Consider the following 49,933-nt stretch of genomic DNA (forward strand, 5'->3'; position numbering starts at 1 on the left):
AACATAGGTGTTCGGAAGTTATCTAAGTTGTATTAAATAGTGGTGATTTGCTTGGGTCCCCATCGCAGATTACCACTATTTCTTTTATTATTTCCATATTTAGTTCTTCTGTAAATTGAAATTTTGCAATTTTATAGCTTTTTATCTCATTAACCTTTTTATAGATTAATAGCAATATTGCCGTTATCATTGTCATATACATCATTACTTTTATTCCGTTTTCACTATAACTTAAAAAATGTTTAAAATGAAGGTGTTGCTTAATGAATTTAAAAAACACTTCGATGTCCCATCTTTTTCTATAAATACAGGTAATTTCATCAGCTCTCAAATCTTCAATATTTGTTAGAAAAAAAAGGACTTCCTTTGTTTTTCTGGATTCGGCTTTTATTAATCTGAAAGGCTCTTTAAACAAACATTTTTTCTCATGAAACAGGTTAACTTTCTCATCACTTAGAATTTTTAATGTTTCTGTTTCTAAATCTTGGCTCAGTTTGTTTTCTTCTATAATTTTTATGCTCTTGGTAGGATTTATTCTGGTTACAAAAGAAATATTCTTGTCGTTGAATTCTTTAAAAGTCCTGCGCTTTTTTAAACCTCTGTCAAATACAACAATTTCATTGTCGTTGATATTCGCATTTAATATTGCCTCTCCCAAAGCTATATCTTCGCCCAAGTATTGCTGCTGATTGTGAAAATTTAAATCCAAAGGAAGATTATTGTAAAGACCAATGGTAAATTTGATTTGGTTCTTGGTATGTTCGCCATTCTTGTTTTTCAAGCCATTCACCATTCCTTTCTTTAAAAGTTTACTTGAAACTGACAAACTTGTCGAATCAAATTGTCTTATGTTATAAACATCTAAGCCATCTTTAAAATAACTCTTTGAAAAATGAAAAACATTTTGAAAAATCTTTTCGAAATATTCATGGTTTATGGCAGACAATCGTTCAGAAATACTACTGAATTTAACCGTCTCAGACCTGTCAACACCTGAAAACAACTTAAACATGTTGCTTGCAAAAACTTTCTCCATTATTCTTAGACTTACTTTAGTATCATCTAGAATACTCATCAGGATAAGTTTGAAAACAACTTCGCCAGACAATTTCTTAGCCTTATAATCAACTTTAGTTTCAATTGCTATTGATTCTAAAATACCTTTATCTATTAGCTTTAGTAAAGAATTTACCGTAACTCCTTTTTGCATAAGATTTAGTTTTGTAAAACTAAAATATGAAAATATTTCAATGAACTTATGTCTTCCGAACACCTATGGTTTAAAAACCTGTTAGGCCTTTTTGTATGCGTGAGGGATGGCAGTGGAGCTCTTTTTTTGTGAGGCGTTTTTTAGCCTCTCAAAAAAAAGCGGGAACGTACAGCCCGACCCGGAGTTTTTCACGGAGGGTCACGCCCACAATACCATTATTTTTTTATTTCTCACGCAGATTTAGCAGATATTGCAGATTTTATTTTGATTTGCTCAATCAGCAACCCGAGCGACAGCGAACAGGCGAAGCAAATCTGCGAGAGATATTTCTTTTTCCTTTTAATAAAACAACCAGTCTACCGCACCTTTTTCACCTTCGTCGATATAGCCAACATCACGGGTTGTAATGGTTTGATTGGCGTCGATGAAGCCTAAAATCAGGACTCTTCCTTTGCCCAAATCGAGTTTATTTTCGCCGGGTTGGAAGGTGTAGGTGTGAATGTTGATTCGTGGCAATTCCTTTAAATTCATCGCGCTTGCCAGGATTACTTCGGCCTGACCGTGGGCATTTCCGGCTGCATCTGTCTCCAGACTTGGCGGGAATAAAAATCTCTTTTGATCGGAATTGAAATAACCTACTACCAGTTTTACGGCTTTGACGTTTTTGAATTTCAGGTGTGTTCCGTTTTCGTTTTGAGCGGTTTCATCGAATGCAATTCCTTTTAGGTTTTGCAATTCGGGAGCTACTTTTATCAATTCTGAAATTGGCGTTCCGTACACTTTTGTTCCGTTTTTTACTGCGTATGTTCCTTTACTTTCACTTAACAAAGTTACTTCTCCAGTTTTCCAAGGCTTAGCTTCTTTGGTTACGATTTTACCGTCTTTTGACGATTTCAGCAATTCTAAATTTCGTTTGAAATTCGCCAATTCACGTTCGTAATGTGGCAATAATTCGGCCCAGGTTTTGTTGTTTCCATCGTCTCCGCCAATCGGGATTCGGCGTTGAGCGGTCTGCATACTGTTGGCGTACAAATAATGGTTTTTGGTTAAATTGACCAAAGTTTCATAATGTTCGATGCTTTTTTCGAGATGCGGAAGGGCTTTATCTAAATCAGTAATTTCATTAGAATAGCTGTAACGCAAGACCAAAATGGCAGCTTTTACTTTCTCCGAAAAGAAATCGGCGAAGGCTTTGTAAGCGTGCATATCGTTTTTAAGACGCAGGAATTCTTCTTTGTCTTTGGTCACTTTTGACTCGGCTTTGTCGATCGCTTCAACGGCTAGTTTTCCGTGTTGCGTGATTTCTGCGATGATTTGCGTTGGCAATTCCCCAACGTGCGGTTCTTTGTTCCATTCTTTTTTGGCGTATTCCAAAAGCAACTCTCCAACTGGTCCGCAAGATTCGTGGAATCCAGGGTAAACTCTCCATTTGGCTGGATTTACCAATTGACTTTCGAACATTCCTAATAATAACGTTTGGCGATTTCCTTCGGTGATTCCGAAACGTCTTAATGTTTTTGGGGCAATTTCTCCAGACTCATCATAGGCTTTTTGGATGTTATTTGCTGCTTCTAAATCAGTTCCGTATTTAGCAGCTAAATCTTCACTCCAATATTTAATTTCTTCATTTCTGTCTCTTTTACTATTCCAGGCATACCTTGCCCAGGCTTTATACCAAATCCAGTCGCGATCCATTTCGAGCAATCGTTCGCCAGTTTTGGTTTTATCAGCCGTGTAAGGCCAGTCCCAATAGGAAGCCTGAGGATACAAATGAAGCGCATTGGCTCCGTGTACGGTGTGCATCGCCTGAACCGTTTTCTGGATAAATTCAGGAGATCCGTAACGGAAAGGCTCCAGATTGGCCAAAATATGTACGTTTGAAATGTGAACCGAATTCAGCGAACTTAACTTTTTGTGAATTTCACCCCAAGGTCCGCGTGGCGTGTAAGTCGTCAGCGACTCGCCATTGTATTTGTGCATCGTGTATAAGTTTTTATACAACGGAAGCGATTTTTCCATAACCAACGGCGCATCGGTGTCGTGCGCACGCAGGATAATTGGCGGTTCATCCGTTTTTCCTAAAGCTTTTAATCCGTCCTGAACTCCCGGAATAATCGTTTTGGTAAACCATTCCACGTCATCATCGATGGTGTTGATGGCTTCTCCGAGACAAACCAATAATCCTACGTTTGGATATTTTTCGATAAAAGCAGTGATTGATTTTTTGGTATAATCAGCGATTTCAGGCGTTATCGGGCGTGAACGATCTTGTGTTTTGATGTTGTAATGCTCCGCAAAAGGTTTGGAAACAATGATATTATAAAACATCTGAATTACCCAGATTCCTCTTTTGTTGGCTTCTACGGTCAGGTAGTTATAAATTTCTTCGTTCTTTTTGAAATCTTCTTCGCTTACTTCCAAGGCAAACGGATAGTCTTTTAGTTTTACCAATGAAGCAAACGGATGTCCGTTCCACAAATACAGGGAATTCAGTCGGTTGTCGACCATCATATCCAGGTATTTTGTCCACAGTTTTTTATCGTAAAACCAAGGAAAAGATTCGGGTGTGTATGGATATTCGTAAACGTCTCGCCCCGGAAGATAAACCGGTTTTTGCACTCCGATACAAGATCCTCTCAAGACCATTTCGGGACTGTCTTCGATATTGATTTCAGATGGAATTTTGCCTGAAGTTTTGATTCGGTCTGCCAATTCCAAAGCGCCATACAAAGCTCCGGTTGCATCGGTTCCTTCAATGAAAATGGTGTTTTTTTGCGTGCGAATTTGAAAACCTTCTTTCTTGGTTAGTTGGCTGTCGTCGATTTTGCCAGTTTTGGAATTTTGTTTCCAAAAATCGGTTCCTTTTTCGCCAATGACGATTACTTTATCTTTTGATTTTTTAGGTGCTTTGTCTGCAAAAGTTATTTTGAATCCTTTTGCTGTTGCGGTTTCTGATAGTTTTTCGGCTCCGTATTGCGCTCTTGGTGCTTTGGCATCACGAACGATTGTGATGTTTTGTGCTGATGCAAAAGTGGCAAATAATCCTAAAAAAAGTAAACTTAAATATTTCATTGTATTGTTATTTTTTGACCACAAATTGCACACCCGAGCGACAGCGAACTGACGAAGTAAATTAGCGCAAATTACAATCGTATTTGTTTTTTATTCACAGATTAAAAAAATCTGCTAAATCTGCTTGAATCTGTTTAAATCTGCGTGCTAATTTTTCTCACGTGGATTCTGCAGATTTAGCAGATTTTTTATTTTAATTCTGAAAAATTTTCTTCAAGTAAGCAACGTTTGCTCCGTAATTGGCAACTACATTATGTACCTGCGTTACATCTCTGGAACGCTCTACGATTAACCATCCTTTCCAGTTCATATCATCCAGCGTTTTTTTGATTTTTGGCATATCAACATTTGTATCGTTTTCCAGCCAAACGCGGTCTGTTGTGGAAGCGTGAATTTGTGCCAAATGTTTTTTGCCTAAAATTTTTAATTCTGCTGCGATGTCTCTTCCATTATCTACGGCATTTGCAAAATTGAAAGAACTTTTAATATGCTTACAGCCAATTTCTTCCAACAGTTTTCTCTCTTCGGTAGCGTCTAATGAAGTTTCGATTGCGATTACTCCTCCAATTTTACCAACTTGTTTGCCTGCCCATTTTAATCTTTCGATAATGATTGGACGCAACTCTGGATTTTTAGTCAAATCGCTTTCTGTTCCTAATGGAAGATAAGCAACTTTTACTTTCATATTTTTCATTGTTGCCACACAATCGTTAATCATCAAAGTGATGGAATCTCTTTTAGCAAAAGATTGTGCATAAAATCCGGACATCGCGATGGAGCTGATTCCAACACCTGTTTCTTTGGACTTATCCAGAAACTTTTGTCTTTCAATCGGATCGCCCAATTTGCTGTCGAATGTGGGTCTTTTTCCTAAACCGCCCATATCGAGTTCGATTCCGTCTGCTTTTATTTCTGCTGCACGTCCAAAAGCACCGAGTTTTTGCCTTTTTAAAATCATCCAGTCACATACAGCCACTTTGTATTTTTGCTTTTTGTTGGATTGTGCCGAAAGTGTATTGAATGTTCCTGATAAGATAACAACCAATGCAATAAACATGCTTCTTTTAAAATTAGTTAACTTCATAATTATTATTTTTTATTAATGGAGTAAAAAAGAATCTGCTAAATCTGCTAAATCTGCGAGAGTAATTTTTCCCGCAGATTAGCAGATTATGAAGATTAAAATTCTAATGATAATCTGTTGTGAATATCTTACTCCTCTTCAGCTTTAACAGCTTTCACTTCAACGCCATCTTGTCCAGGCCAGATTCCGTTTTTGATTGGAACTGCTACCAGTTTGCTTGGGTCAACTTTTACATATTTCAGTTTTTGTCTTCTCCATGTGTAAACGATATGCACCATTCCGTCTGAACTTTGAATGATTGATGGATACGAATACTGGCTTATTTTTGAATCTTCCAAAACTAATGTCGCTTTCCAATTGATTCCATCGTCAGAAATAGAAAGATTTAAAGGTGTTCTTGGTCCTTTGGCTTCGTTTCCGGGAGGCAAAACGTGGTTATAGACTAATAAGTGTTTTCCGTTTTTAAGCGTTACCGCATCTGTTCCGGAGTTGTTATTTGGCAAACCGATTAACTCAATATCTGACCATGTTTTTCCGTTATCTTTTGAGAATGTACTGAAAACAGCCCTGTTTCTGGTTCTTCCAATCGCCTGAATGCTTCCGTCTTTATGAAACAAAATGCTCGGCTGAATAGCATTGATTTTTTGTTTTCCTCTTGAAATGGTATCGCCCATCACCCAGGTTTTGCCAAAGTCGGGAGTTGATTCCATACGCAAATGCCAACCGTTTCCTTCGGTACTTGAAGGAAGCAATAATGTTCCGTTGCTTAATAAAACCGGCTTGTTTTTGACTGGTCCCAGGAAATCTTTACTCGGCATATCAATTTTATCAGACCAGGTTTTTCCGCCATCAGAAGAAGTTCTGTAAACACCCCACCATTCTGATGGCTTTGGTCCTATTTTATAAAACAGCATCAAATCACCTCCCGGAATTTGATACAAAACAGGATTCCATGTTGGAAATCTTGTTCCATCCTTCAGCACACCATCGGCTACCTTAATGGGTTCGCCCCATTTATCGCTTCCTTTTGGTTTTATTGCTGAATAAATACAAACATCAGGATGTCTTTCGTGTGATCCTCCAAACCAGGCCGAAACCAAATCTCCATTGGTTGCTTCCACAATCGTAACGGAGTGGCAGGACGGATATGGCGCTTTATCGTAAATGAATTCATCTACCAAAATTCCTTCTTTCCAGGTCTTTTTTTCCAAAGCAGATTTACAGCTTCCCAAAAGTAGCAGTCCAAAAAATGCGATAGTTATCTGTTTGAGTTTCATTATTTATTCTTTAAAATATTATGTGTTTTATTTTCAATACATTATGATAATATCAGAATGCAAAAATTTATTAAGTGTAAAAATGACACTAAATAATTAGCTAAGCATCCTGTACTGTCCCGAATTATGCTATTAAAGCTTTAGATTTACAGTATAAGAACCCGAATCTAAAGTCACGACTATGTTATTATTTTCTGTTTTATAAGAGGATGAAAACTGAGCCAGTTTTTGTTTGTTGACCGTTACCAAAGAAGCATTCGCTGTTGGCAAATACACCACAGCCGATGAATTGGCCGGAATGGTAATTTTCCATTCTAAAGTATTTTTGGTTTTCTTCCAGTCGCTTTTAATCAGACCGTAAATGGACTCGTAAGAAGCATTTACAAAAGTCAGTCCCGCATTGAAATCAGGTTTCATAATAATTTGTTTGAAGCCCGGCGTTTCAGGATTACTCTTGATTCCCGCCATATTTTCGTAGTACCAAATCAGTAAATCGCCTAAAAGCATTACGTGATTTTGCGAATTCATTGTTGGGTCGGCGGTGTTTCCGTTCCATAATTCCCAAATGGTGGTCGCTCCGTTTTCAACCATATAACCCCAGCTTGGGTAAGTTTTGTTAGATGCCAGTTTGAAAGCCAAATCTCCTCTTCCAAAATTCGTCAAGGTTCGCATCAAAAATTGTGTTCCAATAACTCCCGTGCTGATATGACCGTTTTTAGTCACTTCAACTTCGTGAACCATATTTTGAAAAACTCTGTCTATCAAATTTTCAGAAACCATCCCAAAAGCCAATGGCAATACGTTTGCCGTAACGGTATTATTGGCGTAATAGTTTTTCTCCGTATTTAAAAATTTGGCATTGAATGCTTTTTTGATTCTTGTTGTCAAATCATCATAATGTGCAATATCAGCTTCGGAATTGGCAATTTTGGCAAACTTTTTCATAATGCCCAAAAGCTGATAATAAAAAGCACTTGATAACAATTGCCCATCCGTTAAACGGGCAGGATCTTTGGAACGAATCAATTCTAATGATTCCGGCGGAACACACCAGTCACCATATTTGTCCTTGTCCATTAAATCATTTTGCAGATAATTTTCTTCCATATACACCATCCATTTTTTCATAGACGGATATTGTTTTTTAATGACTTCCTTGTCACCAAATTGTTGGTACAGCATATCGCCCACCGTGATATACGTTCCCGGCCAGGTCACATTATCACCGTAATAACGCCAAAATGCGGGCGCCACATCAGGCAATCCTCCATCCTGAGTTTGCGAATATTTAATATCATCCAGCCATTTGGCATACAAAGTCTGATTATCGAATAAAAAACTTTCTCCATAAGCACCTGTGGTTCTATCTCCCAACCAAGGCTGACGCTCATTTCGCTGTGGACAGTCGATTGGCATTCCTTTATAATTTCCGCTAATTCCCCACCACGCATTTTTAAAAATCTGGTTCATCGTCGCATCCGAAGATTCGAAAGTTCCGGTTGTTTTTATGTCGTCATAAACCACTTTCCCAACAAAATTATCCAATGTTGGTTTGGTAGGAAAACCCGAAATTTCTACAAATCGAAATCCGTGAAATATAAAACGGGGTTCCCAGATTTCTTCCCCTTCACCTTTTAATGTATAAATATCAGTTGTTTTCGCATCACGCAAATTGGCAATGTACAGCGTACCATCAGCTTGTAAAGATTCTGCAAATTTCATCGTGATTTGGTCACCGCTTTTTCCTTTTACTTTGAACTGTAACCAGCCCACCATATTCTGACCCATATCCAAAATGTAAGTTCCTTTTGCAGTTGCTTTGATCGAAATTGGTTTTACCTCGCCCATTATTTTCATATTCGGCATCATCTGCGCTTCATAAAAACCGCCCGGTTCCTGAACGTATCTGGCATTTACCCAGTTTTTGTCATCAAAATTGGTCGTAGCCCAGCCTTTCATTTCCTTGCGGGCATCGTATTCTTCGCCGTCGTATTCATTGTTGGACAAAATCGGTCCGTCAGTGGTTAATTTCCAGGTGTCGTCTGTTCGGATGATGTCTTTGGTTCCATCGGTGTATTCCACAAACAACTGCAAAGCCATTTTCGGAAAACCAAATGATTTGATTTTATACGGTTTGTAATCCTGACGCATCGCAAAAAAACGTCCGTTTCCTAAAATCGTTCCCAGCATATTTTTGCCTTCTTTCAATTGCGAAGTCACATCAAAAACATTGTATTTTACGTTTTTGGTGTAATCCGTCGGAACGGGTGCCAAAACCTGATCGCCAATTTTATTTCCATTAATGTACAGCTCATACAAGCCCATTCCCATAATATAAATCTTGGCACTTTTGACTTGTTTTTTCAGGTTGATTTCTTTTCGCAAATAACGCGCAGACAATCTTGAATACTGAGAAACGCTATCATCTTTTGACAATTTTTCATAGCCAATCCAGCGAGTCGATTTCCAGTCGGCATAGGTTAAAATCCCAATGCTGAAATGGGCATTTTCAATAGATTTAATTTCACCTTTATTCGTAAAAACAGTTACTTTCCAAAATGCATTTTGTCGGTCACCCAACTTTTTTCCGTTGTAAATAATATTGACAGATTCATTGCTTGTTACTTTTCCACTATCCCATAAATCAGCTTTGTTCGCATTCAGGTTTTCTAAAGTCGAAGCGACCATAATTTGATAGTCCGTCTGTTTTACATCATTCACATCCGACTTTATCTGCCAGCTCAAACGAGGCTGAACCACATCAATTCCTTCCGGATTGTTCAGCATTTCGCATTGCAGATTAGTTATACTGATTTTGTTTTGGGCTTGCGCCGAAAATGTAAAAAGTGTAATGATTAATGTAAGATGTAAAAAAAACTTTTTCATAATTCTATTTTGTTTAACCCCATTTGTTATCATAAATGCCGTAACGTGTGTATTCTAATTTCTTGTTTTTATAATTTAAAATTTTTATCAAGTTTGAATCTATAAAATATTCTATATAAATATAATCCTCTTCATTTATTTTTCTAAAATCACTTCTATTTAAAAAAATATACTTGTCTTTGTTTTCAATTTTAGAAAATATCCTAATCACATAATGACTCCACTCATCCGCATCATTTTTGTTGGTTATTTCTTTTTCCAAAACTTTAAAATCCCCAACTATAACTTTTTGCTTAAAAATATTTTTCTTGAAATTTTTATTCCGTTCAATTCCTTTAATTCCAATATACGTTAGAAATCCTAACACTATTAATTCAAACACAACATCAATTCCATTAAAAAAACCTGTTGGTTTATAATGGAAATTTAAATAGTAAAAACCATAGTACAATAGAGCTAAAAAGATCACTAAATAAATCGCTCCGTTTTTATAACTTTTCAATTCTTTAGTAAGATATGATAAATCATCATCATTTAATTTCTCTTCTTTTTCTTCCATAATATTAATTTAAATGGCTGATGTTTATATTATTATTTATACATAGGATTTAAAAAATGAAACGTTATGATTTGATTCGGTAATTACTGAAATTTTCTATTCCGATACTAATTTCTCCAATTTTTCTGAAACAGCAATTTCCTTCCCATTTTTAAAAATCCTAAACCCTTTTCCTTTGCCATATTTCTCCCCTGTTTTATCCCAAAGAATCGTGATAATATTCCCGTGATATAAAACATTATCCAGACAAAACCAATCCCATTTTTCCTGTGGAATCAATGGATTTACTTCGATTTTTTCATCTGCTCTCGGGCGTAAACCAACCAATCCCGTAATCATCAAATCGTTAAAAGTCGAATGATTGTAATAACGGCTTCTTTCTTTGTCGCCCATCAGCCAATACCCTGTTGTTTCGTCGAGATATTCACCAATGTATGGCTTACCACGGTAATATTGCGATTGCACATACAAATCCATTTGCTTGAAATAATCGGTTTTAGCAACGAAACTCTGATTGTAATTATTCAAAATATTTGCCAAAGCTGTCAAAGTCTGTGAACTTGCAAAAGGCCAAATCGCTCCGTCCCATTCGCAGGTTCCGGTTCCGTGGGTTCTAAAACGAGGACTTCTTCGCTCCGCCGTTGTCAATCCAAAAGGTGCCGAAAACCCTTTTTCATCCTTAATTTGTTCCCAGGCTTTTTCAAAACCTTTGTCTTTTTGTGGCAGATTAAAATACCACGGAATAAATCCAATCGCCTCCCGAACCTGCGCCAGCGTATCTTTTTCGGTAAACGTTTCAAAGAACTCACTTTTTGAATTCCATAATTTCGTTTCCACCAATTGTTGCAATACATCGGCTTTGGCTTTAAATTTAGCCTCCACTTCTTTGTCGCCTTTCATTGATGCCATTTTCGAAATCGCCACAGCATTTCCAAACATATAACTGTTAATCGTCGGTCTTGCATTTTGTACTTTTCGTCCGCCACTCAACGATTCTTCCATACCGTCCTTTACATCGTGTTGCCAAAACAAACCATCTTTACGCTGACGGTCTTTTTCCCAAACCGCATAATCCGTCACCATATCCGGGTACATATCCAATAAGAATTTTTCATCCTTATTCACCAAATAACGATTGTACAACGCATCAGCCGTCCAACTACTGAATTTATACAATTTGTTCATCGGTTTCCCTTCATTGCCACGGTACCAAATTTTGACATCCTGCTCAATGTACTGCGGATCGTGCACCCAACGAAATTCATTAATATGATGCCCCACTGCACAAGCAATCAAATTGTATTTATCTGCATACGAGCGATCAACTAAAAACTCAGTAATTCCGAAACCAAGCGGCGTTTTCTTGATGTGTTTTCGAGCCGTCCACCAACGATAATAATATATCTCCTCAAAATTCTGCTGTGGACATTCAAACAACGGAACATTCTTTTCCATCCACGCCCACGCACTGTCATTCGGAATCGCAAATTTCAAATTCTCGTCTTCCATCGTGTTGAAATAATCTACATAATGCTTAAAATTATCGGCTTTCAAAACAACAGAAGTTCCTTTTTTAGAATGCCCCGCACCCGATTTACAACCGCTGTTCAAACAGGCAATCAGGACTACGAAAGCTATTATTTTGTATTTAAAATTTGTAACCATTTTAATCTTTTTTTTAGTTCACCATATAAGTAATATAAGTTCATTAAAGCTAAACTTACATTTCCTTACATCACTTATATGGTTTAATAATTTATTCATTTTTGGGCGTGACCCTTCAGATTGCTTCGTCGTTCCTCCTTGCAACTTCGGGTCGTGCTGTACGTTCCCGCTTTTTTTTGTTCGGCAAAAAGCCTCTCAAAAAAGAGCTCCACTGCCATCACTCACGCGGTCTAATAATCACGTTTTGTCATTGCGAGGAACGAAGCAATCTCACTATTCTAAGCAAACTCAGTAAATCATTGGAACGGATAAAGCAAATGTGATTGCTTCGTTCCTCGCAAAGACTCACGAGACCTTTTAATTCGCAGAAAAACTATAAGTCTGCCCCGCTTTCATTTCTACATCATATTCATTGTACTTCGGCAATTGCAGTTTCGGCAATTTTGCTTCTTTAGAAATAATTGGTTTCTTTATTTCAACATCATAAAACAATGGATTCGGATTTTTACCTTTAGCTTTTTTAAGCACAATTCCTTTATCTGCTTTCAACGTGTTTTCCAATTTCAATCGGCAGTTTCCTCCAATTTTTGAATACACTTTCAAGGTAGAAACCTTATTGTTCTTCCAAGTCATATCAATCACAAATCCGCCTCGGGTTACCAAACCTTTAATGCTACCGGCTGCCCAGACCGTTGGCAAAGCAGGCAATAAATGAATCGCATCTTCCTGACTCTGCATCAGCATTTCGGCAATTCCTGCGGTGCATCCAAAATTACCGTCAATCTGAAACGGCTGATGTGCATCCAGCATATTTGGGTAGGTTCCTCCACCTTTTCTTTGGTCGGCGGTTACCAAATGCAATTGATCCTGAATCAATTTGTAAGCGTGATTTCCGTCTAATAATCTGGCCCAAAGATTCACTTTCCAGCCCATTGACCAGCCTGTGGATTCGTCGGTTCTGTAAATTAAGGATTGTTTGGCACCTTCAAATAATTCCGGTGTCTTGATTGGCGAAATCTGATTACTCGGAAACAAGCCGTACAAATGCGAAACGTGTCGGTGATTGTCTTTCGGGTTGTCCCAATCGTCCTGCCATTCCTGCAACTGATTGTATTTTCCGATTTTCATCGGAGGCATTTTAGCCAAAGCATCACTTAATTTTTTAGTATAATTTTCATCCGGAGCAACCAGTTTCGAAGCTTTAATCACATTCGAAAACAAATCAAAAACCAACTGATTATCCATCGTAGTCCCCGAAGCAATAGTCGATTTTCCGGTTCCGCCTGCGTGTGTGTTTTCTGGAGAACTCGATGGCACTACTACCAAATATCCTGTGTTTGGATCAGTAATCATAAAATCCAAAAAGAAATCCGCTGCTCCTTTGATTACCGGATAAATTTCTTTTAAATAATTGATGTCGCCAGTGTACAAATAACGTTCCCACAAATCCTGCGAAATCCAGGCACCGCCCGTAGGCCACATTCCCGAAGCAGCTGAATCTACAGGAGCGGTTACACGCCAGATATCGGTGTTGTGGTGCAAAACCCAGCCGTTGGCGTTGTACATTGTTTTGGCAGTTACTGCTCCTGTAACACTCAATTCTTTTGCCATTTGGATAAAAGGCTCGTGCATTTCCGAAAGATTGGTCACTTCTGCCGGCCAATAATTCATCTCGGCGTTAATGTTTGTGGTGTATTTACTGTCCCAGGGCGGAGTTACCATATCGTTCCAAATTCCTTGTAAATTAGCTGGCTGACCTCCCGGCTGTGAACTTGAAATCAATAAATAACGTCCAAACTGAAAATACAAACTCGCCAATTGCGGATCGAATTCCTTTTTGAAATCACGGATTCTTTCGTTTGTTGGTTTCTTGATAGCATCGTTTGAACCTAAATCCAATGAAACTCGGTTGAAGAATTTTTGGTAATAAGCAACGTGTGCTTTTTTGATTTCCTCAAAACTTTTCGGTAAAACTTTCTCCAAAAATGATTTGCTTTTCGCCACTTCGTCTTCGGTTATGTCCTGATAATTTTTGAAATTGGTCGCTATCGAAATATAAAGTGTCACCTCATCGGCTTTGTTGATGATTAGGATTCCGTTGCTTGCCGAAACTTCTCCGCCTTTATTTTTGGCTTCGATTCGTCCCTGAAATTTTACCTTCCCTTTTACATTTTCAAAATTAGTTCCAACTCCCGAAAGGATAATTTGGTTTCCTTCCGTTGACGGAACGGTTTTATCAATCGGGCTGTTCATAAAAACATTTGCCGTAATCTGCCCCGGCTGACTTGCCGATAATTTTACCACAATCACGTGATCTGAAAAGGATGTCAAAATTTCTCTGGTAAATTCTACTCCGTTTACCGTGTATTTTACTTTTGCCGTAGCGTTTTCGATATCTAAATCGCGGTAATAAGTGGTATACTTTTGATGTCCCGGAAACGAAATATAAGCACTTCCAAAAGTCTGATACGGCATTCCGTCGTTAGTTTGCGACATAATATCCTGAGTCGCCAAAGCCTGTGCTTCGTCAAATTTCCCTTCGAAAACCAGCTGTCTTACTTTTGGCAAAGCTTCAATTGATTTGTTATGCGCGTTGCTGTTTGGCGAACCTGCCCAAATGGTTTCTTCGTTCAATTGCAAATGCTCCACTGCGGGGTCTCCAAAAACCATTACTCCCAAACGGCCGTTACCCAAAGGCAAAGCTTCGTTCCAGATGGTTGCTGGTTTGTCGTACCACAGTTTTAGTTCGCTGTTGCTTTGCGCTGTTGCAGTAAAGGAAAAAATCCCAAAACAAATTACTGTTATTTTACTTTTTAATTTCATACTTATATTTTTGTTGCCACGAATTACACAAATGGCACTAATTTATTTTTTAATTCTTATTTCAATTTATCTAATTTATTTTGCCACAGATTAAAGTATTTCCAATTATTAAAAATCTGCTAGATCTGCTAAATCTGCGTGAAAAAATTTACTCTCGCAGATTGGGCAGATTAAGGAGATAAAAGATCCTTCTAATCTTTTAATCTGCGGCAAAATGATTCGTGCAAATTCGTGTAATTAGTGGCAAACTCTATTACTTCTTGACTTCATATACTTTTAGATTTTTTTCTCCGAACATTTCATATAATTTATTGATGTCTTTCAGGGCATTTTTAGGCAAATTTTCGGCTTTGTTGCCAAAAACATATAATTTATCGTAAGGCTCAATCACACAAGTCGATTCGTCTATTTCACCTTTTTCGTTCTTTACTTTGTTCAAATCGAGACTTAAATATTTCGCCATAAACGGATACAAAGCCATTCGTTTTGAAACGCCAAAATCGTGTCCTTCCTTAGCAAAATGGGCATTTTCTACGAGATTTTTTTTGCCGTACAATTCGTAGGTTCTTTGGATAAAAGGGAATTCCAATTCGGGAACTGCCAGGGTCCAGTCTTTTCCGTCTGACACAATCAATTGTGGTTTTGGCGCCATCATTGCCGAAATTTCGGCATTGTTGGTTCCGTTTCCGCAAAGGTGAATTCCGCGACCGCTCTCGCACGGACAACCGCCCGAAAAATGCGAAGAAACCATCACCACGGGAGCCGAAACCGTGATTCGATCGTCTAAAGCGGCCAAAAACATCGTGTGCGAACCTCCGCCGGAACCGCCTGTAACGCCAACTCGCGAAACATCGGCATTTTTTATGGTGGTCAGATAATCTAATAATCGGATTCCGCTCAGGACCTGAACGGTTGAGGCGATGCTGTTTCGGTGCGTTTCACTTGGAAACTGAAGCAGCGACTCACCCCAGGCAAACAAATCGTAACTTACCACGATTGCTCCCATTTTCGCCATTATGGCGCAACGGTACTGCTCGTCTTTTCTGTATCTTCCATCGCCGAAATGTCCGTCGGGCGTTAAGATAATCGCCGATTTTTTGTTTAATGGATACGGTTTGTAAATCGATCCGGTAGTATAAACTCCGGGCAGAATTTCCAATGCGATATTCTCCACACTGTAATCTTTATAGATCCTTTTTGGCGTTAAAAGTGGTTTAGACTTTGGTGTTGGGGGCGCCTTGTCTAAACCAAATGACGTTGTCATACATGCTTTTAACTCCTTTTTTCGTTTTTCCCAGTCGGCAACATTGGAATATAAAGTCGTTAAATAATCCAGACGCTCTTTTCCTTTATCGATTGAAACTTTATGGTTTTCATATTTTCGGATTTGGTATTTTCCGTCCGGCTGTTTGAAATAAGTCAGTTCAAAAGGAACTAAAACATTCGCCAGAGAAACTTCCAGATTGCCTTGCTCAATTCTCCAATCGGCGTAATCAAGTTCTTTTCCTTTCAATAAACCTCTGTCGTCAATTACAGTGATTTTAAAAATGGTTTCGATATTTTTGATGGTCTCTGAAACCGGTTTTCTGAAATTCGTATCGGATGTGCATTGCGCGTTTGTTAGTGTCACTGCAAAGATTGAAACAAGTAAAGTAAAAGTTATGTTTTTTAAATTTTTCATTTTGTGTGTCAATATTTTTTTGAATTGCCTCCTGCTTTAGCTGGAGGAAACTAATTGATTCTAAAATTGGCTTTAGCCTAAAAGCTTAATTTGGCTAAAGCCTTGTTATATTTGTATTTTTGACCATCCAGCTAAAGCTGGAGGCAATTCAACTTTTATTTACATTCTATTGTATAAATCCCTGAACCTAATTTCAATGTTGGTTTCTTTTGATTCTTATCAAAATCTAATTTCAATTTTTCAAGAGATTTTCCATTCACTTTTATTTGCGAATTATTACCGATTGGCAATTTTATGGTCGCTGATGTATTTACTGGAATCTCCACTTTCAGGATTAACTTTCCATCTTTCTTTTCCCAGGCAGAAGCGATATTTCCATAAATGGATTTATACGTTGCTTTTACAAAAGTCATATCGCCCACGATTTCCGGCTGAATGAAGAAATGTTTGAAACCCGGATTTTGATCATCGGGAACAATTCCGGCCAGACTTTGGTAAAACCATTCTTCGATTTGTCCCATCATAAAATGATTCCACGAATTTCCTTTGCGCGGATCCCATTGCTCGGTCAAAGTGGTCAGGCCAAATTTTATCTGAAATCCATAACCCGGCGCATCGTAATGATTGTTCATTTTGTACATCGTTTCGTTTTCTCCATTTCGTGCCAAAGCCTGAAACAAATAGCGGTTTCCAACATCGCCAGTCGTTAATCGGTCGCCTTTTGCTTTTATGTCAGCCAATAAATTCTGCATCACCGCATGTTTGTATTGCGGTTCTACGATATCCATAAAAACGGGAACGGCATTGCTGAACTGACTGCTGGTTCCGTATTGTTTGGTTTCTGGATTGAAAAATTCCTTGTTGAAAGCATTTTTAATGTCCGAAGTCAGCTTTTCGTACTTCGCAATATCTTCTGTTTTGTTCAATAATTTTGAAGCTTTTGCCAGCAAACTTGCTCCGTAAAAATAATGAGAAGTTGCCGAAAGCGCAATCGGGCTGTTTTTGGAATAACCCGCCGGATGCGTTCCGTAATCGTACCAATCGCCTAATCCGTGGGAAACGATATGATTGGTGGTTTTGGTTTCTAAATAATCCACATATCTTTTCATTACTGGATAGTATTTTTCTATTAACGAAGCATCGCCGTAATATTCGTAATACATCCAAGGCAGAATCACGCCTGTCACACCCCATTCAGGAGAATCGGTGAAATCGCCTCCAAAAACTACATATTCGGGAACGATGGTTGGGATTAAACCATTATCTCGTTGTGAATCGGAGATGTTTTGCATTGTTGCGGGAATAAAACTTTCGAGGTTATAATTGAATAGTAATCCAGGTCCGTTTAAGTGAATTTCTTCTAACCAACCCAATTTTTCACGTTGCGGACAATCGGTAAAAACACTTTGAAAATTACTTTTAATCGCGTTGTTGATCAACAAGTGTGTTTTGTTGAAAATATCATTGGACGATTCAAAAGTTCCTGCTTCTCCTGCCGAATTGTAAATGAAATTCGATTTTAAATCTACTAATGTTGGCAGATTTTCATCTTTGGTTTCTTTGTAATTGATGTTCTCCATCTGCACATATTGAAAACCGTAATAACTGAATTTCGGTTGCCACTCTTCTATACCTTCACCTTTTAAAGTATAGTCGTAATAATAGGGTTTTCCGGTTTTTCCCTGACTAACTGTTCCGTCTTCATTCAGGCTTTCGCCTACCCAAACCCGAACGGTTTGTCCTTTTTTTCCTTTTACTTTTATAGTCGCAAATCCGGATAGATTTTGTCCCATATTGAAAATGTAAAAGTTAGGTTTTAGCTCTTTGGCTTCCTTAACTTCGTATCTTTTTTGGATTGTAATTGGTGTTGTAGTTTGCGGTCTCAAAACACCTTTTGGCGCTTCCTGAACGACTACTTTTTTCCAATTGTTATCGTTAAATCCTGTTTCATTCCAGCCTTTTTGTTCTAAATTGGCATTGTAATCTTCTCCTCCAAAAATACTGTTGTAGGTAATCGGGCTTTTGCTGTATTTCCAACTTCCATCGGATTTTATAAGATCTTCGGAACCGTCTTTGTAAATCACTTTCATTTTGAAAAATAAAGTCGGCGGGCCAAAACTTACATAGAATTTCGAATAACGCTCGGCAAGTGTGTTGTACATTCCGTTTCCTAACAAAACGCCAATTACGTTTTCGCCTTTTTTTAGTTCTTCAACAGTTAATTCATACGTATTGAAATTAACTGTTTTATCGTAGTCGGTCCATAAAGGCGCAAACTCACTATTGCCGATTTTCTTTCCATTAATAGTCAATTCATAATGCCCCAAACCGGAAATATAAACTACAGCTTCCTTAATTTCTTTGTTAACCGAAAATGGTTTGCGAAGCATAATACTTCTGCGTGACAACGAATCGGAAGCGTTGATTAATGACGCTTTTTTCTCTTTGTTGAAAGTGGCGGTATGGTAATTTCTGCCTTCCGGTAAATGACTGTCGGCTTTAGTAATCGCTCCAATCCAAATTGGATCTAATGTTGAAGGTGCAATTCTGAAAGAAGCTGTTTGGCTCCAACTCGAAGCTTTGTGTTTTTGGTTCCAGACTTTCACTTTCCAAAAATATTTGGATTCGTTTTTTAATGGAGTTCCGCTATATGTGATTTGAAGATTTTTATTGGAAACTACTTTTCCGCTATTCCAAATATCGGCTTCATTTTTCTTTAATTTTTCTTCTGATGAAGCTAATAAAATTTGATAGGCGGATTGTGTAACATTCTGTTCTTTTGAAACCAATTGCCAGCTTAATCTTGGTTGATTACTGTTTACCGCCAATGGGTTTTCGACCATTTCGCATCTTAAATGTACGGCAGAAATCTGTCCATTCGAAATGAAAGTTATTAGAAGACAAAAGAGGAATAATATGTTTTTGAAAAACTTCACGCTTTATTTTTTTTACCACAAATTGCACAAATTTTCACAAATTATTCTTTTCTCTTTCTGTTAAAAGATTTGCGGGAATTTGTGGAATTTTCGGTTATATTTTTTTTATATTTTATTAGTAACCAATGATTTAATATTAAAAACCGCTTCCGTAATTAATTTTCCTGTATCCGGTAAATCTATAAAATCCGGAGTGTCTGGTTCTGTGTCGGCATTTGGTGTGTAACGCTGATCGCCTGTGCGGAACATAATTCGTGAAATTCCATCAACCGGAGCATAGAATATTTTGTTGGTTTCTTTACCGTCATTCACTTTTACGGTGTACGAACGGGAAGTTACATCCAATTTGACTGTAATTGTATATTCTTTTCCTGCCTCATATTTGCCAATTCCGCCGTGACGTGCTCCGTGTTTCACTTTTATTTCTCCATCCGAATCGAAAACGATGCGAATCGCAGGAAGACCTTGTTTGTTTTGGAATTCCACCTGCAGTAATCCGTGATTGTTTTGTTCTGGTTTAACCGTGAAAGTGGCTTCCATTTTTTGTGCAAATGGAATTACACGCTCGGCTCTTGAATAATCAAAAAAGTCCTGATCTCTTAAGGTCAGCCATTTTTTGCCATCTGTTTTCTTTTCGATTTTGGTGGTAGCCCAGGACAAATCGTAGGTATTCCATAATTTTAATTCTTCGCCGTTTGGCAAATCATTGAAAACATCATTGGCGTTTTCTTTGACTTCGCTGGTCACGGGAACTGGTACAGAAGCTACCCAAATATCTTCTTTGTTTACGCTGTAACTTACCCAAAGTTTTCCGTCTGGCGGAGTTCCGTTTCCTTCGAGGATTCCACGAACATATTGCGGGCCTGCAGATTTGTAGTTTCCGCCATAACGCATTGGAGTAATTTCACCATGCACCAACAATAAATCTTTGTAATTTAGTCCGTCGTCACTAGTGGATATTGCCAATGGCCAACGGTATTCTGACGGGTTATAAACGGTTGCATAACGGTTATCGGAGGTTTTTTGTCCCCAGATTTTGGCATTGCTGTTTACAAATCCCGGTGCTCTCAACGGATTGTATTGCCAAGTTTTTCCCTCATCTTTACTGATAGAAGTTAAAGCAAATTTCCATAAACCTACTACGTTTCCGTTTGGCAAATGGTAATAATTGAAGGCTTTGTATTGTTTTTTTAACGGAATCAAAGCGTCATCTCTATCGGCTTCTTCTACCCATTGTTGCATCAGTAATGGTTTTGACATCAGCTCATCGCAGGCTTTGATGAATTTTTTGTCTTTGCTTTTGGTATAAAACGGAAAGGTCGTTGGCAATGGATTTCCGGTTTTATTGTATCGGATAAAATAAATCGGTCCAAAAGTTCCGTCTTTGTAGATTTCACGAACGACACGTCCAATTCCTTTTCCGTCATTCGGATCGTCTTTTTTGTCTAAGGCAACTCCGTAATAACCGGTTGCCAGCAATCTGTTGTCGGATGAAACATAAAAGCCCATACGCTGGTGCATAATGGCATCGATGTTTTTGGCAACACCTTCTACACCTTCTTTTTTAAATCCGTCGGGTACGTGATAAATTGGGAAAAGCACTGCTGGTTTTGTCCAGGTTACCCCATCTTTAGAAGTCATTATAAAAGTCTGGCTCGGCGGAATATGTTCTCCTGATGGGTCACTCAAATAATGCAGATAAAATGTATTGTTCCAATACGCCATCATCGACTGGTGATTGTAAGTCCAGCCAAATCCGTCTGCTTTTTCCGGATGTTCACGGCTGGCACGCATAATTTGTGTGGCGTGAACACCAACTGCCGGACTCAATTGCCCGTGGTGGTAATCGACATTGGAAAGTGTTTTGCCTGTATATCGTATTGTGTCTTGTTGGGCTTGCGCAGAATTGACTGCGACACAGCACAACAAAATTGTTGTTGCTGATACGATATTGGTTTTTATGTTTTTAAATGCAATCATTATTCTCAACTTTTTATCTGCTTGATCGGCTAAATCTGCGTGAAAAAATTTACTCTCGCAGATTTGGCAGATTGTGCAGATTATTTTTATTTTTTTTCAATTAATCCTTTTAGAACTTCTGCGGAAATTGTTGTTATCGTTCCGTGTTTGTGTCCTTCGGGAAGGGATATTTTGGATGACACATCTTTGAAATTCACAAAATCGGAAGTGCTTAAGGCTTTGTAATTTTTGGATCCGTAATTGTCATAATACAACAACCAGTTTTTACCGACTTTCACGACCGTTGGCCCTTCTGATAAATATTCGGTCAAGGGTTTTGATCTTTTTTCGAATGGCCCTAATGGGGATTTTCCGAAAGCTACTTCTATGTTTCGCATTGGTCTGGTGTTATCTTTGAGAACCAAAACATAATCTTTTTTGCCTTTTTTTACAATTACACAATCGATGACGCTGAAACCGGGGTCATAATATAATTTCGTGTCTGAAAAGGTTTTGAAATCTTTGGTGGTTACGTAATACATTCGGTGGTTGTTTTTCTCGTCTTCTACTCCTTTTTCGAATCGGAATGGGATTGTGGATGCCCAAATAATGATGTATTCTTTTTTGACATCATCGTAAAAAATTTCGGGTGCCCACACGTTTACGACTTCGGGTTCGTGTTTCATCACGGAAATGTATTCCTGTTTGGACCAATGAATTAAGTCTTTGGAACTGGCGTATCCAAATCCGTTTCCGCCTTTCCAGTCGGTTGTCCACACCATATGATAAGTTCCGTCTGCGCCTTTTGTGATGGAGGGATCACGCATTATTTTGCTGGCTCCGATTTCTGGTTTTAGGAATGATCCTTCCAAACCTTTCCAGTTGTAGCCGTCTTCGCTGTAGGCTAAGTACAAACCTTCGGTAGCGGGTTCCCTGAAAGAAGTGAAAAGGAAAATTTCCTTTTTTTTCTGGGAATAACTTACTGCAAAAAGTGATAGCGTTAGTATGATGAATAATTTCCTCACCCCAACCCTCTCCAAAGGAGAGGGAGACGAGACTTGACAATTGGAATGTGTATCTTTTTGTGTCATTGTGTTAATCTTTTTTTAACCTCACCCCAGCCCTCTCCAAAGGAGAGGGAGCCGAAACTGGAGAGTTTACATTTTTTTTCTATTATAGTTTTTCTTTCCTACAAGGTTTTTAAAACCTTGTAGGTATGATTTTTTGTCTGTTGAAATACCTACAAGGTCAAAAAAGACCTTACAGGATTAGGCGTTTAATCTTAATGGCAAAAAAACAAAATCTCTCTACTAGCCCCGATTGTAGTGGAAATCCTTATAAGCCGGGGTTCGGCTTATAAGATTGTAACGGAAAGCGGGACGATACATCCTAAAATGCCGTATGTTTCTGCTTCTAAATTTAATAATCGAAATACCTACAAGGTCAGAAAAAGACCTTGCAGGATAATTCGTTGTATTATTCAGTAATTGCTTTTTTATCCAGGTCTTTTCCTTTTTTCACAACTGTAGTCACATTGTTGAACACATTGTTTTTTAGGAAGATATTTTTGGTGTCTTTTCCATTTGCTTCGATGAAAATATCGGTGGCGTTGAACGGAAAATTGTTGTTGATCATAATATTCGAGGCGTTGTCGATTTTGATAACCGGAACTCCCTTGATCGGTGTAGATGAACCTACGTTGTCCAAAATCAGGTTTTTCGAATCAGTGATTTTGAAAGAAGAACCGACTGTTGCATTGACTTTTACATCGTGAAATTCTACATCTGTCGCCGTGTTTATGGTGAAACCTTCCTTGCCGTCCATATTGATGTTGGAGAACGTGATGTTCTGGATTGGCATTTCAACGATTCCGCGAACGAATCCTGCTTTGTTGACATTTCCGCCAGTAACGTTGCTAATGTGGATGTTTCTGAAAATCGGCGTGCGCTCGGTAACAGGCTCTACGGGATTGTCTTTGTCGTAGAAAAGATCCAGAATAATGGCTTCTTCCTTGATGTTTTTCATCACGATATTGTCGACGCGAATGTCCTCGACCACTCCGCCACGACCACGAGCGGCTTTGATACGGATTCCACGATCGGTTCCGTCGAAAACGCAGTTGGAAATCGTGATTTTTTTGATTCCGCCCGACATTTCGCTCCCGATAACGACACCTCCGTGACCGCTTAACATCGTGCAATTGGTGATGGTTACGTTTTCGGTTGCTTTTCCGTATTTACGACCGTCTGCATCGCGACCCGATTTGATGGTGATACAGTCGTCGCCCACGCTGATGTGGCAGTTTGAAATGTGAACGTTGGTACAGGACGAAGGGTTGATTCCGTCTGTGTTTGGCGAATGCGGATTGTTAATTGTAATTCCCGTTACAGTTACATTGTCGCAGAATTCAGGATTTATGGTCCAGAAAGGGGAATTTTTGAAGGTTACGCCTTCGATTAAAATGTTTTTACAATTGTAGGCCTGGAAAAAAGAAGGACGGAAAAAGTGCTTGTCAATTGTTCTTTTGTAATACGGCTCGTAAACGATTCCTTTATTTTGCTCGGTCCACATTTTTTGGTATTTCGTTTCGGGAATTGGACCTTTTGCGGTTTCGATTCGGTACACTTCATTCCACCACGCTTTTCCTTGTCCGTCGATTACGCCTCTTCCTTTGATGGTGATATTTTCGACGTCTTTGGCATAAAATAATGGCGAGAACGACTGCATCACGATTCCTTCGTAACGCATCTCTACATACGGAAGGTAATCATCGAAATTCTCTGAAAATTTCAAAAGTGCTCCGGAATCCAAATGGATGGTGATGTTGCTTTTTAGTTTTAAAGCTCCGGTTAAATATTCTCCGGCTGGGAAAAAGATGGTTCCGCCTCCGTTTTTAGATGCTTTTTCTATTGCGTTCTGAATGGCCTCGGTGCATTTTATTCCTTTGTTGTTTCCGCCTTCGTTTAGGATGTTTAGCCAGCCATCGTTTGCGAAAGCGGTGTTTAGTCCTGTTATGAAGAAGAGTAGTATTATGATGTTTTTGATTTTCATAGTGTTGCTTTTTGGTTTCACGCAGATTGCTTCGCCTGTTCGCTATCGCTCGGGTTAGCAGATTGTGCGGGATTTTTTTATCTGCTTGATCTGCTAAATCTGCGAGAGATATTTATTCTTTTTTGTCATTGAGAAACGAAACAATACATTTATAAAATTAAACTTTGTGGCTTATTGTTAGTGAGGTTGCTTCGTTCCTCGCAATGACAAGATTGTGGTTACGTTACTTTGAACTTAAAATTAAAACCCAGTCGTTACCGTCTTCTTTTTTGCCGGAAGGCTGAAATTCTTTTGTTCCTTTGTTATCAAATGTTCCAATCTTTGTTTTTTCTCCGTTTCTTGGATTGTACCAAGTTGCGGTTACTTTGTCTCCCGAAATTTTCCCCATATTCACGGTAATTTTTCTTCCGGTGTAAGTATAAATTAAAGCATAATCATTTCCTCTTGTTGCCACTTGGTAATCGTATTTTTTGCCTTGATTGGCCACTAATGACTGATCCGGAACTCTTTCTAGATACGGAAATTCCAACATCAGATTTTTGATGTGTACCATTTGTCCGGCTCCCGGCGCATTGATAGCGTCATTCCATAATTCTTTGTTTCCGTAGGCTGGATTGTCGCCTTTTCTAAACATTTGCATTACGGCATTGTGTCCGTAAGTATAGCCCGCTCCGCCTGCAAAAACGGACCAGTATCCGTAACGACGTACATCGCTTGCTGTCCATTTTGGCTGTAAGGTATCGTGCAGACCGTGTGGAATTCCTTCGTAAGATGGTTCTCCGTCAAGCGTTGGTTTGGTTGGTTTTAAATCCCAGTCTCTATGAACAAATTTGTAATTGTCTTCTTTGAATGAATTTTTCAAAGTATCCTGATCGTATCTTCTGTGACCGGATTGGAACATATTGAAATCAAGCCAGCTTGCATTATGATAATTCTCTGATGAATCGGTTCTTCCGAATGGGTGAAAAGTCACTAACTGATCTGGGTTACTTGTTTTTAAAATACTTCCGAGTGCGTTCCAAATGTCCTGAAATTTATCTCCGTAGGTATCGCCACCGTTCAGCCAGATTACATTGGTTTTGTTTTTATATCGGTCAGCTAAAAATTTAGCATATTTTTCAACATCTGCTTTCGTTACTTTGCTTTTAGCACTACTAATATTAGTTCCCCAAACCGGTACCATTGCTAAATAGATTCCGTTTTTTTGTGCTACATCGAGAGTGTAATCTACGTGGTCCCAGTAATCGTATTCGGGAGCATCCTTTGGATCATTGCCCGGTGAAGTAATTTGATGCGCCAGATTATCATTCATTAATGCCTGATCGCCATAAACATTTACAGCATTCACATTATGCAAAACCATTACCTGAACGACATTAAACCCTTTTGCTTTTCTGTCTTCTAAATATTTAACAACGCCTTCTCTGTCTAATTTTCCGAATGTCAGCCAGCCTGTATCGCCTAACCAGAAAAATGGTTTCCCGTCTTCGGTAACAAAATAGTGCTGGTTTGGGGAAACTTTAAGTTTTGGTAGATTTTTGGATTGAGAAAATCCGCTTTGTGCTGTCAACATAAAGGGTATACAAAGGGCGTATAAATATTTTATTTTCAGGTTCATTTTGTTTGTTTTTACAACCTCACCCCAGCCCTCTCCAAAGGAGAGGGAGCCGAGACTGGAATTTGTTAATTATTTTTTTATTATGAATAATACTTTCTCTTTGATTTCAGCTTGCGGAATTACAACCTGTTTTCCTCCACTGATATTTGCTTTTTTCGTAAAACTTCCATTTGAAGCATTGATTGTATATACTTCGAAAGTTCCTTTGTGATTTGATAAATCGATCGAAACATCCTGATCATTTTTAAGATAAAAAAGATAGGCATTACCTTTATTTTCCAGTGTCCAAAGGGTGTCTGAAAAAGTAGTTCCTGCTGCAAACTTCATACCAGCAAGGGCAGAATGAAAGGCAGGAATTTCAATTTTTGGAACATTTGCCAAAGAAGCTCCCGCCATTAATGCCGGCCAGCCAAATCGTGGTGCTCCCATCGTTGAATACAGGACTGCTTTTTCCGGATATTTTTCACGGTATTCGCGAACCGCTCTGTAAACCTGATTGTCGGTTTCTTTTCCGGTTTTCATTTTACGGGCATGCTGGCGAGGCGCTAAATTTTTTCCGCCTTCTGGAGCATAAAAAGTTCCGTCTTCTCTGTAATACCAATATCTGATGTCAATTACATCAACTGTTTTTGCCCTCGCATCTTCATTTAAAATAGCATCCTGAACATCTTTTGTCGCACTTAAAGCGATTTTGGATTCATTTTGATTCGACTTTTCATAGTTCGCTATCACATCAATCCAAAATTGCATGAAACTTAACGGACCTGTATATTCGGCACTTGTGAGTTGTAATACGTTAGCATTGTCTTTAAAATTCTCTAAATTTTTCTCAATGAAGGCTTCGTGTAATTTACGGATGTCGGCATTTTTTATATCATAAAATTGTTCAGCAATGAAAATCCTTTTATCGCCTGCATAAGGCGGAGGTTCCGGCAATCCTGTCGTGTTGATATTATTCGCTGGACGCCAAGGAGAACTTGCCCAATGTGCTCCTGCTTCTAAAATGTTATGCTGAAAATAGGCTTCGTTTAACAGGAGCTTATTCTTCTGACCGGCTAATTGTGCAAAAGTTTTTAATCGGTTCCAATACCATGCATTGTATCGGGTCAAATCGTATTTGCTCAAATGATCCCAGGCAATTCCCTGACCGCTTCTGTCGAAAGGCTGTTCGTAAAAAGGTGCCCAGACATCGGCATCGATTCTTCGGATGCGTTCATGATCGGCCATTCTTTGTTCGTACCACAATCCGTAATTATGGTCAATTGCCGATTTATTATTTTCGACTAAATAGTTTACTGTTTCTTCCAGATTATCAGTATAACCAATTCCGTAATGTCCGGGAACAAATCGGGTAATGTGTGGTCTTGATTTTGCAATTTCAGATTCACGTAAACTTCCTCTCCACCACGGTACATCAACAACTTCTCCGGTAATTACACCTTTTGAAGTGGTTAAGAAACCATTGGTTATGGTGATTTTATCTGTATTCGAATTGGTAACTGCATCAGGTTTTACTTCATCAATTCGTTTTGCTTTGGCATAATCAATCGCGATAGGATTTCTGGTTGATGCTTTACTAATAAATTGTTTTAAAGTTTCGTTTAGTTTATAAGCTTCGGTGGTTAACTCTTTTGCTTGTTCCAATGTCGGACTTGAAGAAGGTTCCGTACCTAAATCCATTATTTGAGCCTCCATCGGTAATTTGCCCAGACGCTGTTCCAATAAAGCATAGAATAAACTTCTTGGGCTAATGTGACCGTTTACCTCTTTCCAATGTCCATCACCAGCCATAATGCCACCCCAAACTCCAAATGCCCAGTTGTTGGCTGTTGGTGGACTGTAATTTTCTATTTTGGATGCCGAGGTTTCCCAGATAACGCTATTGGCAACATTCCAGCCTAAACCTCTTCCATCCTGTTCTTTGTTTTTGAAACTAATGGCATTTCCATCAATTAAAGAAACGTCAAAAAGAATTCCAGTTGCCCAGCTTCCCACAGATCCGCTGAAACTATATGGCAAATGTGATTCACATTGCAAAAAGACATTTGGTCCTGCAGCTGCATAACCTCCGACTACAAAATCATTGTATCCGAATTCAGAATAACATCTTTGAAATAAAGTTTGCTGTCCTTCGGTATAAAACGTGTTTCTTCTATGTGCTGCGATTTCCGAAATCGGATTTAAAGCCAGACAATCTTCAACAGTAATTCTTTTGGCCGTTTTTAAAATAGAAACCGCACCGCCTGCAAACTGTTCAAAATTGACTTGTCGTACCCAAATGTCTTCTGCATTTTCTATAGAAATTCCAGTCCATCTGTGCTGTTCGTCTTTTGGATTTGTGGTGTCGTAATCTGATTTCAAAGTCAGGTTTTCGACACCCACATTATTGATTCTACCTGACCAAGTGTAAGTTACTACAGTTGATTTTGATAATTCTTCATCCAATGCATTCGTTAAAGGGGCATCAATCGTAATTTTATTTTCCTGAACATTTGTAATTTCCCTGTCGGCACGAATGACAAAATCATCGGCTTTCCAGCCAATCCATCCGCTTTCTCCTCCAAAATCATTCATTGACAAAAGATCAATCCATTTTTTAGTGATGGGTGTATTGATTACAATATGATCTCCTTTTTTAAAGGTACCAGCATTTTTTACGGATAAAACTGTTGCTCCTAATCCTGTATAAGCAGCAGCGATTTCTGTTGTTTCTTTGAGAACACGGTTATTGATTCCGCTGATATTGACAATTGCTTTTCTGTTGGTTGTGGTTCCTAAAAGAATCGTTCCGTTATTTCCTGAACCGCTTCCTCTTAATACAATTCCGCTTTCCTTAATATTGATTTCTCCCGAAACTTTAAAGATTCCTTTATCTAAAAGTACTGTTCCTTTAAAACCGTTTTTATCGGCTTTCAATTTGGCAACATATTCTATCGCAGATTGAATTGTTTTGGTTGCATCTCCTTCAATATGCGGTACAAAAGCTTTGATAACCACATTTGGAATCGCAACTGAAGACCCTTTATAACCGGCAAAAGAAAAATCTGGAATCTGGTTTCCTTTTGTATCGGCTGTTCGTTCCAACTTACCTTCTTTGGTTTTTGTAATATCGGGGAATGTGTTTTGGGCGAAACTGCTGCTAATGCTAAATAACACAGCAAAACCAGACAAAATTATTTTATCTTTTTGAAGAGAGATTATATTTTTTAGCTGGATGAAATTCACTTTAAAATAGTATTTGATAGATTTATTTTTATGTGATGAGACCTAACAAATTTTAAAAAACTTGTTAGGTCTGAAAATTGTCAGGCTTAAATTTAAGACTTTATTGCAACAATCCTTTTGATAGTTTTGCCAATGTATCGACGTTGTTTTCAGTTTTTGTCCAGTCCGTTTTGCTTTTTGGATCAATTCCGTTGAAATACTTTTCGATATTGGTGTATCCATCTCCATTTAAATCCTTATTTGCATCCGAAGCATCTTTTGGATTTAATCCATATTTCTTTTCCCATGCATCCGGGATTCCGTCATTATCAGAATCTTTATAGGCTTTTCCTTTGTATTCCGGATAACCGCCTACCTGATCGGGATGTGTTATAATTCCTTTTTTATAAGAGTCAGCCGGTAATCTTCTTTTGATAAATTCCTTTCCGATTGTATTTTCGAGGCCGTCTTTAGCCTCAATTTTTCCAGTACGAACCTGTTTTATGATTCTTTCATCAACAGCATCTCTTTTCGGTAAAGTCGCCCCCACATTATTGAGTACAAATTCATAAGCTTCTTCTGCTTTCATAATGGTGATATGCGGCATTGAAAAAGGCTTTGGCTGTTTAATCAATTCTAAATAATTTTTTGTTTCTTCAGCCGATTGATCTTCCAATTGTACTCCGCCATTCCAGTTATCTGCTGTAACTTCCGGAGATCCTACGATGAAATTTCCTGAAACATAAGCTCTTCCATACGTTTTTGGCTTCATGTAACCTGATTCCGGTTTCAGAATTCTGTAACGAATTGGCTGATCCGTTGGTGTGATTGGTCCTGGTTTGAAATAATTATTGATGATATTGAACATCGAACGATAATCACCTCCGTCCACAGAACGATTCCACCAATTGAAAATCACATTATTCACAAAATTAAAGTCACCATACATTCCAACAGAAGCATTTCTTGAAATATTATTGGCCCATAAGTTACGCATAAATGTGCTGTTTAATCCGCCAATCGTACTTCCAAAAGCATGATTGTAAGTATCCAGACCTTCTGAAGAAATTGTGTTTTGGATTGTAATATTACAGGCAGGCAATTTTTCCAGTTTTGATTTATCGTTTGCCTGAAACTGATGTCTGTATAAGGAGATATTTTCGTCTAATCCCCAGCTTACAGAGCAATGATCAATGATTATATTTCCCATTGGGTTTCCGCCAAGGGCATCGTCTCTTCGGGTAACATCGGTTGCGCCCCTGCGAAAACGCACATGTCTGATAATGACGTCATGTGTATCAATTTCCAACGTTTCACCTGCAATACAAATTCCGTCTCCAGGAGCCGTTTGTCCTGCAATTGTTACGTAAGGTGCACGCATGCTGATTCTCTTTTTTAACTGTATAATTCCGGAAACGTTGAAAACGATAGTTCGCGCTCCAACTGCTTCACAAGCTTCTCTAAAAGTTCCTTTTCCACTATCTTCCAGACTGGTTACAACGAAAATTTTTCCGCCTCTTCCTCCGGGTGTAAAGGCTCCGCCACCTTCAGCTCCCGGAAAAGCAGGAATATCGGCATGAACAAAATCTTTAGGATAAGAAGCCCAAGGCAAATACGGACGGCCTAATTTGGCTTCAGCCTGAATAATACTATAATTGGCATTCCAGATTTCGGCAAGTCTTTTTTCTTCATCTGCTAAAATCGCATCGGTTTTCTCCTGAAGTGGTTTTGGGATTTCCGGATATTGTGCATACGTAGAAGAAAAGAAAGAACAAAATAATACGATTATCATTGTTCCCTTAACGGTGGTATTTAGAAAAATATTTTGCATGAGAATCTTTGTTTTAGTTCTTAGTACCTAGCAATTAGTCCTTAATCATAGTAAATAGTTTTAAAGCTAATCACTAAGGACTAATTACTAAGGACTATAAATTATTTACCTGATTTGGCTTTTTCTCTTTCTTCAACACGTTTGTGCCAGTCTTTACTTTCTTTGTTTAAATCGTAACCTTGTTTTGATAAATAGTTATTGATTCTCCCTTTGTATTTACCAAACCAACCGTGTTTTTCTTTTGATGAACCTCCGTCCATTGCGTGTTCCCTTGCTTCAACCAAAGCATCATAAATGTATTTTTTTTGTTCTTTGGTTAAATTTGGAAGCATGTCATTGTAACCAGCGACAGTGATTGGCAAAACTCCATAAGTCATTCCGTCTTTTACTTCTGTGATTTTAGCCTCGTTCAATTGCGTTCCTAATTTTTTTAAATAAGATTTGTGCAATTTGTCGATTGACTTATCCGCTTTTGATTTTAGTTTTTCAATCTCGGCATTTTGTTTTTCTTTTGCTAAACTGCTGTTGTCTTTTACTTTTTTGATTTCGGCATCCCTTGCATCATGAATTTTACTTAAATCACGAAATTGCTGCGCAATTATATTGGTTACGGCAGTTTCTTTTTCCTTGTTACCCAAAGCCAGTTTCTCGACAATTTTTGCCGCTCTTTCATTGGTTACTTTGATATATTCAGGGTCTGCGTATTGTTGAGCACTTAATTTGCAGAAAGCAAAAAGGAGAAACAATAGACTTATTTTTTTTATTGACTTCATCTTTAATTTTTAAAAACCTCACCCCAGCCCTCTTCAGAGGAGAGGGAGCCGAAACGGGAGCATTGCTATTTATTTTTTGTGTCTTTGTTATTCAAAACTTAATCTAATAAAGGCTTTACTAAAGTTTCTTTATTATTGGCTAAATCTTTCCAGTCTACTTTTTTGGTTGGGTCGATACCATTGATGTACTCTTCAATATTGGAATACCCGTCACCATTTAGATCTCCTTTTGCATCAGAAGGATCTTTTGGATTCAGTCCGTATTTTTTCTCCCATTTGTCCGGCATACCGTCTTTGTCGGTATCCACATAAGGTTTCCCTTTGTATTCAGGATATCCACCCACTTGTGAAATATCTGTAATAATTCCTTGCTTGTATGAATCTGCAGGCAAACGACGGTGCTCAAATTGGTAAAATGTTTTTTTCTCCAATCCTTTTGCATATTCAGGAACTCCAGTTTTTACGGTTCTTACGATTCTTTCGTCCACTTTGTCTCTTGTTGGCAAAGTAGCCCCAACATTTTTAAGCACAAAATCATAAGCTTCTTCAGCTTTCAAAATTTTGTTAAACCAAGGCATTGGAAAAGGTCTGTCGCTGTTCATTTTATCGAAATACGGTTTAGACTCTTCATAAGTCATCAATTCGCCTTTTTTATTTTCGATTTGAACGCCACCATCCCAGTTGTCTTTGGTCACTTTTTCGTTATTTTCCACTATGTTTCCAACAACGTGTGCTCTACCAAAAACCATATAAGGCAATTTACTTCTTCCTGATTCTGGTTTTAGGATTCTATAACTAATTGGCTCTTTTAAATTGGTTACAGGCCCTGGTTTGAAATAGTTATTGATGATATTGTAGTTGGCTGTATAATCGCCACCATCGATAGAACGGTTGCTCCAGTTAAACACCACATTGTTTACAAAGTTGAAAATACCATTCCACCCGATTGAAGGATTTCTACCGGCATTATTCGCCCACATATTTCTGATGAAAGCACAATTCTCTCCACCTAACGTACTACCAAATGCATGGTTATACGTATCTAATGCTTCTCCGAACAAACTGTTTTGAATGGTAATGTTTACGGTACCTTTCTTCTCGTCTGGATAACCAGCACCCGGACTGTACATGTGTCTGTACATGGACATATTTTCGTCTAATCCCCAAGTTGCAGAAACGTGGTCTATCATGATATTTCCAACAGGGTTTCCTCCAATAGCATCATCACGGCGACCTACAAAAGTTTCACCTCTTCGAAAACGCATGTGTCTGATAATTACATCGTGGGTATCAATCCAGATAGATTCTCCGGCAACACAGATTCCATCACCAGGAGCAGTTTGACCTGCAATTGTGATATAAGGTGCACGAATGATTAATGGGCTTTTAATTTTAATAATTCCCGAAACATTAAAAACAATGATTCTGGCTCCTCCTTTTTCGCAAGCTTCACGCAAGGTTCCAGGCCCACTGTCTTCCAGGCTCGTAACGGTATATACATTTCCGCCACGACCTCCGTAAGTGTACATTCCACCACCTTCGGCTCCAGGGAAAGCTGGAATTTCCGCTTGTGGTAAATCCGTTGGTCTAGACGCCCATGGAATATAGGGCTTGCCTTGTTTGGCTTCTTGTTCAATAATTACGCTGGCCTTTTCCCATGCTTCGTCCGAAAGCCTGTTGGCTTCTTCTTTAATTGCTTTTTCTTTTGCCTGAACCTCGGCACTTAATTTTGGGTACTGTGCAAAAGCGTCAATATTTCCCAAAAAAAGCAGAAATAAAATCGATAATACGGAATTTTTCATGTTAATTTTAAATTTTGGTAATCGTTTTTAAACAAATCACCTGTATTTTGGTAAATACAGGTGATGAATTTTTTACTATTTTTTTACTTTTTTAAGTATAATTTAATCTTGATAGTTATGAGTTCCTGCAGCTCCAGAAGCATCTTTCCACCCAATGGCTTGCGTCAACCATGGATTTTGCGCTAATATCGACTGATTTAGTCCCATAATATAATAATTCTGTCTCCAGCCAATTGAAGTTGCTGCACCACCAAGGTTATCCATAGGATTTGGAGGAGAACGTAATTCAAAGTTGTTAGTATAAAAAGTAGCTAAAGCAGTAATCTGGGCCTGAAAGTTTGCTGCATCAGGATCTACCGAAATAGCAGCACGCGTAGCAGCTAAAGGATCTGTATTGGCGGCACTTGTACCGTTTTTATAATGTAAATAATTACCAACACGTTGTGTACCATTTATTACAGGGATACCAAGTTTGGCATTTGTTGTATTATTAGCAGCTGCATCATCATTGTAAAGCATCCAGCGTTGTATATCCCAAAAACGTTTTCCTTCGTATGCTAATTCTACTCTACGCTCATATAAACAAGCTTCGATTGCTGCATACTTATCTGCCAAAGTTCCAATTCCGTAATTATTTGCTGAAGAAATTCCTATACGATTTCTGATTTTACCTAAATATGCTATTGTGTTTGGAATATCTCCTTTCGCAGCATAACATTCTGCAATATTCAACAACAATTCAGCAAAACGATACTCTATAATATCAGTACCTGAATATTGAAAGTTAGTTGCATTACTAACCGAAGGACTTGACATTTTACGAATAAAAGCAGGACTTGGAACATCATTACCCATACTAAAAGCTACACCGGTAGTTGCATTTGTAGACCAACGATATGCCCATACTGTAGGTTGAGTTGCTGTTGCCAGACTATTAGTATATGGCCAATAGCTACCAGAAAAAGCAAACGTTCTGTAAAAACGCGGGTCACGATCTTTAAAAAACAAGAAGTCATCATATCCATTTGTAGTTGTAGGACGTGAACCATCTTTCATTGGAAATAAATCGATCATTCTTTTTGGAGCTTTAACTCCTCCTCCGGCCACTCCACCCTGACTCCCTAGTCGTATCGATTTTTCCCATGAATTGTTTGAATTTATACCTAAATTACCATTAGACAAAAGACGGATTGTAATTGCTTCCGGATTAAAAGCATTATCAAAATTATAAAACATTTTTGCCCAGTCACTTGCTGATGCTCCATATAAATTATGACCCGCAGCCATCAATTGTGTTTCAGCTTCTAATCCTGCTTTTAAGGCAGCATCCCAACGTTCTGTTGAAGACTCCCAGTTCTTATTAAACAAAGGACTGGCATAAGTTAACAAAACTCTTGACTTTTGAGCCATTGCTGCACCCTTTGTAAAACGTCCATAATCAGCAGATCCCCATGTCACAGGCAGCAAACCAGCAGCCAGGTCTAAATCACTTACAATTTGATTTACTAATTCAGTTACTGTAGCTCTTGGAATTTGTGTAGACGGATCATTATTAGTTGCATCCTGAACAATTGTTACGATTGGAACACCTCCATAAGTACGCATTAAATCAAAATACTGAATAGCACGTAAATAATACATTTGTCCTTTTATACGATCACGGAAAAGCTGTGGTAAATTACCTCCTTTACTATCAATGCTTTCCAGCATAATATTACACTCTCTAATTCGGGTATAAGGCTCATTTCTATTACTGTCTCCTAAAGGGGATCCATAATAACCAGAGGCATCAATAGCGTTTTCCCAGGTAAAATTAGGATTAATCAAACTTTTATCATTAGTGTTGCCGGAAATACCTCCTATTTCTTCTGTGTAAGAAGCCTGAGTGGTAGTATATGCCCCTACTATACTACCCATAGGAGATTTATGGGCATCAAAATAATCATAGTACATATTACCTACAAACCAGTTTACACGTTCTTCACTCTGAAAAAATTCATCATCAAAAAAACCATATTGTTTCTTTTCTTCCAAAAAATCATCATTACACGAAGTGCCCAAAAAAAGCAAAAGTGCCAGTGATATATATATATTTATCTTTGTTTTCATAATTTATTAAATTTTAGAATGTTACATTCATATTAACTGACCATGTTCTAAGTGTAGGATATCTTGCAGAAGAAGTATCATACATATTACGATAGTTATCAGGATATGGGTTATACAAATCCCAAAGGTTATTTCCAGTTATTCCTAAAGTAACTCTTTGAATATTTATTGTTTTAAGTGCCTCTTGTGGAAGTTCAAACCCAACTGTCAGGTTTCTAACAGTACATCTAAAATTACTAAGTTCCCAAAAATCCGATGGTGCAAAAGCAGTATCTGCCTGACCCATATTAGGATATTTTCCATTAGGATTATCAGTAGCATCATACATATCTGACCAAAAAGTTTCATGTCCCCAATCGTTATGAGCAGAAGAAGTACCTTGTTTAACAAGGTCGATAGAATTATATCCTCCCCATGAGGTAGCAATTTGAGTTTTAAAATAAAAAGATTTATAATTCATTCCTAAATTAGAAGTAAAACCATATGTCCTGTTATTCTTAGCTAATTTTATATAATCTAATTGTCTGGCAATCTGACCATCAGCCGGAGCCTGAGTATTAGTTGCAGCATCAAATGCGCCACCTACATCCTCATAAGCCAGCATCCCTTTTCTCATTAATGTCACATTGTTTATACCTAAATAATTAGGAACCCCGCCCACTGCTGTTGCATTAGCTGTCAAATAATTCCAGTAATTCGTAACATCTTCATCTGTACGCAAAATACCATCTCCTGTTGAAGTTTCTTTCCATGTTCTGAATCCCCATACTGGTGTGAAATTTGAATAACCCGGCTGGATTGCATTGTATGATGGATGCTGTACAGCAGCTCCTGGATATCTTTTCACTTCATTATCAGAAATACCAAAATTCACTCCTACATTATAGCTAAGGTCTCTTTTTATTCTGTCTTTCCAATTCAGACTAAATTCAGTTCCCCATGCATTTACAGCTGCATAGTTTTGCTCTGCAAAAGCACCACCTACAGAAATTGGAGTTCCAACTTCTCCGGCCATAGTAATTAACATATCAGTTGTTTTGTCATAATAATAATCAGCTGAAATTTGCAACCTGTTATTCAACACACTTAAATCAATACCAAAGTTATGCTTGATAGTTGAATCCCATCTAATATCTTCATTTGGTGTAGGCCTAGGCGTTATAGCCCCTCCTAAAGTTCCTCCTGCAGAACCAAACTGGTTTCCTTTATCAACAATAATGTCATATAAAGTAAGCCAACGCCATGGCTTGATATTATCTTTTCCTGTTTTACCAATAGAATAACGGAATTTCAAATTATTAATCGCCGGAAGAGCATCTTTAAACCAACCTTCATTAGAAGCAACCCATCCGAACTGAGCCGACGGGAAAAATCCCCAATAATTATCCGGTGCAAATTTTGTAGAAGCATCACTTCTAAAAAGCAATTGTACTAAATAGGTATCCTTATAGCTATAATTGGCACGCCCTAAATATGAAAATGTTCCTGACTCTCCTTTAGTTGCAGTTGAATTCGAACTTATAGTACCTGCAGTTGTATTACTTCCTAAATAATCTTTTGAAGTCCCTTCATAAGCCAAACGAACAGATTGGTAACTAGACTCAGAACGTTCTATACCAAACATCCCATCGACAGCATGATTTCCAAACGTTCTTGCATAATTGGCAAAAAAGTTAGCCTGAATCACCTTATCAACATCAGTATTATAATACACTCTTGAATTACGAACATTAGTTTCTAAAAGATAATCCCCTGAAGGATTATTAACATTATTATAAAAAGTAGGATCAGCTGCACTTACCAAATGATTATCAGCAGTTTCATAATTTCTAATACGAGCTAAATCATAAGGTAGCTGTACCTGTTCTGTATTAGCACTAGATTGACTTCTGGCATAACTCCCTTTAAGGGATAGTCCTTTAATAAAAGAAACTTTATAGTTCAAAGATAAATTAACATTATATGAAAATTCCTGATCAACCTGTTTACCACTATCCAAACTTGCAAAGTAATTCCAGCCTGCAATTGTATTATTAGCATTTGCACTACCTAAATTGCGATCTGAACGGGCAATTGGAGACAACCAATAGTCTTTTCCTTCTACCGTAGTTTGCCAGGGAATATATTTCGGCATATGCAATAAATATCCATAATCTGCCTGCTCACCACCTCCGGCTGAACCAAAGCTACTATCATTTAAATTGGCTGCAGCTTTAGAAAATGATCTTTCAACATCAACCGCATTTGCAGAAATCGTGGCTGCAAGCTCAAAATCTTTAGCTAATTTAGCTGTCATACCGGTACGAAAATTCCATTTATTGTAATCCTGCTCTCCAAGATTGGCACCCTGATCAAAATAGGTGATACCCGCAAAATAAGTTGCCTTTTCATTTCCTCCACTAGCAGTAAGGGAATGTCTTTGTTGAATAGCCGGTTTCCATGCTTTTTTCAACCAGTCATAATCCAAACTCTTCATTTGCTCTAATTCTTCATCAGAAAAATATTTGGCTGTATTGGTATCAAGATTAGAATTCAAAAATCTGTTTTTCCAGATACCATGCTCATAAGCACTCATTGTCTTACTATGACTTACAGCATCATTAAATGAGTATTGACTATAATATGAGAACTTTAACTTACTATTTTGACCTCTTTTTGTTTTTACGATTACAGCCCCCTGAGAAGCACGAGAACCATAAATAGCTGCAGATCCATCTTTTAGAACAGTTATACTTTCAATTTCTGAAGGATCTAATCTATTAAATGTTTCAAGTGTTGCTAATCCGGTTGTTGGATCTATCTGTACCATATCATCAATTACGATTAATGGATTGGTTGAGTTTCCATCTTTTGAAAAACCAAAGGTTTGACGTATTTGAATAGAAGCAGCATCTCCCGGACGACCAGAACCACCAGACACAGAAAGTCCCGGAATTTGACCCCTTAATGCTTCAGATAAGTTTGAAACAGGCAAATCCTGAATATCATCGGGTTTTATTGTAGCAATTGCACCAGTAATATTATTTTTTTTCTGTGTACCATAAGCTACAACAACTATGTCATCTAACACATTAGAATCTTCCTGTAATTTGGTATCAAGTACAGTACGTCCTGCCAAAGGAATTTCTATTTTTCTCATTCCGATATAAGAAAAAACCAATGTTGCACCAGGCTTTACGTTAATTTCATACTTACCATTGTAATCTGTAGTAACGGTGTTTTTTGATGATTTTTCAGTTACGTTTACCCCTGGCAAAAGCAGTCCTGAATTATCAGTAACCGTACCTGTGATCTTAATTTGGCTGCTTGCAGTTTGAGCATTACTCAGCATACTCATCAGTGCAAAAAACAAAAGAAAACTACATCTCTTTAAAAGTGTTTGTTTCATAAATGTTTAATTTAATTAGGTTATAAATGTTAGGTTAGTTAGTTAATAAAATATTTTTATTGTTTAATTAAAGCCTCACTTTTAATATTAGGCTTCTGAATCTTAAACGTTAAAAACACATTTATTGTTAATCCCAAAAATATAATGATTGTATAGTACAACTGTCCTGTGGCATCCTGCTTTAAAAAACAATTGATAAAGAAAACGAAGTAAAAAAATTATATCATCAAAAAAATCATTTTAAAAATATAGTAAGTCTAAAAAATAAGATAATTTTTTAAATTTAATTAAAGAACAATGCCTCAAGTAAGAAATACCATTCAAAAACAAGCGTATTTGATATAATATTTCCAAATAACTTCCTTAAGTATTAAAACATATTTAATGAATGCAATAAAAAAAATTAATTTTTTACTCAATCGTTATAGGAAATTGCTTTATTTTAACTTAAAAAGTCACGAAAACGATTTCTTTTAGCTAAAAAAATTAACTAAAAAAATTAAAAAAGAATATTTCAGAGATAAATTTTAAAGACAAATTCTTATTAATATCGCCAAAACCAAATCATTAATTTTATGACATTAGAGTTGTATGACGATAATATAAGATAAGAAGTATTCAATTACATAAAAATTAAAAGGTAGCATTAAATATTTTTCATTGCATTAAAGACTAATCTTGCCACTTCTTTTCCTCCTGCAGTTTGAAAATGCGTATTGTCTTTTTGTCCAGTAGGAAAAGCCGGATAAAGACCGGCTTCAAAGTTCATGAAGTAATTTTGGGTTACATACTCCTGACCTTTGCTGGTGAAGAACTCTATAGATAGTTCATTCAAATCTATTAATTTGACATTTAATCCTTTAGCCACATCTTTCGCTGCTTGTGGATATTCTCCGTGAACATTCATTAATTTACCTTCTTTCCAAGGATAATTTCTGGCAACCGGAGTCAATACTATTGGCGTAGCTCCTTTCTCTCGGGTTTGATTTATAAAAAGACGTAAAAACTCTTTATAACCTTCGATGTTTACATAACGCTCGGTTTTTTCTTCTGATGCATCATTATGACCAAATTGCATCATAACCACATCTCCTTTTTGTAGAGATTTATAAACCGATGCCCAGCGCCCTTCCTGAAAAAAGGTTCGGGTACTTCTGCCTCCTTTTGCCCTGTCATCTATTTTCACTTCTTTCGCATTTCCTAAAATATTTTTCAGCTGTTTCAAACTATCTTTCTGAAAGAATGATTGAAATACTTGTCCCCAACCTACCTGAGGATATTTTTTAGTTTGATAATTTTCTTCTAAAGAATAATCTGCTACAGTGGAATCTCCGATTAAATAAATTGTAGTCATCTTAGATTTAAAACTAAAACCACTTAAAACCATTATAGAAAGTAAAGTAATTGCAGCTAATTTATAATTTTTCATCTTTTTTTATTTTAATTTTTAGGACTCCAACCGTTTAATACTTTCTCCAAATCATATTTTTTAAGATCGGATTTTTTTAATTGATGCGACCATGAAGCTCTTTTAGATAGATCTTTTGCTCCTTCGCCTTTGCTGGTATATTCTGCATAAAAAACAGTTTTTTCCTTGTCAGGGAAATTTTTATCGCCTTTCCACGGATTCCAGCCTTCCGCAACAATATGGGAACCTAATTCAGTATTTATGAAAACCGTTTTTGCATAAGGTCGCCACGGACGTCCCAGAAAAACTTGATTTACTGTATTGTCTTTTGCTGTTAGTTTACAATTCACAAATACAAAACCATATTTGTCCTGTTGAGTTGTTGATGCAGCCGTAACGTAAGAGTTGCTAAGGCTTTCGATAGTACAATTGTAAAAATAGGCAGTTGCTGCTCCGAATATAAAATCAGTTGTTCCATTGATATAACAATTTTCGAAATAATTTCTGGTTCCGCCTTTTGCTAAATATAATGTATCCTGATTTCCTAAAATTGAACAATTTTTAACCGCTACTCTGTCTCCTTCCGTGTGCAAAGCGACTGCCTGACCTACTTTGCCGGATGTATTTTCTACAGTCAGGTTTTCTAAAGAACAATCATTTCCCTGAACCAATAAAGTATAAGAAGTATACGTGCTGAATTTTGCATCTCCCGTAACATCAATTCCACGAAATGGTTTTCCAGAGTAATCATTGAATGAAATAACAGTTTTTTCTCTATCAGAACCTTTTAAAGTAATATTTCTTTTAAAAGAAGGAATGACCACTTTTTCATTATAAACACCCGACTTTATTGTAATAACAACACGTTTTTCGGCGTGATCTCTCACTTTATTAATCGCTTCCTGAATGGTTTTAAAATCGCCTGAGCCATCTTGGGCAACTGTTAATTTAAAACGGTTGTCAGTTGTTTGTGCTGAGGATAAAATAGAAGTAAAAGTCAGGAATAAGGCTAAAATATATTTCATCGGTTTTTATTTTTAAACATATAAGTCATATAAGATTATCTTTTAACTATTCTGATTTAAAAGTAAAAAATAAGCTCATTTGAGTTTTAAACAATATAAAACAGAAACTTATATGACTTATATGGTAAATTAATTTAATGTGACAACCATACAGACATTTCGCCCTTGCCCTTGTTTCCCCACGCAAAATAAGGAATTAATTTTATAGAATATTCCTTGCTGTCTTTTGTAGAAACGGGTTTGTATAACTTTTTATCCCATGAATTATCTGGAGTAATTAATGAACTAGCAGTTATACTCAGCAATTCTTTGTTATCAATTTTAATAAAATTGGTAGTGAATTTAGAATTTAAATCCAAAACAACATCATTTACTTTTACATTTGCCGGAAGTTCATTTGATTCCAGGCAATATACAATCGGGCCTCTTTTTACTGCCACCTGATTTTTTATTTCTTCCACTAATGGATTGGCCTGCATCAATTCAACCGGCATCGGAATATTCAATTCAATGACATCTCCTTTTTTCCATTTTTGTGCTATTTTTTGGTACGAACCTGAAGCAATTGCATCATTAATATTTTTACCATTGATTGTAATTGTTGTTCCCTGACTCCATCCCGGAATTCTCAATAAAAAAGCATAAACATCTTTCGGAGCTTTTACGATTTTCAAAGAAATTTTACCATCCCAGGGATAATTGGTCTGCTGTTCAATTTCAATTTTTTCTCCCTGGGGTGTTGATGAATTCAGGTTGTTGCTTCCGTATAAATTGACATACAATCCTTCTTTCGAAAAATTATAAGCGTAATTATTCACCTCAGCAATTGTTCTTGTTACATTTGGCGCACAGCAATTCGACAAAGCAATATAACCTTCACGTTCTTTGCTCCATCTTTGTTTAAAAGGCAAATCCTTCGAAACATTCAACGGATTATTATAAAAGAATTCGGTTCCTTCCAGACTGATTCCTGATAAAACACTATTATACAAAGCTAATTCTACAATGTCAGCATATTTGGCATCGCCCGTAATTTGGAGCATTCTCCAGTTCCACAAAACATTTCCGATATTGGCACAAGTTTCCGTATGTGCCGTAGCATTTGGCAATTGAAAAGGTCTTCCGTACGCCTGATGAATTTTCTGTACATCGGTTGGATTATAAGAAGTTCCATCCGGAGAAACACCATCGTATAAAGAACCACAGGCACCTGTGATGTACATTTTTCGGTACGTTACATCATCCCAAATCGATTCCAAATTGTCTAATAATTTTTTTTCTCCGGTTTCCGCATACAAATCTGCTACGCCTGCGTATAAGTAATTCGCTCTTACGGCGTGACCCATTGCTGTTGTCTGCTGCCTAAATGGAATTCGATCCTGATTATCATCTGTTCCGTCATTGGTTGTTCCTCTAATGTCTATTAAATTATTGGCTAATTCCAGATATTTAGGATTTTTCGTTGTACGATACATTTCAACAATTCCCATATAATGTGATGGGCAAATGGCATTTCGGGCTAATTCAGGAGAAGCTTTTTTGTAGAAATCATACAGAAAATCAGCAACGCCTTTGGCAATATTCAAAAAATTGGTTTTTCCGGTAGCACGATAGTGAATACAGGCAGCCGTCATCAAATGTCCCATATTGTATTTCTCGAAACCCAGTTGTCTTTTTACTTCTTCAGGGCCCAAAGTTCCCCAGCGTTCGTCAATTAAAACAGGAGTGTGTAAGTACCCGTCTTTGCGCTGTGCTTTTGCAAACAATGCAATAGCTTTATCCATTTGGGCATCTAATTTTTTATCTTTTGTTATAGCATAGGTAGCTGCCATTCCTTCAAAAATCTTGTAAAAATCCCCATCATGAAACGAAGGCCCTTTGAAAGTTCCTTTGCTTTCGCCCGCAGCAATTTCGAAGTTTTTATAAGCGTGGGAAACTTCATCATTGTGATACAAATCCCACATATACGGCAAAGTATTTTTGGTTTCTACATCAAATTGTTCTTTCCAGAAACCATTTGTCCATTTTACATCCTGTAAATTGACACTCTGCAATTTGGAATAAGGACTTTCTGAATTGGCAACCAAACCTTTATTCTGAGCCAAAAAAGCACTCGAAAATAATATTGCCGATAATAGAATGATGTTCTTTTTCATTTTGATTATTTTATATTGTGATAATTTAACGCTGATGACACGGATTGCTAAAGCAAAACACAGATTATTGCGGATTGTCTTTTGCCACGAATTTCACTAATTCCACTAATTTTTTTGAAATCTAAAATAATAGCAAAATAGTAATTAGTGAAAATTCGTGAAATTCGTGGCAGACCTTTTTTATTTTACAAAGAAATTTATAGTACGGCTCATTGAATCCCCATCTTCATCTTTGACTGTGATAACAACAGAAGCAAATCCACTTTCTATAGCTGTAAACTGAATGTCTTTTCCTTTTAAAACTATTTTACCGTTCTTAAGATCCGAAAAAGTATAAACCGGCTTTTTATCATATCCTTTAAAGTAATCTGCTGCCGAAAGTTCTTTCTTTTCACCTGCATTGATGAAAAAATGTGGCTGTGCCATCCAGTCTAAATACTCATCCAATTGTGTAAAACCATTTTTATCTACATCTAAATTCGAATCTGAAAAATCCCCTGCAACTGAGTTTTCATTCAAGCCAAAAGCTTTTTCCCACCAATTTGGCAATCCATCGTGATCGGTATCCCAATCAGCAGGACGGGTTTCAGAAGCGAAATTTAGCCATCCGCCAGCATCAGCTTCGTTGTCAATCATTCCACCAATACCGCTTTTGCTTCCTTTATAGGTAAAAGTCCCTTTAAGCGTTTCTTCGACAATTCGCTTATCGTGTTTGTCAAAAAACGGCTGATTCGCACCAACATCCGAGAGTACATTTTTATAGGCCGCTTTCGCCGATTGTGTATTTACAAAAGATTCGAAAAATGGTTTTGGCAAAAACACGTCATAATCTGCAGTCGCATTATTGGACAATGTAAATTTTCTTCCTTTGTCCTGATTTTTTTCATCAAAATAACCCTGCATTACATTTCCATCAAAATAGTATTGTTGTTTTCCTTTTCCAACACCTTCAATCTGTGCATTCAGCGCCACAAAAATATCCGTAGCAACTCCCGGCTTGTAATAATTATTGACAAAATTGACTTCATTGGCACCGCCGTCAGTGGTTCTTTTTCCCCAGTTGTAAACCACATTATTTCTGATATCCAATCTTCCTGTATAGAAACCGTCACCGCTTAAACCACCGCCAATACTCCAGTTACGTCCGTAATTATGTGCCAGTAAATTGTGATGAAAACTTCCGATATCACCACCAATTGTAGCTGCATAACCGTGCATTTTTCCGGCAGGATATTTATCGTGTCCCGCTATGTTTAAGGCCTCCGAAATTAAAGTACGTTGCAGTGTAATATGATGTGCACCGCGGGAACTAAAAGATTCGTCAATCGTCCAGCTGATAGAACAATGGTCTATAATACTATAATTGGCACCAGTAAGTCCCATTCCATCATAAGTTGTTCCGCCACCAATTCTAACTTTCAAAAATCGTACAATACCGTCATTCCCAGTCAATCCAAGAGGTGCACGGCTAATCGTGATTCCTTCACCTGGAGCCGTTTGACCCGCGATAGTGATATAAGGCTGGTTCACCACTAATCGTGAAGCCAGTTTGATATTTCCTGAAACATTAAAAACAATGGTTCTTGGTCCGATTTCCTGATTGATGGCATCACGTAAACTTCCCGGTCCGTCATCGTTTAAGTTAGTAACTTCCACTACTTTTCCGCCTCTTCCGCCAAGCGCAAAACGACCATAACCTTCCGCTCCAGGAAAAGCTAGCTGCGCAGGTTTAAATGACCAGACATTTCCTAATGTTATTTCGCCTTTGGCATCAACTTCATCTACTCTCCAATAATAGGTTGAACCGCTGTATAAATCAGTAACAGTAAAGTTTCTATCTGTTAATTTTCCTTTAAATTCTTTCGAAGATTGATTGGCATTGGCAACCGCATTGGCATCTTCTCCGAAATATAAATTATGCGCTACCGCCTTTTTGGAAGCATCCCATTCTAACACTACTTTTTTATCTACTGCAACGACATGCTCGTTTCTGTTTTCCGGTTTTGGGCTACGTGCCTGGTTCATCAGGTTTGGCGTGTCAATTTCAAAACCATTGATTACTATTTGTCTGATATCCGGGCTTTTAGCCTGATCGATTTCAAAACGAACAATTACATCTTTACCTTTCTGTGCAGTAAAAGTAATATAAGACATTGCCGCATCAATCTTTTCATTCGCTCTTTGACTGGCATTTACTGTCTCCTGAAGTTTACCGTTTACGAATATTTTTATCGGTGAAAAAGTTTTTCCGGTCGTTACATCAAATGCATTATGATACGTCAAAAGTGTATGCTTTCCTGATTTTAATCCGCTGATTTTAAGTTCAAGATTTTCAGCCGTTACCAAGCCGTCACTTCCTAATTTGTTGTAGTGAGGTGCGCTCATTCCGACTTTGTACCATTTCGAAGTAAAGTTACCTTTTAACTTAAACGTCAGGTTGTTAAAAGTTTTTTGATCTTCTTTATTTTCGTTAATAACCCACGAATCATATCCCGGAGCATGAACTTCTTCCAATCTTCTTTGATGAAAATCAAAATCGACTTTTACAATTTGTTTGTCGGTATTCTGTGCCTGACCGTTTGCTGTTAAAAGCATTGCCAAAGCAAAAGTGCCCGCTAATTTCTTTATCATTTTCTTTTAATTTAATTTGGTTTTTTCTTCTGCTGATGCATTCAACAGATTTATAATATCTTTTTCTCTTTCTTTCGGAATTACTTTTAAAACTTTCAATTCGCCATTTAAGAGTTCAGCTTCGACTGTCGTATTGTTTGTAGCGTATAATTTGAAATGCACATTCCAGTCTTTTGGCCAGGCCGAAAAAAGGTAGATTTTTCCATTCGCTTCCTGCAAAAGCATTTCCTGCATGCCAATCATTCCCGAACCGCCCCAATTATGATCCGGAACCCAGTCAAAACCAGGGCCCCAAAAGGCAGGAAATCTTCTGTCGGCATTCGCCATTTTTAGTAAACTGTATTTTTTTGCTTCTTCGGTCAATCCTAAACGGGCAGCAAAAATATTATCCTGTTTCCATCCAATATGACTTCTGAATTTTATCGCATCCGTATCGTATTTCCATGTATTTAAAGCAGTTTGCAAATCGGGTTTTCCGATTCCGTAAATTCCCCACGGATGCACCGGATATAATTGTGGTACTTCGGAATTATTGATACGTTCCCACGTTTTAGCCGGAAGCAATACTTTATGATTCTCGATTTGACCAAAATTCAAAGGCGGAATTCGTTTTTGAAAACCTTTTAAATATTCGGCTTCTTCTTTTGACAGTTCTTTTGCCGAAAGGTTTAAGAGCTGTTCTGTAATTACGGTCAAAGCCGAAATAGTGCTGTTCGCATTATTAGTCATTTTATACGTTTCAGCAGCTGAACCTGGAAAAAGAACCAAATGACCATTTCCATCCAATGCTTTTCGACCTCTATTCTTCGCCAAATATTGATAATGTTCATCAAAAAATCGAAGACAGCTTATGATAAACGAATTGTATTTTTGAATATCCTCGCCAGCATATTCTTTCTGCTGTAACATCATTTTGCAAAACTCAAAAACCGTATCCCATTCGTATTCCAGCCATGCGTTATACTCCATTCCCGGATCATAATCTGCCGGGCGTTTCCATTCGTATTCGGCTGGATTGGGCAAACCGAAATTTTCCAGTTGTTCTGTAAATGATGCTCCACCGTGTTTCCAATAAACCTGCGAACGTAATTCGGCATTTTTTTGCAAGCTCAGATAATAATCCAATTGCGATTTCATCATGTCAAAATCACCGCTTTTCACCATTGGGAAATAAACCAGTCTTTGATTTTGAGCAGTCATTGTTCCACCTCCCCAGTTTCTGAAATCGGGTGTAAAATTCAAATCGGGATTGGTAAAAACAGGATCTACTGTAAATAATCCTCCGTTGAATTTTGTCGGATATTTACCGTACGCATTACAACTTAGCATATAACGAAACAATTGATAATTCTGCCCGATTTGATAAACAGAATCTTTTGCTGTAGAATTACTTTTTTGGGTATAAATAAAACTACGGTTCCAGAAATTATTCCACCATTTTATAGTGCTTTTTTCTGCTTGTTTTGATTTGATTTTATAGTCTGAAATTTGATTTTTTAAATCTTTGCTCCAAAAATTTATATCCGATTGATTGGTATATAAATGAATTTCTAAAGCTTGTTCATTGGAAGGTTTTACACTCGAAAGACTGAATCCCTTGAAATCTGTATTTTGATAGGTTCCTGAATAGGTTCCATCCGGTTTTAGATTATCACCAATCATAAATCCGCCAAAAGTCAAATTCGCCAACGGATTCAGCATTTGGTCTTTTACCGATTCCATTTTCTGCTGCTTTACCGCAACATCAAAAACAGTTTGTTGTCTGTTTTTGTGATAAAATTTTACGCCGTTATTTTCAAATGCAATTGAATCCTTGAATGTTACAATTTCTTCTTGCGGAGCCCATTTATAAGAATTGGCATTATTGGCTTTTCCTTTGGAATCACGATTCTTATAACGCCAGCTCTCATAAGAGGCCGTCATTTTTAGAGGTGTTTTACTTTCTAAATCCAGATGAATTACCGGTTTAAAAACATCTACCCAAAGTTTGATTTTAGTATTATTTTGAGCTATCGAAATATAACCGTCTTTCAAAACTAATTCTTGTTTAAAACCTTCGTTATCCTTAAACGGATTTGGGGTTAGACTCACTTTTACGCGACCTAATTTAAGTAAAGTATTGTGTTCGTCGAAAGTCCCGCTTCGGGAAAAATAAAAATACAAATCGCCTTTTTCTACCCAGACATTAGCACCAATATCACCTCCTCCCAAGGGCATGGATTCTGATGAATTGTTGCTTTGTGTTGTCCAGACTTGGTTGTAATTATTGAGCACAGGAATTTGTGCATTTGTAAAAAGCGTAAAAATGAGGAATATGTAAATTGTATATTTCAAACTGATTTTCTTTATTTTTTTTAGTCTCGTTTGTCATTTCGACGGAGGAGAAATCACACTAGTAATTCGACAAAGATTGGCACTTTTAGGAACGGAGTTTCGTGTGTGATTTCTCCTTACGTCGAAATGACAAAAAAACTTCACTTTGTTAGACCTGAAAGGTTTTAAAACCATAGGTGTTCGGAAGTTATCTAAGTTGTATTAAATAGTGGTGATTTGCTTGGGTCCCCATCGCAGATTACCACTATTTCTTTTATTATTTCCATATTTAGTTCTTCTGTAAATTGAAATTTTGCAATTTTATAGCTTTTTATCTCATTAACCTTTTTATAGATTAATAGCAATATTGCCGTTATCATTGTCATATACATCATTACTTTTATTCCGTTTTCACTATAACTTAAAAAATGTTTAAAATGAAGGTGTTGCTTAATGAATTTAAAAAACACTTCGATGTCCCATCTTTTTCTATAAATACAGGTAATTTCATCAGCTCTCAAATCTTCAATATTTGTTAGAAAAAAAAGGACTTCCTTTGTTTTTCTGGATTCGGCTTTTATTAATCTGAAAGGCTCTTTAAACAAACATTTTTTCTCATGAAACAGGTTAACTTTCTCATCACTTAGAATTTTTAATGTTTCTGTTTCTAAATCTTGGCTCAGTTTGTTTTCTTCTATAATTTTTATGCTCTTGGTAGGATTTATTCTGGTTACAAAAGAAATATTCTTGTCGTTGAATTCTTTAAAAGTCCTGCGCTTTTTTAAACCTCTGTCAAATACAACAATTTCATTGTCGTTGATATTCGCATTTAATATTGCCTCTCCCAAAGCTATATCTTCGCCCAAGTATTGCTGCTGATTGTGAAAATTTAAATCCAAAGGAAGATTATTGTAAAGACCAATGGTAAATTTGATTTGGTTCTTGGTATGTTCGCCATTCTTGTTTTTCAAGCCATTCACCATTCCTTTCTTTAAAAGTTTACTTGAAACTGACAAACTTGTCGAATCAAATTGTCTTATGTTATAAACATCTAAGCCATCTTTAAAATAACTCTTTGAAAAATGAAAAACATTTTGAAAAATCTTTTCGAAATATTCATGGTTTATGGCAGACAATCGTTCAGAAATACTACTGAATTTAACCGTCTCAGACCTGTCAACACCTGAAAACAACTTAAACATGTTGCTTGCAAAAACTTTCTCCATTATTCTTAGACTTACTTTAGTATCATCTAGAATACTCATCAGGATAAGTTTGAAAACAACTTCGCCAGACAATTTCTTAGCCTTATAATCAACTTTAGTTTCAATTGCTATTGATTCTAAAATACCTTTATCTATTAGCTTTAGTAAAGAATTTACCGTAACTCCTTTTTGCATAAGATTTAGTTTTGTAAAACTAAAATATGAAAATATTTCAATGAACTTATGTCTTCCGAACACCTATGTTTT

26 protein-coding genes are annotated in these 49,933 nt (G+C 37.3%); all 26 read right to left on the bottom strand.

Annotation, left to right across the window (positions count from 1 at the left end):
- Positions 1 to 22: 22 nt before the first annotated feature.
- Positions 23 to 1,210: an IS4 family transposase gene (locus J2W48_RS21925; protein ID WP_310284202.1), complete on the bottom strand. Its 1,188-nt coding sequence runs from the start codon at positions 1,208 to 1,210 to the stop codon at positions 23 to 25.
- Positions 1,211 to 1,549: 339 nt separating this feature from the next.
- On the bottom strand, positions 1,550 to 4,282 hold the full coding sequence (locus J2W48_RS21930) for an alpha-d-galacturonidase (RefSeq protein WP_310284203.1): 2,733 nt from the start codon (positions 4,280 to 4,282) through the stop codon (positions 1,550 to 1,552).
- A 193-nt stretch (positions 4,283 to 4,475) separates the two neighbouring features.
- Positions 4,476 to 5,366 (bottom strand): sugar phosphate isomerase/epimerase family protein, encoded by an 891-nt coding sequence (locus J2W48_RS21935; RefSeq protein ID WP_310284204.1) that lies wholly within the window; start codon positions 5,364 to 5,366, stop codon positions 4,476 to 4,478.
- A 128-nt stretch (positions 5,367 to 5,494) separates the two neighbouring features.
- Complete coding sequence (locus J2W48_RS21940) at positions 5,495 to 6,643, bottom strand: sialidase family protein (protein WP_310284205.1); 1,149 nt, start codon at positions 6,641 to 6,643, stop codon at positions 5,495 to 5,497.
- A 132-nt stretch (positions 6,644 to 6,775) separates the two neighbouring features.
- Positions 6,776 to 9,529: a glycoside hydrolase family 78 protein gene (locus J2W48_RS21945; RefSeq protein ID WP_310284206.1), complete on the bottom strand. Its 2,754-nt coding sequence runs from the start codon at positions 9,527 to 9,529 to the stop codon at positions 6,776 to 6,778.
- A 13-nt stretch (positions 9,530 to 9,542) separates the two neighbouring features.
- The gene (locus tag J2W48_RS21950; protein ID WP_310284207.1) at positions 9,543 to 10,088 is read right to left on the bottom strand and encodes a hypothetical protein; all 546 of its coding nucleotides are present in this window, start codon (positions 10,086 to 10,088) and stop codon (positions 9,543 to 9,545) included.
- A gap of 96 nt (positions 10,089 to 10,184) precedes the next feature.
- Entirely contained in the window at positions 10,185 to 11,753 is a 1,569-nt protein-coding gene (locus J2W48_RS21955; protein ID WP_310284208.1) for an MGH1-like glycoside hydrolase domain-containing protein, read from the bottom strand.
- Positions 11,754 to 12,110: 357 nt separating this feature from the next.
- Positions 12,111 to 14,576 carry a glycoside hydrolase family 95 protein gene (locus tag J2W48_RS21960; protein WP_310284210.1) on the bottom strand — a complete coding sequence of 822 codons (2,466 nt, stop codon included), beginning with the start codon at positions 14,574 to 14,576 and terminating at the stop codon, positions 12,111 to 12,113.
- 253 nt (positions 14,577 to 14,829) lie between these two features.
- Positions 14,830 to 16,257, bottom strand: a complete 1,428-nt coding sequence (locus tag J2W48_RS21965) for an acetylxylan esterase (RefSeq protein WP_310284212.1) — start codon at positions 16,255 to 16,257, stop codon at positions 14,830 to 14,832.
- 155 nt (positions 16,258 to 16,412) lie between these two features.
- Positions 16,413 to 19,193: a family 78 glycoside hydrolase catalytic domain gene (locus tag J2W48_RS21970; RefSeq protein WP_475690774.1), complete on the bottom strand. Its 2,781-nt coding sequence runs from the start codon at positions 19,191 to 19,193 to the stop codon at positions 16,413 to 16,415.
- A 105-nt stretch (positions 19,194 to 19,298) separates the two neighbouring features.
- On the bottom strand, positions 19,299 to 21,173 hold the full coding sequence (locus J2W48_RS21975; RefSeq protein ID WP_310284214.1) for a six-hairpin glycosidase: 1,875 nt from the start codon (positions 21,171 to 21,173) through the stop codon (positions 19,299 to 19,301).
- 86 nt (positions 21,174 to 21,259) lie between these two features.
- Complete coding sequence (locus J2W48_RS21980; RefSeq protein WP_310284216.1) at positions 21,260 to 22,243, bottom strand: glycoside hydrolase family 43 protein; 984 nt, start codon at positions 22,241 to 22,243, stop codon at positions 21,260 to 21,262.
- A gap of 385 nt (positions 22,244 to 22,628) precedes the next feature.
- Positions 22,629 to 24,203: a glycoside hydrolase family 28 protein gene (locus J2W48_RS21985; protein ID WP_310284217.1), complete on the bottom strand. Its 1,575-nt coding sequence runs from the start codon at positions 24,201 to 24,203 to the stop codon at positions 22,629 to 22,631.
- Between the two features lie 223 nt (positions 24,204 to 24,426).
- Positions 24,427 to 25,821, bottom strand: a complete 1,395-nt coding sequence (locus J2W48_RS21990; protein WP_310284218.1) for a glycoside hydrolase family 140 protein — start codon at positions 25,819 to 25,821, stop codon at positions 24,427 to 24,429.
- Positions 25,822 to 25,890: 69 nt separating this feature from the next.
- Positions 25,891 to 29,046 carry a DUF6298 domain-containing protein gene (locus J2W48_RS21995; RefSeq protein WP_310284219.1) on the bottom strand — a complete coding sequence of 1,052 codons (3,156 nt, stop codon included), beginning with the start codon at positions 29,044 to 29,046 and terminating at the stop codon, positions 25,891 to 25,893.
- Positions 29,047 to 29,146: 100 nt separating this feature from the next.
- Positions 29,147 to 30,856 carry a polysaccharide lyase gene (locus J2W48_RS22000; RefSeq protein WP_310284221.1) on the bottom strand — a complete coding sequence of 570 codons (1,710 nt, stop codon included), beginning with the start codon at positions 30,854 to 30,856 and terminating at the stop codon, positions 29,147 to 29,149.
- 101 nt (positions 30,857 to 30,957) lie between these two features.
- Positions 30,958 to 31,629, bottom strand: a complete 672-nt coding sequence (locus tag J2W48_RS22005; RefSeq protein ID WP_310284223.1) for a DUF3826 domain-containing protein — start codon at positions 31,627 to 31,629, stop codon at positions 30,958 to 30,960.
- A gap of 98 nt (positions 31,630 to 31,727) precedes the next feature.
- On the bottom strand, positions 31,728 to 33,431 hold the full coding sequence (locus J2W48_RS22010) for a pectate lyase family protein (protein ID WP_310284224.1): 1,704 nt from the start codon (positions 33,429 to 33,431) through the stop codon (positions 31,728 to 31,730).
- Positions 33,432 to 33,533: 102 nt separating this feature from the next.
- The gene (locus J2W48_RS22015; protein WP_310284226.1) at positions 33,534 to 35,540 is read right to left on the bottom strand and encodes a RagB/SusD family nutrient uptake outer membrane protein; all 2,007 of its coding nucleotides are present in this window, start codon (positions 35,538 to 35,540) and stop codon (positions 33,534 to 33,536) included.
- Positions 35,541 to 35,553: 13 nt separating this feature from the next.
- Positions 35,554 to 38,928: a SusC/RagA family TonB-linked outer membrane protein gene (locus J2W48_RS22020; RefSeq protein WP_310284229.1), complete on the bottom strand. Its 3,375-nt coding sequence runs from the start codon at positions 38,926 to 38,928 to the stop codon at positions 35,554 to 35,556.
- A gap of 646 nt (positions 38,929 to 39,574) precedes the next feature.
- Positions 39,575 to 40,357 carry a rhamnogalacturonan acetylesterase gene (locus J2W48_RS22025; RefSeq protein WP_310284230.1) on the bottom strand — a complete coding sequence of 261 codons (783 nt, stop codon included), beginning with the start codon at positions 40,355 to 40,357 and terminating at the stop codon, positions 39,575 to 39,577.
- Positions 40,358 to 40,368: 11 nt separating this feature from the next.
- A complete protein-coding gene (locus J2W48_RS22030) occupies positions 40,369 to 41,361 on the bottom strand; it encodes a pectinesterase family protein (RefSeq protein ID WP_310284232.1) in 993 nt (330 codons plus the stop codon).
- A 134-nt stretch (positions 41,362 to 41,495) separates the two neighbouring features.
- On the bottom strand, positions 41,496 to 43,517 hold the full coding sequence (locus tag J2W48_RS22035; protein WP_310284234.1) for an aceric acid hydrolase: 2,022 nt from the start codon (positions 43,515 to 43,517) through the stop codon (positions 41,496 to 41,498).
- A 180-nt stretch (positions 43,518 to 43,697) separates the two neighbouring features.
- Positions 43,698 to 46,148: a pectate lyase family protein gene (locus J2W48_RS22040; RefSeq protein WP_310284235.1), complete on the bottom strand. Its 2,451-nt coding sequence runs from the start codon at positions 46,146 to 46,148 to the stop codon at positions 43,698 to 43,700.
- Positions 46,149 to 46,154: 6 nt separating this feature from the next.
- The gene (locus J2W48_RS22045; protein WP_310284237.1) at positions 46,155 to 48,482 is read right to left on the bottom strand and encodes a DUF5703 domain-containing protein; all 2,328 of its coding nucleotides are present in this window, start codon (positions 48,480 to 48,482) and stop codon (positions 46,155 to 46,157) included.
- 191 nt (positions 48,483 to 48,673) lie between these two features.
- Entirely contained in the window at positions 48,674 to 49,861 is a 1,188-nt protein-coding gene (locus J2W48_RS22050) for an IS4 family transposase (protein WP_310284202.1), read from the bottom strand.
- Between the last annotated feature and the right edge of the window lie 72 nt (positions 49,862 to 49,933).

It is taken from the genome of Flavobacterium piscis, assembly GCF_031457575.1.
Classification (GTDB): Bacteria; Bacteroidota; Bacteroidia; order Flavobacteriales; family Flavobacteriaceae; genus Flavobacterium; species Flavobacterium piscis_A.

What these genes read in the sequence shown, in the direction of transcription:
- J2W48_RS21925 (WP_310284202.1), bottom strand. Translation starts at nt 1,210, where the DNA reads ATGCAAAAAGGAGTTACGGTAAATTCTTTACTAAAGCTAATAGATAAA.
- J2W48_RS21930 (WP_310284203.1), bottom strand. Translation starts at nt 4,282, where the DNA reads ATGAAATATTTAAGTTTACTTTTTTTAGGATTATTTGCCACTTTTGCA.
- J2W48_RS21935 (WP_310284204.1), bottom strand. Translation starts at nt 5,366, where the DNA reads ATGAAGTTAACTAATTTTAAAAGAAGCATGTTTATTGCATTGGTTGTT.
- J2W48_RS21940 (WP_310284205.1), bottom strand. Translation starts at nt 6,643, where the DNA reads ATGAAACTCAAACAGATAACTATCGCATTTTTTGGACTGCTACTTTTG.
- J2W48_RS21945 (WP_310284206.1), bottom strand. Translation starts at nt 9,529, where the DNA reads ATGAAAAAGTTTTTTTTACATCTTACATTAATCATTACACTTTTTACA.
- J2W48_RS21950 (WP_310284207.1), bottom strand. Translation starts at nt 10,088, where the DNA reads ATGGAAGAAAAAGAAGAGAAATTAAATGATGATGATTTATCATATCTT.
- J2W48_RS21955 (WP_310284208.1), bottom strand. Translation starts at nt 11,753, where the DNA reads ATGGTTACAAATTTTAAATACAAAATAATAGCTTTCGTAGTCCTGATT.
- J2W48_RS21960 (WP_310284210.1), bottom strand. Translation starts at nt 14,576, where the DNA reads ATGAAATTAAAAAGTAAAATAACAGTAATTTGTTTTGGGATTTTTTCC.
- J2W48_RS21965 (WP_310284212.1), bottom strand. Translation starts at nt 16,257, where the DNA reads ATGAAAAATTTAAAAAACATAACTTTTACTTTACTTGTTTCAATCTTT.
- J2W48_RS21975 (WP_310284214.1), bottom strand. Translation starts at nt 21,173, where the DNA reads ATGATTGCATTTAAAAACATAAAAACCAATATCGTATCAGCAACAACA.
- J2W48_RS21980 (WP_310284216.1), bottom strand. Translation starts at nt 22,243, where the DNA reads ATGACACAAAAAGATACACATTCCAATTGTCAAGTCTCGTCTCCCTCT.
- J2W48_RS21985 (WP_310284217.1), bottom strand. Translation starts at nt 24,203, where the DNA reads ATGAAAATCAAAAACATCATAATACTACTCTTCTTCATAACAGGACTA.
- J2W48_RS21990 (WP_310284218.1), bottom strand. Translation starts at nt 25,821, where the DNA reads ATGAACCTGAAAATAAAATATTTATACGCCCTTTGTATACCCTTTATG.
- J2W48_RS22000 (WP_310284221.1), bottom strand. Translation starts at nt 30,856, where the DNA reads ATGCAAAATATTTTTCTAAATACCACCGTTAAGGGAACAATGATAATC.
- J2W48_RS22005 (WP_310284223.1), bottom strand. Translation starts at nt 31,629, where the DNA reads ATGAAGTCAATAAAAAAAATAAGTCTATTGTTTCTCCTTTTTGCTTTC.
- J2W48_RS22010 (WP_310284224.1), bottom strand. Translation starts at nt 33,431, where the DNA reads ATGAAAAATTCCGTATTATCGATTTTATTTCTGCTTTTTTTGGGAAAT.
- J2W48_RS22015 (WP_310284226.1), bottom strand. Translation starts at nt 35,540, where the DNA reads ATGAAAACAAAGATAAATATATATATATCACTGGCACTTTTGCTTTTT.
- J2W48_RS22020 (WP_310284229.1), bottom strand. Translation starts at nt 38,928, where the DNA reads ATGAAACAAACACTTTTAAAGAGATGTAGTTTTCTTTTGTTTTTTGCA.
- J2W48_RS22025 (WP_310284230.1), bottom strand. Translation starts at nt 40,357, where the DNA reads ATGAAAAATTATAAATTAGCTGCAATTACTTTACTTTCTATAATGGTT.
- J2W48_RS22030 (WP_310284232.1), bottom strand. Translation starts at nt 41,361, where the DNA reads ATGAAATATATTTTAGCCTTATTCCTGACTTTTACTTCTATTTTATCC.
- J2W48_RS22035 (WP_310284234.1), bottom strand. Translation starts at nt 43,517, where the DNA reads ATGAAAAAGAACATCATTCTATTATCGGCAATATTATTTTCGAGTGCT.
- J2W48_RS22040 (WP_310284235.1), bottom strand. Translation starts at nt 46,148, where the DNA reads ATGATAAAGAAATTAGCGGGCACTTTTGCTTTGGCAATGCTTTTAACA.
- J2W48_RS22050 (WP_310284202.1), bottom strand. Translation starts at nt 49,861, where the DNA reads ATGCAAAAAGGAGTTACGGTAAATTCTTTACTAAAGCTAATAGATAAA.